This is a genomic window from Desulfuromonas acetexigens (genome assembly GCF_900111775.1).
In the GTDB taxonomy this organism is placed as follows: Bacteria; Desulfobacterota; Desulfuromonadia; order Desulfuromonadales; family Trichloromonadaceae; genus Trichloromonas; species Trichloromonas acetexigens.
The window spans coordinates 1-56230 of sequence record NZ_FOJJ01000001.1 but is presented as its reverse complement, the minus strand read 5'-3'; the positions used below and the strand labels follow the sequence as shown (position 1 = coordinate 56230).

Sequence of the window (56230 nt, the reverse complement as noted above, 5' to 3'; positions counted from 1 at the left end):
GGTGAAAGCGGTGAACGACCGGGGGCCGGTGATCACCATCCGCTTCGACTCGGCCACCGGCCTGGAGGCGGGCAAGACCAAGATCCGCTATCGGGATGTGGATATCGGCCTGGTCGAGGCGGTGCGCCTGGACGAGGATCTGACCCATGTGCTGGTCTCGGCGCGCATGGACCGCCGCGCCGCCCCCTTTCTGGTCGACGACACCCAGTTCTGGGTGGTGCGGGCGCGGGTCGCCGCCGGCGAGGTCTCGGGGCTGGGTACCCTCTTCTCCGGCGCCTATATCGCCCTCGCCCCCGGTCGGGGAGAGACTCCCGCAGACCATTTCATCGGTCAGGAGACCCCGCCGGCGCTCACCGGCGACCAGCCGGGGCGCACGTTCATCCTCAAGACCAAGCGCCTCGGCTCCCTCGATGTCGGCTCCCCCGTCTATCACCGGCAGATCCAGGTCGGCCGGGTCATCAGCTACCACTTGAGCAATACCAGCGAGGAGATCGAACTCGGCATCTTCATCGAGGCGCCGCACCACGAGCGGGTGCGGGCCGGTACCCGTTTCTGGAACGCCGACGGCTTCGATTTCGCCCTCGACGCTAACGGTCTGCGGGTCGACAGCGAATCGCTACTGACCATCATCTCCGGCGGTATCGCCTTCGCCCTCCCCGACCCGGCCAAAGCCGGGGAGATCGCCGGGGAGAACAGCCAGTTCATCCTTTACCCCAACCGCCGCGCTTCGATGGAGCCGATTCACCACCTGAAGCAGCGCTACCTGCTCTACTTCAACGAGTCGGTGCGCGGGCTCACCCCCGGCGCCCCGGTGGAGTTTCGCGGCATCCGCGTCGGCCAGGTCGTTTCCGTCGAACTTGAATTCGACACCCAGCGCATGGAGTTCCGCATCCCCGTGGTGGTCGAGCTGGAACCGGAGCGCATCCGCCTCACCGGCAACGGCAAGCTCTACCCCGAGGATCTCGCCCCGAAGCTGATCGAAAAAGGGCTGACCGCTCAGCTCAAACAGGCCAATCTGCTCACCGGCCAGCTGGCCATCGCCCTCTCTCTCGAAGCCAAAGCGCCGCGCCCGACGCCGGGCAAGGACGACCCCTATCCGCGCATCCCGACCATCCCCACCCCCTTCGAGGAACTTTCCGGGACGGTGACGCGGATTCTGAAAAAACTCGACGACCTGCCCCTCGACCGCATCGCTTCCGGGGTGGAGCGGGACCTGGCAAGCCTCGACCAGACCCTGAAGGCAGCGACGGGCACCCTTGAATCCTTCGACACCACCCTGAACGGCTTGAAAGACCTCACCGGCAATCTCGACCGCGAACTGGCGCCGGCGGCGAAGACCGCCATCGAGGAGATGCAGCGCACCTTGCAGGAGCTGCGGGCCAATTTCGGGTCCGACTCCCCCTTGAGCAGCGACGCGCGCCAGGCGATGGAGGAGTTTTCCAAGGCGGCGCGGGGCGTCCGCGACCTCACCGACTACCTGGAACGTCACCCCGAATCGTTGCTGCGCGGCAAGAAAGGGACCGCCCCATGATCCGTTATCTTCGTTATCTGCTGCTGCTCAGCCTGCTCGGCTGTTCGACCACGCCGCCCGCCGCTTTCTACACCCTGAGCCCCGGCCTTGCCCCGCCGGGGACCGCCCTCCCCTTGACCCTGGGGCTGACCCTGAGCGAGTTTCCGGAAGCCCTCGACCGCCCGCAGCTGATGCTGCGCACTGGCGAAAACCGTCTCGACATCCAGGAACTGCACCGCTGGGCCGCCCCCCTCGAAGGGCAGGTGCGGGGCGTGTTGCGGGAGAATCTCGCCTCGACCGGAGCGCGGGTAGAAACCCATCCCTGGCCAAGGGATTTTGCCCCCGAGCGACAGATCCGTCTCGCCGTCACCCGCTTCGACGGCCGCCCCGGCGCCACCGCCGATCTGCACGCGCGCTGGACCCTCAACACCGCCGACGGCACCCCGATCCTGACCCGCACCGCCGCCTACAGCGAACCAGCCGGAGAGAGCATCGAAACCCTCGTCGCCGCCCAGAACCGATTGTTGGAACGGCTGGCGGTGGAGATAGTTGGTTCAGTGAGGTGTGAGGAGTGAGGAGTGAGGGGTGACAAAAGCAATGCGGCCCCATCCGGTTCTCGGATGGGGCCGTTTTTACGGTAGGGGCGCAGCATGCTGCGCCCTGGTCTATTTTCGTACCCCGTGAGAATCGGGCGCAGCATGCTGCGCCCCTACGGCTGGTCGGTGATCTTCATTCATCATTCATCATTCATCATTTCCCCTCACTCCTCACTCCTCACTGCCCTTACAAAACCACCAACTCCTCATTGCTGAAGGTAATGTGTTTCAGCCCGTCCTTGGCAACGCGGAAGGTGTTTTCGATGCCGACGGCGCCGAGGCCGGGGTAGACCGCTTTCGGTTCGAAGGCGAAGGTCATGTTTTCTTCCAGGGTCTGCTCGTTGAAACCCCGGGCGATGAAGGGGTATTCGTCGATTTCGACGCCGAGGCCGTGGCCGATGAAGGAAACCTGCGCGCCCTTCGAACCCATGAAGTGATCGGCGTAGCCGAGTTCGCAGGCGAGGCGGTGACAGTCGTCGTAGAGGGCGCCCCAGGTGACGCCGGGACGGGCAATTTCCTTGAGCCGGTTCTGGATCTGGTACATATCGACGTAGGCCTGACGCAGCGGCTCGGGCAGGCCACCGATGCAGAAGACCCGGGTCTGATCGACGAGATAGCCGTCGAAGGCGCCGGCGAAGTCGACGATGATCGGCTCGTTGGCCTTGATCGTCTTGTAACTCGCCCCCTGGCCGATGGAGGGGTTGACCCCGATGCCGCCGAGGGGGGTGTCGAGAAAGGCCGGGGCGGCGCTGTCGGCGCCGGAGAAGATATGGCCGAAGAAGAGTTCGTTGTTGAAGGCGCGCATGCGGGTGATTCCCTGGTGGCCTTCTTTGCGGGCGACGAACTCCAACTCGGCGGCCAGTTCCAGGTCGGTGATGCCGACGCGGATGACCTCTTTCGCCCGCTGGTAGACCTTATCGACCTGCAGGGCGGCATCCTTCATGATGTCGATTTCGTAGGCGGACTTGACCGCCCGCACGGTGCGGATGAGCGGCGTGGCGTCGCTCACTTTAGCCTCGGGCAACACCGCCTGGAAGCGCTGGAAGAGCGCCACCGGTACCACGTCGAGCTCCATGCCCAGGCGCGTAGGCAGGGGATAACCGAAGTCGGCGAGGCGCCCGGGGATGTCTTTCGGGCTCTTGAAGGGATGGACCTCGCGCAGGCCGCACTCCATCCGCGCCCGGCCGTAATCCTTGCGCACCAGATAGAGGGGCTCGCCGCTGACGGGAACATAGAGCGCCCCCTGCTGCACGGAACCAGTGAAATAGAAGAGATCGGCGCTCTGGATCATCAGCACGGCATCGAGCCCGGCCGGTTCCATCAGCACCTGGAGTTTTTTATAGCGAGCTTCCAGTTCGCTCGCAGGAGTGAGGCGCATGGGGTTTTCCTTCGGAAAAGGTTAAAGGATCGAGGAAAAAGGCTAAAGGAAAGGCCCAAAAACCTTTTTCCTTTAGCCTTTATCCTTTCCCCTGGTTTTTTAAGCCGTCTCGGCTTCTTCGAGGCGGAGTTCGCGGATGGCCATTTCCCGCAGCTTGAATTTCTGGATTTTGCCGCTGGCGGTCATGGGGTATTCATCGACGAATTTGACGTAATAGGGAATCTTGTAGTTGGCGATACGCCCCCGGCAGAAGTCCTTGATTTCTTCTTCGCTGCAGCTCACGCCATCCTTGATCTTGACCGCCGCCATGACCTGCTCACCGTATTTGGCGTCGGGCACGCCGTAGACCTGCACGTCGGCCACCTTCGGATGGGTGTAGAGGAACTCCTCGATCTCCCGGGGATAGACGTTTTCGCCACCGCGAATGATCATGTTCTTGATGCGGCCGGTGATCTTGCAGTAGCCGTTCTCGTCCATCACCGCCAGGTCGCCGGTATGCAACCAGCCGTCGCCGTCGATCGCCTTGGCCGTTTCCTCGGGCATCTTGTAATAGCCCTTCATCACGTGGTAACCGCGGGTGCAGAGTTCCCCCTGCTTGCCGGGGGGGAGAGCCGCGCCGGTCTCGATATCGATGATCTTCACTTCCACATCGGGCAGGGCGCGGCCGACGCTCGCCACCCGCAGCTCGATGGGATCGTCGGTACGGGTCATGGTGATGCCGGGAGAGGACTCGGTCTGACCGTAGGTGATGGTGATTTCGGAACAGTGCATGTCGCGGATGACCCGCTTCATGACTTCGATCGGGCAGGGGGAGCCGGCCATGATCCCGCTGCGCAGGGTCGACAGGTCGTACTTGCGGAAGGCGGGATGTTCCATCTCGGCGATAAACATGGTCGGCACACCGTGCACGGCGGTACAGCGCTCGGCTTCGATCGCCTTGAGCACCGCTTCGGGATTGAAGGTCTCCACTGGGACCATGGTCGAGCCGTGGGTGACACAGGCGAGCACGCCCAGAACACAGCCAAAACAATGGAAGAAGGGAACCGGGATGCAGAGGCGGTCCTGCTCGGTGAACTTCATGCACTCGCCGATATTGAAGCCGTTATTGACGAGGTTGTGATGGGTGAGCATGACCCCCTTGGGAAAGCCCGTCGTCCCCGAGGTGTACTGCATGTTGATAACCTCGTGCTCGTCGAGGCTGGCCTTCACCGCCGCCAGTTCGGCATCGGTGATTTTTTCACCGAGTTTTTCCAGTTCGGCGTAGGCGAGCATGCCGGCGGGGGCGCCGCCGCCCAGGAAGATGACATTTTTCAGAAACGGGAGTTTCGCGCAGGCCAGCTGCCCGAAAGGAGCGCTCGTCAGCTCGGGAACGACCGTGTTGACGGTTTCCACGTAATTGGTGTCCTTGAAGCCCTGAACCAGAAAGAGCGTGGTCGAGTCGGACTGGTTGAGCACGTACTCCAACTCCGCCGACTTGTAACTGGTATTGACCGTCACCAGCACCGCGCCGATCTTCGCGGTGGCGAACTGCAGCACCACCCATTCGGGAACGTTGGTCGCCCAGATCGCCAGATGCTCCCCCTTCTTGACGCCGATGGCCATGAGCCCTTTGGCGACCCGGTCACAGAGGGCGTCGAATTCCCGGTAGCTGAGGCGCAGGCCGCGATCGGGATAGACGAGGGCATCGTTGTCGGGAAAGCGCCGGGCGGTATCCTCAAGCAGGGCACCCAAGGTGAAATGCAGCAGGTTCGACATGGCTTAAAACTCCTTCAAGGCGTGGGACCAAACCCATGTTCAGTCTCGCGAAACTTTGGTTTGAAGACGTTATCTTACTGTTTTTAAAATGGTTTTTTGAATATCACAGGGCTGGTGCAATAGTCAATGAAAAAGGGGGGAGCAGAGACGCAGCGAGGATTAGAGAGAGGACGAGGAAAATGATGCTGCATATTTTTTAGGCAAAAGGCCAATTCATCCCGAGGCACGGGAGGTTAGAAAAAAGATCCGGACTTTTCCACATGGCCGTCCACACCCTCTGTGGACGGGACAAAAATGGTCAGCGGCCCTCCCGGGCATCGAGCCACTGGACGAACTCTTTGGCTTCGAGGGGCGGGCTGTAGAAATAGCCCTGGATGATCGTGCAGCGCCGGGAGAGAAGATAATCGAACTGTTCGCGTTTCTCGACCCCCTCGGCCACCACCTTCAGGCCGAGATTGGCCCCGAGGGCGATAATCGCCGAGACGATCCCCCGGCTGTCGCCATCCTCGGGCAGATCGCGGATGAAGGACTGATCGATCTTCAAGGCATCGATGGGAAAGTGTTTCAGGTAACTGAGGGAGGAATAGCCGGTGCCGAAGTCGTCGATGGCGATACGGAAACCTAGTTCCTGAAGGTTCGCCATAGCCGAGAGAACCTGATGGGTGTGACTCATCAACGCGCCTTCGGTGACTTCCAGGATAAGATCGGCGGGGGCGATCCCCGCTTCTTCCACCTGGCGCCGCATGAATTCGTCGAGGCCGGGGCGATGAAACTGGCTGACGGAGAGATTGACCGCCACCGGCACAGGCGACCTCCCCTGCCGCCGCCATTCCCGCAACTGCCGGCAGGCGGCAGCCACCACCCAGTCGCCGAGAGCCAGGGAGAGGCCACTTTCCTCGGCGACCGGGACGAACCGATCGGGGGAGATGAGCCCAAATCGAGGATGGCGCCAGCGGATCAAGGCCTCGGCGGCAATCACCTGCCCGCTTTCGGCATCGACCTGGGGCTGGTAATAAAGAAGCAGTTCATCCCCGTCGAGCGCCCGACGCAGTTCGTTTTCCAGGCGCATCCGTTCCAGGGCGCGGTCGTTCATTTCCGGGGCGTAATAGCCGATTTGCCCCCGCCCCCGGCTTTTCGCCGCCTGTAGAGCGCTGGCGGCATTTTGCAGCAGATCGGCCCCCTCTTCACCATCGCTGGGGTAAAAAGTGATGCCGCAGCCGCAACTGATGAATATTTCCTGGCCATCGACCATAAAGGGAGCATGAAAAGACTCGATCAGCTCCCGGGCCAGATGCCCGGTTTCGCTCAGGGAAGCCGTTCGCGGCAGGAGGACCGGAAAAGCGCCGGCGCCGAAATGCCCGACCAGGCCGCGCTCGCCGACTTTCAGGCGCAACTCTTCCCCGAGCTGCCGCAGCAAGGTATCGCCACGGCCATGCCCCAGGGCCTGGTTGATCTTCTTGAAGCCGTCGATGTCGATCAGCAGCAGGGCGAAGCCCGATTCAACCCGGCGCGAACGGACGATCTCCTGCTCCAGTTCGGCGAGAAAGGCGGACTTGTTGGGGAGCAGCGTCAGGTGGTCGTGATGGTCGAGGAAACGGACCCGGGCCTCGGCGCGGTTGCGGTGCCGCGCCTGGAGATCGAGGCGGCGACCGCCGATGAGAATGATCCCCAGCCCCAGCAGCCAGAAGAAACCGATCCCGAAAAGGGCCAGCCAGAGCTGAGGGCGACGCACCTCCCGCAGGGGATCGATCGCCACCGAAACACTCAGCCCGCCGCGCAGGTTGCCAATCTCGTAGCCCTGGTGGGCGTGACAGGGGAGGCATTCGGCCTCGGTCCGCAAGGGGAGCATGTAGCGGAGAAAGTCGCCGGCCTCCCCGTCCAGGACCGCGGCAACTTCCGTGTCGCCGTCGGCCAGGCGCAGCAGGGCGGCCTGTTCCCAGGTATCGGCGGTGTTGGCGGGGTTGATCGGGCGGGTACTGGTGATGCGGCCGGAAAGGCCGAGCAGGCTGGCTTCGAGTTGAAAGACCTCGCGCAGCATGTAAGCGGGGTTGACCATAGTCAACAACCGCCCGGAGGGGGTGACCACATCCCGTTCGGGGAGATCGGCAAGATAGGGGTTGGGCGGGGTCTGGGCATCGGCTTCGACGTAAACGCCGCCGTGACGGGCGTTCCAGTGGCGGTAGACGACCATCTTCTCGGCCAGGGCGCGGGCCTGGACCTTGGCCATCTCTACTGTTGCCCGCTCTTCCTTGCGATAATTCCAGTAGAGACCGGCGACCGCCAAAAGGGTCCAGATCAGAGCCAGAAGTACGGCGCCGATCTTCAACAGGCAGGTGTCCTCCGCCCTCGCGAACAACCGAGCCATGATATCCCCCTCATCAAAGAGACGCGGGCGGAAAGGGTTGTCCTTCCCGCCCGCGCCGTCCTTCCCCGTTACCGGGGAAGCCGATCTTGCTTATTCGGCCGGTTGCGTCCGCGAAGCGGGGCTTTCAGTCTGTACCCCGGCCGGCATGGATTTGCTATTGAAACGGACCTGATTACCGAAGGGATCGGCAACGACTTGTTCAGGCATGAACTGAACCTTGGTCTCGCCGCGGTCGTTGAGATATTTTTCCAGTTCGAGATCGATCTCGACGGGCAGTTCCACATTGGCCTTGGTCAACGCCTGGCGCAGCAGGCCTTCGGCCTTGGTGGCGAAAGCGGTGGAGTCGGAGAGGACCCGGGCCGCTTCCGGCGGGTTGTGGAAGCCCATGGAGTTCTCGGCGCCGATGAAGATCAGGCGGAAGAAAGAATCGAAATAGAATTCCTTGGCCTGATCGTAAAGGGCCTGATCGATGACCGCCCCGCCTTCCTGGGCCTTATGGGTGATCTCGAAGAGTTTGGCGACGGTGGCGTTGGCGTAACCGGCGCGGATCTTCATCGACACGGTGCGATCCTGGATGTCATAGACCCGCTGGCGCAGCCACTCGGGCCCTTCGGCGTGGCACTGCTGACAAGCCTTGAGATCGGACTTCAAGGGGCTGGCGACGCGGTGATCGGAGACCTTCACCGAACCGACCTTGGTGTAAGGCATATGGCAGTCGGTGCAAGAAGCGCCGGCCATCCAGTGGACACTGCTGTTGGAGTAGAGCTCGAATTCAGGATGACGAATGAAGGGGAGCCGGAAGCCGGTGACGGATTGTTTCCATTCCCTGACGGTGGGGTCATTGCGGAACTGGGCGATGATATTCTCGATAGTGATGTTACCCATCTTGCTTCCCTGCCAGGGGAAATAAATGCCGACCGATTTCTTGTCCTCGTTTTTGGGGATGGCATAGGTCACATGGCACTGGGCGCAGACCAGGGTGCGCATTTCCTGGGTGGTCAACTTGCTCCGGTCCACCCCGATGACATCCAGGGCCTTGCCCAGGGTGAATTCGCGGGAAAGCTTGAGTGCCATCGACTGGCTGTCGTGACAGTCGACGCAGGCCACGCCGAGTTCGCGGTGTTTCTCAGGAATCTGACCAAGCACCTCATTGAAGGGTTTCATGTAATAATCGACCCCCATCTCCTTTTCGAGCTTGGCGGCATAAGGGGTTTTACAGGTCAGACAGACGCCGCCGGAACCGAGGCGGGAGGAGTCGATTTCGAGCTGGTCGCGCACCATGTAGGCGTGGCCACGCGGCTCGTAATAAGCGACACCGAAGCCCCAGCCGTTAAAAAGCAGGGCCAGGAAAGGGTACTGGGAAAGTTTGTCGTAGTTGATGCCATCGGCGTCCCAACCTTTACGATAGCGGCTCTTCCCCGCCGGCAGAGGCTCTTCGGTCATTTTCCACAGGTCATAATGGACCGGATAGGCCTTGCCCCACTCGGCCGGATCGATTTCACCGTCGGCAATCTTCACCGGACGCACCGCTTCGGTCTTCTCCGGCTGGCAACCGGCCATCAGCAGCGCCGCCAGCGCCAGCATCAACAAAATTGAAATAGGGGATTTCCTGGACATAAGTTTTCGCCTCCTTTTTTTCTGCTAAGTGAACGGGCCGGGCTTGGCGTTAGAGGGTCTGAATCGTGCCGCTGTTCTGATGCTGTACGCCCCGGTGGCATTTCCAGCAATCCCGGGTGTCGTCGATCATCGACACGGTCGTTTCGTGGCAGCGGATACAGTTGGCCTGCAAAACCTTGCGGCCATGATTGGTCAGCTCGATATCGTCGGAAACCTGCCCCGAATAGAAGAGGACCGCATCCTTGAGGCCGTCGATCGATTTCCAGATGTAGTGCACGGTGGCATTCTGGTTCGGCAGATGGCAATCGACACATTTGATGCTGCGATGGGCGCCCACATGAATCCAGGCATCGAACTGCGCCTCCATGACGTGGCAACCGGAGCAGAAATCGGGTTCGCTGCTACGGGCCAGCATTTTCGGTGGCCCGAACATGACATAAGCCGACACCGCGAGCAGAACGACGATGCCGACCAACCCCAGCCAGAAGTATTTATTGAACTTTCCCATTCTTTCACCTCCCCTCGAAAAAAATGACGTAACCAATAAGCGGCCGTGCGAATACGAGCTTCGTAATGAATGTGCCTTTAACTTTACCAGAACTGTGCCATTACGCACCCGGCCCCAAACTTTTTTGTAACCCATGAAAAAACCCGGGATTTCTTCGAAAGAAATCTCCCGGGTTCGATTTATGGAGCGCGATGACGGCCAGGATGTAACGATAGAGTAACACTCCCACCCCGGAATGTTACCTTAGGGTAACTTCTCCGAGAGTCCGAAACGCTGCAACTTCTCCCACAGGGCCTTACGGGAAATCCCCAGGGCGCGAGCGGTTTCAGTACGACGCCCCCCGTGGCGACGCAGGGCCGCGATCAGACAGCGTTCTTCACAGGCGAGCAGCGCGCTCTTGAGATCCCCCACCTCGACCTCGCCGACCGGTTCAGGCACCGTCCCGCCGAATTCGCGGGGAAGATCAGCGATCTCGATGACGTCTCCGTCCCCCAAGGCGACCGCCCGTTCCATGGCATGCTTGAGTTGACGGACATTGCCGGGAAAATCGTAAGCGAGCAAATGGGAACGCGCCTCGGCAGAAAGACGCGGGGTCGGCTTGCTCATACGACGGGCGAAATGGATGAGAAAGTGCTCGGCCAGGGGGAGGATATCCTCGGGCCGTCGGCGCAGAGGAGGAATGTGGATAGGAATGACATTGAGGCGAAAATAGAGGTCGGCACGGAACCGCCCACGGCGCACATCCTCTTCCAGGTCACGGTTGGTGGCGGCGACAATGCGCGTGTCGACGGGGGTTTCCCCTTTACCGCCGACAGCCTGCACCGAACGTTCCTGCAGCACCCGCAGCAGCTTGGCCTGGGCGGCCAAGGGCAGATCGCCGACCTCGTCGAGAAAGAGGGTGCCGCCCTGGGCCTGGAGGAAGCGGCCGGGATGGGCGCCGACGGCGCCGGTAAAAGCCCCCTTGACGTGGCCGAAAAGTTCCGATTCGACCAGATGTTCGGGGAGTGCCGCGCAGTTGACGTTGATCAGTGGGCCACTGCGGCGGGGGCTGAGGCTGTGAATGCGCTCGACGAAAAGCTCCTTGCCGGTACCGCTCTCGCCCGTGAGGAGCACGGTCGAATCGAGGGGGGCGACCGCCTCGACCATGGCCAGGGCCGCTTTGATCGCCGGGCTCTCGGCGATCAAAGCGCTGCGTTCAAAGGGCCGGGCGAGAATCTTTTTCAGCTGCAGGTTTTCCTCGGAGAGATCCTTCTTTTCGGTGATGTCCCGACTGACCAGCAGGGTTCCCCGGTAGTCCCCGGCGGCACCACGCACCGCCGTGTAGGTGTTGTCGAAATAGCGCCCCTGGGCCTGGATAACCCGGTGCCGGCTCGCCGCCCGTCCCTCCTTGAGTCTGTTCAGCAGTTCGTCGACGGCCGCATAGGTCCGGGCCGGATGCAGATCATGGATGGGTCGGCCGATGAATTTCGCGGCGGAGACCCGGCGAATCCGTTCGGCGGCGGGATTGAGGTAGGCGATGCGATCCTCGGCATCGAGGAAGATCACCCCTTCGGTCATTTCGTTGACGATGGCCTGGAATAGCTCGTTGGTGGGATTCATGAAAAGTGCCTGGGGGGATGACGATCGACTAGAGAGGACGGTTTCCGGCCTGTTGTCAACAAATAGAATTGTCCGGATTTGTAGCAAATGAATTGTCCGGTTTTGGCCTCATGCGGCCGCTTTATCTTGGCCCTCCTTGATTTTTCCGTCCGGGTGGTAATCGGCCAACTTCCTCGGGCCATGAAAGATCGCCAGGGATCTGTCCGGGTAGCGGTGGATACGGACTTTGACCTTGATGTAGTTACAGCGGTGCGAATTCTGTGGGATCTGAAGGGTGATGCGTTCGAACGTCACGCAGTTGTTTCGGCCAACGGTTCTTTCGTGCTGCTCACAGAGGATGTCATTGATCTGGGCGTTGAGCAGCGGGACAAACCCTGAACCCTGCTCGGGGGCGGGTTCCATGAACTCGGCATTGAACGCAGGAAGATAGCGTTCCCGCAGGTAGTGATTGGCCGCCGCCATCTCGGTGATGCCAAAGAAAGCCAACTCCTTCACCAACCTATCCTGGTGGGTGGAAAACGCTCGTTCACTACGCCCCCTGGCCTCGGGGGAGTAGGCGGGAATCATCTCGATGCCCAATTGATGCATGGCGCGGCCGAATTGAGTCAGGTTTTTCTTGTCGACCTTGCCACCGGCCTCGGGTGTATGCCAATAGTGACTGCCTCGATCGCTATAAAAGGAGCAGAACAGGCCGCGCGCGAGGAGGACGTCCTTGACCCCGGCAAAGCTGCTGGCAGTTCCCTCTTCGTCGGTAAAGAACATGCTGTAGTGCTCGTTGGTAGCATCGTCCATGGTGACGATCAAGTCCCACTTCTTGCCGGGAACCCATTCGTGAGTGCTGCCGTCCTGATGGATCATCATCCCCGGCAGGGGCGAACGTTCTCGCTTCTTGCGGTGTGCGCCGCGTTTTTTCCCTTTGGGAACCACCTGGGCGGCCTGAAGTTGATTTTTGACCCAAGAGTAACTGCGGGTGCCGCCATCCCGTTGATACCAGGCATGGAAATGCATGACGTTCCAGCCCTTATGCTGAGACCGATAGCGGTCAACCAGCGCCATCGCCTCATCCGCCGGGGCCTTGCGGGCCGACTCCTGTGTCAGACGCTTGTCGAGCAAGCCGTCCAAGCCGCCTTCGTTGTAGCGGTCGACATAGCGGCGAAAAGTGCGGTCACTGACGCCCAACATGCGGGCCGCCTCCTCTTGGGTCAGTCGGTGTTTAGTCCGAAGGCTCAATATTTCTTCGAAGTGCATTTTCCGGGTCTCCTGTAGCAATTGCGTCCGGTTCATGGGTATCCTCCTTGGACAACCATGAACTGGACATACCTTGTGCTACAAGTCCGGACAGTTTATTTGCTCACGACAGAGGACGGTTTCCGGCCTTGTCTTACCGTCCGATATTGACTATAGTGACCGCCTTTTCCACGGGAGATCTTAAAATGATGGCAAACCACTGGACCAGTGTGATTCTTTTTTCCCTTCTCGCCGCCCTGGCCACATTGCTCGGCATGGCGTTGATCCTCTTCAAGGAGGAGTGGAGCCGGCGCAATTCCAACGACCTGATCTCCTACTCGGCGGGGGTCCTGCTCGGCATCGGCTTTCTGCACATCCTGCCCGAGGCCCTGGAACTGAACGAGCACGCCACCCTCTATCTGCTGGTCTCCTTCGTGGTCTTCTATTTTCTCGAACACCATCTGCATTTTCATTCCGATCACGAACAGACCCGGCACCTGCATGTGGACATTCCCAACAGCCACGACGACTGCTGCGCCAATCCCCACCCCATGGGGCTGGTCGCCTTCTTCGGCATGGGGCTGCATTCGCTGATCGACGGTCTGATCATCGGCACCGGCTTCGAAATCGACGCCCAGATCGGTCTGCTCTCGGCCCTGGCGGTTATTTCCCACAAGCTACCGTCCGGAGTCTCGATGTTCTCCATCCTGCTCCATTACGGCTACCCCAAGAGCCGCGCCATCCTCTACACCCTGGGCGTGGCCCTGGCCATTCCCGTCGGCGCCGTCGCCTCCTACGCCCTGCTACGCCATGTGCCGGAGGATTTTCTCGGGGTGATGATGGCCCTGGCGGCGGGCTCCTTCATCTACATCGCCGCCTCTGACCTCATTCCCGAATCCCACCGGGTGCGCGGAATTAAGGGCAGCTTCGCCCTGGTCGGCGGCATTCTGACGGCGATGGCGGTCGGCTGGCTCGGCCACGGGCACTGATCGGCGGAGCAAAGGACAGTTATGAATGATGAGTGATGAATGATGAACCCTCCTCATTCCTCATTCCTCATTCCTCATTCCTCCCCACTCCCCACTCCCCACTCCCCACTCCCTACCTAGCACAATCAGACGGATCGCCCTTGAGCTTGGCCAGGGCGTGGGGCAAAGCCGGCAACAGCACGTCGAGATTTTCCCGTACACCCTTGGGGCTTCCGGGGAGATTGACGATGAGGCAGCGGCGACGTACCCCGACCAGCGCCCGGGAAAGCATGGCGTGGGGGGTTTTCGCCAGGCTCGCCTGGCGCATGGCCTCGGCCATGCCGGGGATGTCGTAATCGAGGACCCGGGCTGTCGCCTGGGGGGTGCGGTCGCGGGGGGAGAGACCGGTGCCGCCGGTGGTGAGAATCAGATCGAGCCCCGCGCTGTCGACCCAGTCGACCAGGGTGGAGACGATCAGTTCCTCTTCGTCGGGAATCACCTGATAGCGCTTGACCTCGCCAAGTCCGGCGACCATCTCCCGCAAAATCTTGCCGCTCTCGTCTTCCCGGGCGCCCCGCGCCCCTTTATCCGAGAGGGTGAGGACACCGATGGCGAAATCGGTCATGGCCGCGCCTCCTCAACCCGCAGGACATCCCCCGAGCGCACCGGCCCACCCTGCAGAACCCGAGCGAAAATCCCCTCCTTCGGCATGACGCAGTCGCCGGCCTGATGATAGATGGCGCAGCGGGTATGGCATTCCTTGCCGATCTGGGTCACTTCCAGCAGAGCTCCATCCCCCACCCGCAGCCGCGTGCCGATCGGTAGGGTGTTGAGTTCGATCCCCTCGGTGGTGAGATTTTCGGCGAAATCGCCGGGACCGACGGAAAGGCCAGCGGCGCGCATCTTGGCGATACTCTCCAAGGCCAGCAAACTGACCTGGCGATGCCAGTCACCGCCATGACCGTCCCCGGCCAGACCGAAGTTTTCCAGCAACTCCCCCTGCCCCACATCCTTCTTGCGCTCCCCTTTGCCGGGGCTGAGACAAACCGCGACGATTTTCCCTTCAATCATGAACGACTCCTTGGTTGATGGCGTCGCAAAAAGTCACCAACGGCTGTGTTGTTAACATCCGACAGGGCACTTTTTGCCAAAGCATCCCGTCTTCTACTCTCGATTTCGCGCTCCCTTCGACTCCGCTCAGGGTGCGGTCGAAGGGTGGTCCCTGAGCGCAGCCGAAGGGCTACTTCCCTTTTTGTTCCTTGGCCTGCAGGATGCGCCGGGCGTTGTTGACCAGCACCGACGACACATCCCGGCTCTTGGCCAGGGCCTTGATATCCTTTTCGCTGAGGATGCTCATGAAACGAAGGGCTTTGGGCAGCGGCGTGCGATTGTGCATGACCAGCGCCCGTTTGATTTCGTAGTTTTTCAGCCATTCGTTGTTGAGGGTGATCAGCCGGATCAGTTCTTCGCTCGAGCTCTTGTTCTTGGCGATGGCGAGGACTTCGCCGTCGGTGATGCGGGGATTTTTCAGGACAGCGGCGGAGACGAGCTTGTTGGCCTCCTTGATCAGTATGCTGCGCCATTCCTTGTCGCCGGTGAGCCCCATCTTGATCTTTTCGGCGACGGGCATTTCCAACGATTGCTGGTATTTGGAGAGATTGACTGAATCTTCCTCGGCCTGATCGTCCTCTGCCTCGGTCCCGGCGACTTCGACTTCGTCCCCGTCATCATCAGGCAGCGTCTCAGGTTCGGGCACCGGCGGCGAAACTGGCAAGCCGAGATGGGCCTTGGTTTCAGCGTCGACCCGAGGGTTGGCGATCAGCGCCGCGCGCAGCTCAGGGGCACTTTCCAGCAACCGCTGCTTGGAGGCGAAGAGGGCGAAGACCGGTCCCCGGCAATGGGTGGCAATATTGATCAGGGTCGGCAAGGTGATTTCGGGGGATTTGAACAGAGCGCCGACCACCCGGACATCCTCCAGGCGGACCCGGGCAATGAGTTCCAGGTGTTTGGGGTGCAATTCCCCCTCGGCGGTGATGAGATCGGCCAGTTCACCGCTGTCTGTGGCAGACAGGGCCGCAATGACCGCCTCCTTGACCATCCGGTCGGCGCTCTGGAAAAGAAAGAGGTAGACCGTCAGCAGATCTTTGAGGGAGAGGGCGGCCTCGCCGCGCAACGCCGCCAACTGCTCCTCGCGGGAAGCCTCCTTGACCAGCCGCACCACTGCCGGTGAAACCATCAGCTGGTTCGGCTTAGTTCCGGATTGGGGCATCCCTGACCTCCATCCTTGCAATCACTGGGGGAAGCTGCCAGCCCTGCCGTTTCCTCATCCCCACCTCATGGATTGCGCAGTACCCGCGCCTCCAGGCCGGCGGCCCGAGCCTGATCGGCGACTTTTTCCGCTTGCGTCTTGTCGGCAAATCCACCGAAGGAGACGCGCCACAAGGTGGTTTTCACTTCGGCCCGTTCCTCGGTCACCGACACGCCCCGCGCCGCCAAGGCCTGGATCGCGGCCTGCGCCTTGTTCGTATCATTGTACGAACCGGCATAAAGGGCGAGGGCATCCCCCCGGGGCAGAGTGAAATTCTTGGGAACCATGGGTTCCAGTTCCTGCGCCTTGGCCCGTGCGGTTGCGGGGGGATAAACGCCGATCAGAAGACGGGTCATGGGCAGGGTTTTGCTCAGAGGCGTCACCTGCGCCTCATAGCCCAGCGCTTTGATTTTGGCAATCGCCTGATCGCGGTTAGTCGTTTCGCCATAGGCACCGGCCTGGATCAGGTAAGGCCCGCCCAGGGTGGCCACCGGAGCGGGAGCTGGTTTTTTTACTGCCGTTTTTTCCGGCGCGGGTTTCGCCGGCGCTACGGGTTTTTCCGTCCCGGTTTTCACCGGCGCCGGACTCGGACTCTTCGCCGGAGCGGGGGCCACCTTGACGGTCTCTTTCCCGGTTGCAACCGTCCCCGTAACCGGCGGCTCGACCTTGCCGCTTTCCGTCGGACGCGCCTGAGCCTCGACCGGTGCGGGGGCCTCTGGCGGCGCCGTCGCATCCGGGGTCCAGGCGGAACCGATCGGTTGCGCCACCGTCGGAGGGATTTCCTGCAGAGTTCCACGGGGGGCTTCGGTCGACACCGCCACCTGACCTTCCGCGACCTGTTGCGCCGCGCCGGCGCCGGCACTCACCGAGCCCCCTTCGGGGCGTTCCGGCATCTCCAGAGTCTGCCTGCTCGGCAGGGGTTCGACCTTCAGCCGGGCATCGGGAGGCACCGGGCTGGAGGTAAAATAGTAGAAGCCTACGGCGGACAAAAGCATCACCAGTGCCCCGTAGTAGATCATGCGCGACGAGGAACGAGAAGGCTTGCTGCGGGGAAGCTCTTCCTCCCCAAGAGACCGGGAGGAGTCCCCTACCGGGGAGTTTTTTTTGCTCAACTCGCCGTCATCGGCGAGGCTGTCGTCGGAAGGCTCCTCAGCAAGAGTGAAATCCCCCCCGGATTCGGCGTCGAATTTGCCCCAGCCGTCATCGGTATCGAAATCGTCATCGAACTGCCCGAAGGTAAAATCCTTGTCGTCGTCCTTCACCTTGTCGTCATCGTCCTTCATCGTCTTATTCCTGTCTTCTTCGATTAGCCTGGAAGCGCGCCTAATTCTTCAAAAAACCGGCGGCCCCCCTGGAAGGGCCGCCGGCGTCTTATCATTCCGCCGCCGCGCTCTTGTGCTCGGCCAGAATCTTGGCCGTCAAGTGGGCGGGCACTTCTTCGTAGTGGGAAAATTCCATGGTGAAAAGACCCCGGTCCGAGGTCATCGAGCGCAGCTCGGGGGCATACTTGAGGACTTCGGCCATGGGGACCTGCACGGCGATGTTCTGGCTCCCCCCCTGGGGTTCGACGCCGAGGACCTTACCGCGCCGGGAGTTCATGTCGCCGATGACGTCACCGACGCAATCGTCGGGGACGGTGATTTCCATGTGCATCACCGGTTCGAGCAGAACCGGGCCGGCCTCCTCCATGCCTTTTTTAAAGGCCATCGATCCGGCGATTTTGAAGGCCATTTCCGACGAGTCGACACTGTGATGTGATCCGTCGTAGAGGGCTACCGAGAAATCCTGCACCGGATAACCGGCCAGAATTCCATGTTTAATCGATTCCTGAATCCCCTTATCGACCGCCGGAATGAACTGCCGGGGAATGACGCCACCGACGACCTTGTCGATGAACTGGTAGCCCGCGCCCCGCGGCAGGGGAGCGATTTCGATATGGACGTCGGCAAACTGACCGCGTCCGCCCGATTGCTTTTTATGACGATAGTGCTGTTTGACGGTCTTTTTGAAGGTTTCGCGATAGGGCACTTTCGGCTCTTTGAGCAGGACCTCGACGCCGAACTTGCGCTTGAGCTTTTCCACCGCGACCTCGACATGGACCTGTCCCATGCCGGAGAGGATCATCTCCTTGGTTTCTTCATCCCGCTGTACGTTGTAGGTGGGGTCTTCCTCCATGATCCGGTGCAGCGAGCTCATGATCTTGTCTTCGTCCCCCTTGCTCTTGGCCGCAAGGGCGAAGGAGATGACGGGCTTGAGGGCCAGCGGGCTCTCAAAGACGATGGGCTTGGCGGTATCACAGAGGGTATCGCCGGTGGCAGTTTCCTTGAGCTTGGCGACGGCGACGATATCACCGGCTTCGGCCTCGGTCAGGGCATGCTGTTTTTTTCCTTCCAGTTCGAAGATCTGGCCGATGCGCTCGGTGGTGTCCTTGTTCGGGTTATAAACCGTCGAATCGCTCTTGAGGGTCCCCGAATAGATGCGGAAAAGTGTCAGTTTGCCGGCGTAGGGATCGCTGATCGTCTTGAAGACCATGGCCGAAAAAGGCTCTTTCGGATCGGGGCGGCGCTGATCGGCGTCGCCGTTTTTAGGATTGGTACCATACTGGATGCCCTTGTCGATGGGGGACGGCAGGCAGTTGACGATGGCGTTGAGCAGGTTGCGTACGCCGATATTGGCGGTGGCGCTACCACAGAGAACCGGGGTGAAGACCCTGGTCAGGGTGCCTTCACGCAGGCCGCGAAGGAGTTCGTCGCGATCAAGGGATTCGGTTTCCAGGTATTTCTCCATCAACTCGTCGTCGGCCTCGGCCGCCGCTTCGACCATACTGAAGCGCAGGCGCTGGGCTTCCTCCAGATACTCGGCGGGGATCTCCGTTTCATCATAGGTCCCCTTCCCGTCGAACTTGAAGAATCGGGCTTTCATGTCGATCAGGTCGATGATCCCCTTGAAGTCTTCGCCGGAACCGACGGGCATGGCGATGGCAATGGCCCGGGTATCGAGACTCTTCTGCACATCGTCAACCGCCTTGAGAAAGTCGGCGCGGTCGCGATCCATCTTGTTGACGAAGACGATGCGCGGCACCTCGAATTCGTTGGCCCACTCCCAGATTTTCAGGGTCTGGGCCTTGACCCCATCGACGGCGGAAACGACCAGGACCGAGCCGCCGAGGATGCGCATGCAGTTGCGGGTATCGTGAAGAAAGTTGGTATAGCCGGGGGTGTCGACGATGTGCAGGCTGCAATCGCCCCACTCGCAATGGTTGAGGCTGGAGCTGATGGTGATTTGCCGTTTGATCTCCTCCGGCTCGAAGTCCATGGTCGAAGTGCCGTCATCGACCCGGCCGAGACGATCGGTCATGCCGGTGTTGTAGAGGATCGCTTCAGTCAGGGATGTCTTTCCGGCATCCCCTTGCCCGACAATTCCCAGGTTACGCAGTTTGGCCGTTTCATACTTTCCCATGATTCCTCCTTACAGTTCACCTCAGGGTGAAACCAGCTACAGGATTGACGTCAGGAAACAACGGATACGGGGACCAACCCCGGCAATCTCTATTCGACCCGCAAAAGTCAAACAAACAAATTCTGCTTATTTATTAAGAAGTTTTAGCTCCTTTGTTGCGACAATAGATGATCCGTAATCCCTCCAGGGTCAGCATCGGCTCGACCTCGTCGATGCCTTGGGAATCACCGGCGACCAGCGGCGCCAGACCGCCCGTCGCGACGACCAGCGCCGCCTCCCCCAGTTCCCGGTTCATGCGCACGACAATGCCGTCGACCAGCCCGACATAACCATAAAAAATACCGGCCTGCATGCTGTTGACGGTGTTCTTGGCGATGACCTGAGGCGGCCGGCGAATATCGACCCGGGGCAGTTTGCTCGCCCGCATGAAAAGCGCTTCGGCAGAAATAGCCACCCCCGGCGCGATGGCGCCACCGAGGTATTCCCCCCGGGCGGAGATACAGTCGAAGGTGGTGGCCGTGCCGAAATCGACGACGATCAGGGCGCGACGGTATTTTTCAAAGGCCGCCACGGCGTTGACGATGCGGTCGGCGCCGACCTCCTTGGGATTGTCGTAGAGAATCGGCATGCCGGTCTTGATCCCGGGACCGACGACGTAGGGCGGCTTGTTGAAACAGGACTGGCAGAGTTGCACGAAGGTGTCGAGGACCGACGGCACCACACAGGAGATGATGACATCGTCGACCTCGGCGAAGGCCAGCCCGGAAAGGCTGAAAAGGCGCTCGATGACAACGATGTACTCATCGGTGGTGCGGGTCTTGTCGGTGGTGATCCGCCAGTTACGAACCAGAGTTTCGCCGTCGTAAAGACCGAGAACCGTATTGCTGTTACCAATGTCGATGACCAGAAGCATGGAGTAGTCGCATATCCATTTAAGTGGTTGAGGTTTTCGGCATCATCCCTTGGGCGATGTCCGCTCCAGGGGTCGGACATCCCCGGCGAGAATCTTTTCGAGGGTACCTTCGGCGCGAACCAGCAGGCCGCCGTCCGTGTCGAGCCCTTCGACTCGCCCCCGGATCAGTCGGCTTTGGCAGTCGACCTCCACGTCCCGGCCGATGAGGTCGCACATCTCTTCCCAGGCGCGAATGACGGGGGGAAAACCGGAGGTCAGATATTCGCCGTAGAGGCTGTCCAGATGGCGATAGAGGGCGCGAGCGAAGGCCAGGCGGGAGACTTCGCGGCCGGTTTCAATGGCCAGGGAGGTCGCCGGATAGCGGAGATCGTCGGGGAATTGCTCGGGACGCATATTCAGGTTGACGCCGATGCCAAGGACGATATAACGCACCCCCTCGGTTTCGGCATTCATTTCGTTGAGCAGACCGGCGACCTTGCGGCCGCCCAGGAGCACATCGTTGGGCCACTTGACCAGCGGCCGGAGACCGCCGATTTCCTCCACCGCCCGGGCCACGGCCACGGCGGAGAGAAAGGTGAGTTGCGGACCATCGTAAGGGAGAATCGGAGGGCGAAGCAAAATCGAGGTGTAGAGATTGACGGCCGGCGGCGAGGCCCAATAGCGGCCGAGGCGGCCTTTTCCCGCTGTCTGTCGGTCGGCGATCACCACCGTCCCTTCGGGATGGCCGTTATCGCCGAGCTCGCGGGCGCGCAGGTTGGTCGAGTCGGTTTCGTCGAAAAAAACCAGTTCCCGACCGATGATGCGGGTATCGAGACCGGCCCGCACCTCCTCGGCGAGCAAAACGTCGGGCAAGGAGGTCAAACGGTAGCCCCGGGAAGGGAGCGCTTCGATGGCGTAGCCAAGAGACCGTAAATGACGGATCTTTTTCCAGACGGCGGTACGCGAGACCCCCAGCTTTCGGCTGATCTCCTCCCCGGACAGCAGCGTCCCGGGATGAGCGCGAAAGAGTTGCAGGATGTCTTCGTGTTCCAGTCGTTGCCCCATGGGGTCTATGGCCTGTCCTTATTGAAAGAGCATGGAAATATCGGCGGAGCGGTAAGAGTGGGTCAAGGCCCCGACGGAAATGAAATCGACGCCGGTTTCGGCGATGCCCCGCACGGTATCGAGATTGACCCCGCCCGAGGCTTCGGACAACGCCCGCCCGTCGATGAGCCGGACGGCATCCTCGAGCATGGGGATATCCATATTGTCGAGCAGGATGATATCGGCTCCGGCCTCCAGCGCCTCGGCCACTTCGGTGAGGTTCTGGGTTTCGATTTCGATGCGCAGGGTGTGGGGCGCCCGATTGCGCGCCCGCTCAATGGCGACGGCGATGCCGCCGGCGGCGACAATGTGGTTTTCCTTGATGAGGATGCCGTCGTACAGGGAGGTGCGATGGTTGCGCCCGCCGCCCATGCGCACCGCGTATTTTTCAAGGACGCGCAGTCCCGGTGTGGTTTTGCGGGTATCGACCAGGGTCGCCCGGGTGCCCTCGACGGCGCGGACGTATTGAGCGGTCAGGGTGGCGATGCCGCTCATGCGTTGGAGCAGATTCAGCGCGACCCGTTCCCCTTGCAACAGCAGCGCCGCCTCTCCCTTGATCCAGGCAAGGACCTGACCACGGTCGACGGCACGGCCGTCTTCGATAATCTTCTCGAAGGCGACCCCATCACCGACCAGCCGAAAAACCCGGGCGGCGACATCAATGCCCGCCAGGACGAAATCCTCCTTGGCGACCAGTTGCGCCCGACCGGGAGTCCCCGGGGCTACCGTGGCCAGCGTGGTGACATCCCCCAGGCCGATATCCTCTTGCAACGCCGTCTGGATGATACGATCGATTTCAAACATTTGCGCTCCTGCCTAACATATTGAAAACGCTTTTTATATAGCACATTAACAAAAGCCCTCGCAACTGAAAAGCCCGAAGGCCGGCAATCTTACCCTCCCCTTCGGGACCGTTGATTTAATCTTTACATTTTCAGTGGTTGTGCTAGAAAAAAGGGCCGTCTCAAACCAGCCCCGAACTATCGCACAAGCGCCCGCCGGGGCGCATTTTTCCCTCCCTTCCATTTTCTTCTCCCCGGAGTTGCTCGTGACCCGTAATTTCCTTCCCGTCCTGATCGCCCTGACCCTGGCCTGCGGCGCCTGCGTCAGCAACAGCGCCTACCAGCAGAAGCTCGACGAAAACGACTTCATCACCCGACAACTCGGCGAGATGGAAGCCGACTGCCAGCTGGTCAAGGATCGCCGGGACTACCTGGTGAAGCTCAACGGCGATCAGGAGCGGCGCCTGCACGAGCTCACCCGTCAGGAAACCCGGCAACGGGCGGAGCTGAAGAAAGCCAAGGAAGATATTGCCCGGCTGGAGAAGGTTCTTGCTTCGCGCTCCACCGAAACCGGCGCCGCCATGAAGGAGATGCGCCAGACCATCGACCGTCTGGAGGAGAAAAATCGGGACCTGGAACAAGAACGCCTGGCCCGGGAAGCCCGCCTGGTGAAAATCCGGGAAACCTATGACGAACTGACCGTCCTTTTGGCGGCGGAAATCGGCCGGCGGGAAGTCGTTCTCGACACCCATCCCGACAGCCTCTCCATCGATCTTTCGGAAAAAATCCTCTTCGATTCGGGGGCGACCGAAGTAAAATCGGCGGGGCTGGAAATCCTGCGCCGTCTCGGCGGGGTCCTCGTCAACCTTCAGGGGCATGACATCCGCATCGAAGGACACACGGACAATGTGCCGATCAGCTCGCGCCTGCGTGAGAAGTTCCCCAGCAACTGGGAGCTTTCGGCGGTGCGGGCGGCCAGCGTCCTGCACTTTCTGCAGGAACAGGTTGGTTTGCCCGGGGAGAGCCTCGCCGCCGTCGGTCACGGGGAATTCCGACCGGTCGCCGACAACGCCACCCCCGAAGGCCGGGCGCTCAACCGTCGCATCCGGATTCTGCTCAAACCGCAGGATCTTCCGGCAGCTCCCTGATGGCTTCCATGACGGCAATTGAATGGATCTTCTGGGACAATGACGGCGTCCTGGTCGATACGGAAGACTTCTATTTCCAGGCTTCGGCGGAGCTGCTGAGCGAGGCCGGCGTCGAGCTCAGCCGCGAGCAGTTTATCGAGATTTCCCTGCGGCGCGGGGCGAGCGTCTTCGATCTCGCCGCGGGAGACAAGCTCTATCTCGACAGCCTGCGCGAGCGCCGCAACCAGCGCTACGCCGAGCTGCTCGCGCAGGGGGTGGCACCCATCGCCGGCGTCGCCGAAACCCTGCGCGTCCTGCACGGGCGGGTCAAAATGGCGATCGTCACCAGCTCCCACCGTGACCACTTCGACCTCATCCACCAAGGCACAGAGCTGATGGGCTATTTCGATTTCATTCTTACCCGGGAGGATTACCGGCACACCAAACCCCACCCCGAGCCCTACCTGACCGCCCTCACCCGCAGCGCCGGTGACCCGGCACGCTGCCTGGTGGTGGAGGATTCGCAACGGGGGCTGGAATCTGCCGTCGCCGCCGGTCTCAGGTGTCTGGTCATCCCCGGGCAGCTCAACCGACAGAGCGATTTTTCTACCGCCCACGCCATTCTTGAAGAGATTACCGAAGTCCCCGGCTACCTCCGCTAGCCGATGTCCGCTTGCTCGGCCTGATGCTGCTGGTCGGCATCGTCCAGGGAGTGACCGGCAGCGACGTAGTATCCCAGTCCGGCAAATAAAAGCAAAATCCCATTTTCGATACAAAAAAGCCGAAGCGAACGCTTCGGCTTTTTTGGTGGGCAGCAGGGGGGATCAGGGATAGACCCGGGCGAGAAATTCCGTGACGCAGGCGGGCTTCTCCCCGCCCTCGATCTCCACGGTGATGAGATAGGTGATCTGTACCGCCTCGCCGATCTTTTCCGCCGCCGCCAAAACAGTGCGGGCGCGGATGCGGGAATTCACCCGCACCGGCGCGGGGAAACGGACCTTGTTGGTGCCGTAATTCACGCGCATGCGCATGCCGGGATAGTTCTTCTGGAAAAAATCGGGGTGGTTGCTTTCGGTGAGGTAAGGCAGGAGCGAGAGGGTCAGATAGCCATGGGCGATCGTTGAACCATAGGGAGATTCCTTGGCGGCCCGCTCAGGGTCAATATGAATCCATTGAACATCGCCGGTCACCTCGGCGAAACGGTCGATCCGTTCCTGGGTAATGGTCAGCCAGGGACCGACATGGATTTCCTGCCCCAGTTGCGGTTGCAGAAAGGTCAACAATTCATCGGCGGCCATCGTTTTTCCTTTTTTTCATCGGCTACTCCTCACTCCTCACCGCTTTTCAAAAACTCCACCACCTGCCGCAGCGCCTGGCCGCGATGGCTGATGCGGTTTTTTACTTCCAGCGGCAGTTCGGCCATGGTCTTGCCGTATTCCCGCACCAGAAAGAGTGGATCGTAACCGAAACCACCCTCCCCGCGCGGAGCGTCGAGAATCAGCCCTTCGATTTTGCCGTGAAAGATGCGCGTTTCCTCACCGGGCCGGGCCAGGGCCATGGCGCAGCAAAACGCTCCCTGGCGTTCCTTGTCCGGCACTTTGGCCAAGGCGGCCAGCAGTTTTCGGTTGTTGTCGGCATCCGTCGCTTCGGGACCGGCGTAACGGGCCGAATAGACACCGGGGGCGCCGTCCAGCGCCGCCGTTTCCAACCCGGAATCGTCGGCCAGGGTCGGCAGGCCGGTCAGGCGACAGACCGTTTCCGCCTTCTTCACGGCATTCTCGGCGAAAGTCGCGCCGTCCTCCTCAACCTCGGGGAGATCGGGGAAGACGTCAGGGCCCTTGACCGCAATTCCGAGTTCGTCGAACAGACGACGGATTTCCTTGAGTTTCCCACCATTGCGGGTGGCGACCAGCAGTTCCATCCCCTACCCCTCCAGAGCCGCTTGCTGCAAACGGGCCAGCTCGCCGCAACCGGAGAGGGCGAGATCGCGCAGGGCGTCAAGTTCGGCCAGGGAGAAGGGGGCTTCCTCGGCCGTTCCCTGGACCTCGACGAAGAGGCCGGAGCCGGTGATGACGAAGTTCATATCGACGGCAGCGCGAAAATCTTCATCGTAATTGAGATCGAGCAGCGGCCGGCCGTCGACGATGCCGACGCTCACCGCCGCCACGCTCTCGCGGATCGGCGAGGCCGACAACAACCCCTTGGCAACCAGACCGTTGACGGCATCGACCAGGGCGACGTAGGCGCCGGTGATGGAGGCGGTGCGGGTACCGCCGTCGGCCTGGAGGACGTCGCAGTCAATCTGGATGGTGCGCTCGCCGAGGGCTTCGAGATCGACCACCGCCCGCAGGGAACGGCCGATGAGGCGCTGGATTTCGTGGGTGCGTCCGCCGATCTTCCCCTTGGTCGCTTCCCGAGGGCTGCGGCTGTGAGTGGCGCGGGGCAACATGGCGTATTCGGCGGTGACCCAGCCCCGCCCTTCGCCGCGCATGAAGGGGGGCACCCGCTCTTCGACGCTGGCGTTGCACAGGACCCGGGTCTCGCCGAAGCTGACCAGCACCGAGCCTTCGGCGTAACGGGTAAAGTTGCGGGCGAATTGAATCGGACGCAGGGCGTCGGGGCGGCGCCCGTCGAGGCGGGCGTTGCTTCCATCGGACATCAAAGAATTCTCCTATCGGCTTTCGACAAAGGTTTTAAGCCCCTCGAAAAGGGCTTGAATCAGGCGGGTTTGTTCTTCGGGGCGGGTGAGTCGTTCAAAATCGTCGGCATTGGTCAGATAGCCCAGTTCGACCAAAACACTGGGCAGATCACCCCGACCCAAGGGAAGCAGGGGCGCCGGGAGAATCCCCGCGACCGCAAAGCCCGCGCCGGTCAGGGCGCCGCGCAGGGCCTCGGCCAGACGCATGCTGCCCCCCTGCGCCGCCGGTTGGGAGACGCCACGGGTTTCCTCGCGGGGACGGACGAAAAGATAGAGGCCATGCGTCTCAGGGTGGGAAGCGGCCTGAGCGTGGAGTTGCAGCAGGGCAGCGACATCGGCCTCGCCGACCGGCTGCAGGCGCTGCTCCAGGGTCAGGGCATAGTCGCTGTCGCGGGTCAGGCGCACCCGTTCGGCGCCGAGCTTCATCTTGATCTGTTTTTCCAGCTGCCGGGCGATCTCCAGAACGACATCCTTTTCTGTGGACCCGTTCAGGCCGATGGAACCGGGATCGTCGCCGCCGTGACCGGGATCGATCACCACTTTGCCAATCGTTGCCTCGGGAGCAAGCCCTTTCTTCTCGAGAAGTCGGGCGAAAAACAGGTCGAGGGAGTCGGCCTCGGGCGCGGGGGGCGGTTCCTGCGGGTCGAGGTTGCGGTAGGTGACGGACAGCCCCAGCAGGGCCGGCAGATATTCGCGCACGAAGCTCTCATCCACCCGCAGCCGGCCGTCGATGAAGCGCGGTGCCTGGGGCAACGTCATCACCTGGGAACCGAGGCGGATACTGGAATTGCCCGGGACGACGGAGATCTTGCCGTAAGGGGTGGAGATCTGGTAGAGCCGGGCGGAGGAATCCCACTGGCCGCTCAGGCCGAGGGCCGGGAGCACGTCATCGAGAGCAAGAAAGATCGACCCCTGGTGGGTATAGACCTCTTCGATGATCACCGGCGTCCGGTTGACCAGGGTCACCTCGACCTTGGCCAGGGCCCGATCCTCCCCCCAAAGCAACAACGCCGACAAAAAAAGCAAAAAACGCCACATATAAATTCACCTCGTAGCAAAAGCGCCGTTTATACCGCGCCCGCCCAGCCCTGTCAATGTCGGCTCACACCAGCTTGCCGCCCCGGTCACGGGGAAAGCCGAGGGCATCGAGGAGCCGCCGGGTCAGGGACCGCTCCAGTTTGCGCAAAGCCGCCGGGTCCCCTTCCTGGGGGCGAATCTGCCCGCCCGCGACCATGCCGTGCCCCCCGGCGGTGCCGAACTGGCCGACGACCTCTTTCATCAGTTCTCCGGACTTGAGATCCTGGCTAAGGGTGCGGAAGGAGACGATCCCCATCCCCTGGGCATAACCGAGGCCTAAGGCATATTGGATACCGTCGACACGCAGCAGGAAGTCGGTCATCTCCGCCACCATGTCGGGGTTGTCGATGGCGAAGAGATTGAAGACCAGGACCGGGCCGTAGGTGCGGGCGTTGCGGATCGCCCGGCTGTAGGCGGCGAAATACTCCCGAGGCACCTCGGGATGGGTGATATCGAAAAGAATCCGGTTGTTGGCCAACGGCACCAGCCGCAGATAGGCCTCGCGATCGGCATGGGACCATTCGCGGCCGAGATCCTGGGTCTCGGACTTGATGGCGTAGAAGAGGATCGTCGCCAGCCGGGTATTGATGGTGATCCCCTGGGCTGTCAGATATTCGAAGAGGATGGTCGCCGAGGCGCCGTATTCCTCACGGATATCGACCCAACGGCTCCGGCTGCAATCCCCCCAGGGGGGATGATGATCGATGACGAGATGCACCGGGCGCGACAAAGGGAAGGAATTGTTACCGGTCCCCGGCTGGGTATCGACCATGCAGACCACCTGAAAATGGTCGAGGTCGAGTTTTTCCATCGGTTCGACGGGGATTTCGAGCTTCTGCACCATCATCCGGTTTTCCCCCCGGCCGATGATGCCGCCGTGGGTCAGGGTCGCCTGCTGTCCGGTCTTGATCAGAATCAGGTGTTGCAGGGCCATGGCCGCGGCCAGGGAGTCGGGATCGGGATTGTCGTGGGCGACGATGAGAATATTCCCTTTGCCGCGCACCCACTCGATGAAGCCGTCGGAAAAAGCCCGAGAATGGTCGAGAGCCAGAGGCATGATAAAGCTCCTAGGGGTTGCGCCCGGAAAGCAGGGCGAAGACCTTGCGCACTGCCTCTTCCGGGGTGTCGGCCCGGGTCATGCCGGGGACATCGGACCAGCTGCGCAGGGAAACCACCGGTTTGCCGAGTTTGAGAGCGACGGCGATTTCGGAAAGGGTGCCGTATTCCCCTTCGATGGCGATGAGCGCCTGGGCGGTATGGGCAATGACGATATTACGGGCGTGGCCGAGGTTGGTGACGATCGGCAGGCCGACCCAGGGATTGGCCTGACCGGCCACGGCGCCGGGGAGGATTCCCACCGCCAGACCGCCGGCCTCGGTACAGCCCCGACAGGCCCCCTCCATGACCCCACCGAGGCCGCCGCAGACCAACGTCGCCCCGGCCTCAGCCAGCAAGCGCCCGACCTCTCGCGCGGCGGCATAAGCGACATCACTCGCCCGCCCCGCCCCAATCACCCCAATCACCACCCCAGACGTCATCTATCCCCCTTAGTGCTTTCCGCCCCTCGCCTCTCGCCTCTCGCCTTTTTCCTTTTTCCTTTTTCCTTTTTCCTTCAGTCTTCCGCCTTCAGCCTTCCCTAACCCTAAACCTCCCCAACAACAAGCTGTTCGTCACCACCGAAACGCTGGAAAGGGCCATGGCCAGTCCAGCAAATTCGGGCTTGAGAGTCAGGCCGAAGGCGGGATAGAGCAGTCCGGCGGCGACGGGAATGCCAACGACGTTGTAGAAAAAGGCCCAGAAGAGGTTCTGGCGGATCTTCCGCAGGGTCGCCCGACCGAGGCGGATACTTCCGGCGACGTCGCGGATATCCCCCCGCACCAGAACGATATCGCCCGTTTCCTGGGCGACATCGGTGCCGCCGCCAATGGCGATGCCGATGTCGGCCTGGGCCAGGGCCGGAGCGTCGTTGATGCCGTCGCCGACCATGCCGACCACCAGCCCCTGCCGCTGGTAACGGCGGACCACTTCGCGCTTGTCGCCGGGCAGAACTTCCGCCTCGACCTCGTCAATCCCCGCCTGGCGGGCGATGTTCAGAGCCGCGTCGCGGCGGTCGCCGGTGACCATCACCGTCTTCAGCCCAAGCTGGCGCAGCCCCTGCACCGCCTCGGCAACCCCCTCCTTGAGGGTGTCGGCGAGGGCCAGCACGCCGAGCAGTTGTCCGGCACGGGCGACGAAGACCAGGGACTTGCCCTCCCCCACCCAGCTATCCCACTCCGGCCGGGCAGGATCAAGGGGGATGCCTTCTTCATCCATAAGACGGCGGTTGCCGACCAGCACCGGCTGGCCGTCGATCAAGCCGCGCAAGCCGTAGCCGCCAATCTCCTGGAGGTCCGTCACTGTCAGGGACAAAGGACCTTCATCCTCGGCCCGCTTGACCACCGCCCGGGCCAGAGGGTGGGTACTGGACCGTTCCAGCGCCGCCGCCGTCGTCAGCAGTTCCCGCTCCCCGTCGGCCTCTTCCGGCAGCAGGTCGGTGAGGGCGAACTCTCCCCGGGTCAGGGTGCCGGTTTTATCGAGGAGCAGCATCTGCAAGCGGGAAACGCCTTCGAGAACCGGCGCCCGCTTGAACAGAATCCCGGCGGAGAGCCCGACGGAACTGCCGACCATGATCGCCGTCGGCGTGGCCAGCCCCAGGGCGCAGGGGCAGGCGATGACGAGCACGGCGATGGCCGACTTGAAGGCAAAGAGAAAACCGGCGCCGGTCAGGAAATACCAGACAAGGAAGGTCAGCAGGGCGATGGCGACGACCAGCGGCACGAAAACCTGGGAGACGGCGTCGGCCAGACGCTGGATCGGCGCCTTCTCCCCCTGGGCCTCCTCGACCATGCGCACGATCTGGGCCAGCGCGGTCGCTTCGCCGACCCGGGTGGCCCGCACCAGCAGCGGTCCGGTCAGGTTGATGGTGGCCCCGGTCACCTCCTGCCCCGGCTCCTTGGTCACCGGCAGCGACTCGCCGGTGAGCATCGCTTCGTCCACCGCCGAGCTTCCCTCGACCACCTCGCCGTCGACGGGGATCTTTTCCCCCGGCCGCACCCGGACCAGATCCCCCGGTTGCAGACGACTGGCCGGGACTTCCCGCTCGGTGCCGTCCACCACCAGCAAGGCCCGGTCGGCGCGCAGATGCAGCAGCTTTTTCAGCGCCTGGCCGGCCCGCCCCCGGGCCCGGGCTTCCAGGTACTTGCCGAAACGGACGAAGGTGATGAGCATGGCGCTGGTCTCGAAGAAATCCGGACCCTCCACCCCGAAGAGGTGGAGCACCGCCAGCACCGAATAACCGTAGGCGGCACTGATCCCCAGCGCCACCAGCACATCCATATTGGCGCTTTTGTTGCGCAGGGACTTGTAGGCACCGCGATAGAAGGTCAGACCGGCGGTGAACTGCACCACCGTTGCGAGCAGGCCGTTGACCAGGTGGGAAGTGGCGCCGAAGGGCATCCACCACATGATCGGCATGATCGGCGCGGTCAAAAGGGCCGAAAAGATCAGCCAGGCGAGTTGGACGCGGGCGTTGTCCTCTTCCCCCTCGGCGTCGGGAAGCCAGGCGCGGTAGCCGAGATCCTCCACCGCCCGACAGAGCGCGGCCCCGTCGAGATGCGCCCCGTCAAAGGTGACGGTGAGCTTTTCCGTGGCGAAATTCACTTGAGAGGTGAAGACCCCCGGCACTTTGGCGATCCCCTTTTCGATCGTCGCCGCGCAGTTGGAGCAGGTCATGCCGCCGAGATGCAGAGTCAGGCGCTCGGTCTTGCCCGACGGGGTGAAGGTACTGCCCTCCCCCTCCGGTTCATTGGCACCGGACTCCGCCCCGACGACGTCATCCTCCGGTACGGCAAAGCCCGCCGCGACGACGGCCGCAACCAGGTCCTCACGGGAAATCCGCGCGGAATCGAAAAGAATGCGGGCGCCCTCTTCTTCCAGCGAGACTTCCGCCTCGGCCACCCCCGGCAAGTCGGTGAGTACGCCGGTCAGTTTGGCCACGCACTTGCCACACTTCATGCCGCTGATGGGGAGACGGACGCGGTTCATACAGTTCCTCCGGAACTGCGGGTTTCGACCAGTTTCTGGAAGGTGCGGCTCTCCCGTACCCGCTCGAAATCGGGGTCGTTCAGGGCGTCGTCGATAAAATGCCCCTCGCGGGCCGCCGCCTTGCCCAGCTCCCGGGCCGCCTCCCGTACCTGGCCGCGCAGGGCGTGGATGCAGGCACGGTTATAGTGGGCCAGGGGATAGTCGTCGGTGCGGGCGAGGATCTGGTCGAAACAAACCATCGCCTCATCGAGACGGCCGAGGTCGATGAGAATATTTCCTTTGTTGTTGAGGGAGTAGATGGAAGCGGGATCGAGGCGCAGGCTCTCGTCGAGGGCGGCCAGCGCTTCCCGCAGATGCCCCTTGCGCTCCTGAATCACCCCCCGGTAGAAGGCGGGCTCGGGGCTCAAGGGGTTGACCCGTTGGGCGTCGTCGAGAACGAGCAGCGCCTCTTCGAGGTAATCCATTTCGATGAGTAGACTGGCCTTTTCTATGAGCGCTTCGTAAAAAGTCGGCTCCAGTGCCAAAGCCGCATCGAGGTCGCTCGACGCGGCCGGCAGGTTGCCGAGGCGAATCAGGGAGATGGCGCGATTATAAAAATAGTTGGCGACAGTATTGTCCCGGGCGATGGCGGCAGTGAACTTTTCCACCGCCTCCTGCTCGCGCCCGAGCCCCGACAGGGCATAGCCGAGACCGTTGAGGGCGGCAGGATCGCCAGCATCGAAGGCCAAGGCATGGGTGAAACTTTCTACCGCTTCGACGTAGCGGCCGAGACGGTTGAAAGCATAACCGCGATTGAAATAGACGTCGGGCGCATCCGGTGCACGGCGCAGGGCCTGATCGTACAGGGCCAGGGCTTCCTCGGTGCGGCCGAGTTCGTCGAGGGTATTGCCCATGTTGATGTAGGCTTCGGGGAAATCGGGCTGCAATTCGAGACAGCGCTGGAAATGACGCAGCGCCTCGTGATAATCCCCCAACCGCTCCAGCAGCACCCCGTAGTTGTGGTGCAGCGCCCCGTTCTGGGGATCGAAGCGCAGGGCTTTCTGGTACAGGGCCATGGCCTTCAGGGTATCCCCCAGATTAGAGGCGGCCACGGCACAGATATTCAACGCTTCTACATCGAGGGGGCTGGTCTCCAGATATTCCTCGGCCAACTCCAGAGCCAGCTGATCTTCCCCCTGGTCGAGAGCCTGTTGCGCCGCCTCCAGATCACCGGCGAAATCATCCTCGATAAAATCCTCAAACTCGTCTTCCATAAACTCTCCAGATAAGCAAATATCCCCTGAGGCTTCCAGGGGATATCACTATAACAGAAAGCGCCCGGCCTGGCACTCTCTTCCTGCTTCGGCAGCCTGGGTCCGCGCTATTTCGGTTGCACTCCAGCACGGATCATCCGCAGCATCTGGCGACGGAATTCATCAGGCATTTCCTCCAGCTTTTCGGTGACCCGCTCGCCTTCGGCGAAACGGACCACCGCCTTGTTCCCTTCCCGCTTTTCGTACAGGGGTTCGAGCATCCGCCCCCGTTGCCAGCGAAAGGTGTAGATTCCCGGCTTGATCCGGCTTTTGAGAAAATGTACGGCCTTGGTCGCGGCGAGCAACTCTTCCCGTCGCCGCTGCTCGATCCTTTCAAGATAAGGGATCAGCAGTTGGGTCAGCAGGGCGAAAGCGACCGCCGTCAGCAGCAGAATAACCGGCAAAGAAAGCATGGAGACTCCTTCGGCATGGATGAGGTGCGTCGACGGAAAACTTTATGCAAATGGCGCACCAGCACCGATTCTCCGGCGGGGGATCCGCCGGGAACCGTGAAACGAGAATGTTTCACAATAGTTGCGAAAGAGCCGGACTTGAAGCACAAACCTCTGATTTAAATGAACAAAAAACCACGAAAATATTCTCTTGATTTTTCCGCCAAAGGGCGTAGTGTGCGCCGCCGTGCCAATCACGGTACATATTTCGCAAAAATGGAGGCAAGAGATAATCCATGAACAAGATCGCTCTGAGTCTGTGCCTGATGCTCGCCCTGTCCCTGACCGCTTGCAAAAAACAGGAAGAAGTTGCCGCTCCCGCCGCTCCCGTCGTCGAGCAAGCCGCGCCTGCAGCTCCTGCCGTTGAACAGGCTGCTCCCGCTGCTGAGCCGGCCGCTCCCGCAACCGAGCAGGCTGCTCCCGCCGCCCCGGCCGAGCAAAAGTAATATCCCAAAGTTTTGGCGGGCCGATGTCGACATCGGCCCGCCAAAACCAAATCCTTTCATTCTTCCCCCCCTAATCCGCCCGTCGCTTCCAAATTCCTGCCAGCACCGCCGTAAGCAGCACCGCCAGCACGATACGAATGCCGAGGATCAGCCAGGCATCGCCGCCAATGACGACGAAAATCAACGTATCCTCGACTACCGCGTGACAGGTGGCGAGAAAGAGTCCCATGAGGAAGAGTTCGCGCCGGGGGAGCCGCTTCTGCTGGGCGACGCGGATGATGATCCCGGCGCCGTAGGCGATGCCGAGAAAGATGCCGGTGAAAAGCGGCACCGCCGCCTCCCGACCGAGGCCCATGCCGCGCATCAACGGCTCGACGGCGTCGCCGATGCGGCGGAAGACGGGCAGATAACGGAAGACCTCGAAGAGGGTCACCAGCGGCACGATGATCAGCAGCAGCTTGAGGGCCAGTTGCGCGGCGCCGAGCAGAGCGGGATAGAGCGTTTCCATCAGCCCACCCCCAGCGCCCGCAGCCCGAGCAGCAGCCAGCCGGCCAGGGCGGCGATGAGCAGTCGGCACAACGTCAGCACGCCCCCCCGGGTGCCGGTGCCGCGCAGCACGGCGCCTTCGACCAGCAGATTATGAGCGATGCCCATCATCAGTCCGCATTGGGTCACCTGCCAGGGGCTGAGATCGAGGGGAGCCATGACCGCGATGGCGGCATAGAGATTGAGTAGAAAGGCGGCGACAAAGGCGAAGGCGGCCTCGCCGGGGAGACCGAAGAGCCCCATCAGCGGCGCGAAAAAGGCGCCGAGCCAGGCGATGACCGGAGTCTGCTTAAGCAGATCGACCAGCACGTAGAGCGGCAGCACGTACTTGCAGAGTTTGAGAGCCGTCTGCACGCCCCCGCTCAAGCCGGTGCGGAGGCGCGTCGGGAGGTCGGGGACGGCTTCGTTCATGGCGCGTACTGGTAGCGGAAACTGGGCAAGAGCGCTTCACCGGCGAACCCGTCGAGGAGCGCCGCCGCCTGCGCCAGGGGAGCACCAGCCGCGTAGATGTTTTCGGCGTAGGCGCCGGGACGGCGGTAGATCACCACCCGCGCTTCGTCGACCCCGGCGAGGGTGCGCAGCAGGGCCAGGGCGTCTTCCAGATAACCGACCTCGTCGACGATGCGCAGGCCCTTGGCCCCGGTGGCGTCAAAGACGCCCCCGCGCCCGAGCTGCTTGAGGGTGCAGGGGCTAAGCTCGCGGTTCTCCTCGATCAGGCCGAGAAAGCGCTGATGGAAGCGGTCGGTGACCCCCTGCATCAGGGCGATTTCCTCCGGTTCGCTGGGGCGCAGCGGCGACCAGAAATCCTTGAGCGGGCCGCTTTTCACCGTCTCCTCCTCGATCCCCCATTTGTCGAGCAGTCCGGCGATATTGAACTTGAAGGTGATCACGCCGACACCGCCGACCAAGGCGGTGGGATGGGCGACAATGGCGTCGGCGGCCAACGCCGCGTAGTAACCGCCGGAGAGGGCCTTGTCCATGACGCAGGCGACGACCGGCACCCCCTTTTCCTCGCCGAAGCGTTTCAGCTCATGGTAGAGGATGTCGCTCGCCGTCACCGAGCCGCCGCCGCTGTCGATGCGCACCAGGAGCCCGACCACGGCGGGATCCTTCAGCGCCAGACGCAACTCCTCCTTCAGCCGGGGGATCAGCGGTGGCTCCTTGGAAAAACGCTCCAGCCCCACCGGCGCCAGGGAGATCAGGCCGCTGATATCGACCATCGCCAGCTTGGCCCGGCCGGAGCCTTCCACCACCTGCTCCCGAGCCGAACCGACCGGGTCAGAAAGAGGGATCTTGACGAAGGCACAGCCTCCCAGCAGCAACAGGCTCAGCAACAACGTCCATCTCTTCATCAAAACACCCTCCCCTTCCCTCGGTTGACTTTACCTGTGCGCCTCTTCTATAGTGCCCACCATGAGAGACCTGTTCATTGCCGACGCCCATCTGCTTGCTCCGCAGGACGCCAACTACCGGCGGCTGCTGGAGTTTCTCCGCGCCCAGCGGGGCCGGACACGCACTCTGGTGCTGCTCGGCGACATCTTCGAATTCTGGATCGGCTACCGCTATTGCGTCTTTTCCGCCTATGTACCGCTGCTCGAAGCCCTGCACGAACTGCGGGAGGCGGGAGCGCGCATCGTCTATGTGGAGGGCAACCACGACTTCCATCTCGGTCCCTATTTCGCCGAAACCTTAGGCTGCGACATCCTCCCCGACGGCGGCATCATCGAGCTCGACGGCCAAAAAATCCATATCAGTCACGGCGACCTGATCGATCCCGCCGACCGGGGCTATCGCCTGCTGCGGCGTTTTCTGCGCAGCCGCTTCCTGCGCCTTCTCGCCGCCAACCTGCCGCCGGATTGGGCCTGGGCCATCGCCCGCTGGGCCGGCAATCTCAGCCGCCGCTCCTATTCCCCCAGGCCGCGCCGCGAGGCTCCTCTGCAGCTTCTCGAAGAACATGCCCGCCGCCACTTCGCAAGCGGTTGCCAGGCCGTCGTCACCGGCCATTTTCATGCCCCGGTACGCCGCGATTTCGACGGCAAGGTCATGATCGCCCTCGGCGACTGGATCGACCAGTATTCCTACGCGGTCTTCGCCGACGGCGAATTTTCCCTCGCCGAATTTTCCACGGAGAGCTGAACCTTCCCCTCCCCCCGCAGATCCTGCAATCGCCCCACCAAGGTCCGCAGAGTCAGGCCAGCCAAAGCCTCACGCCCGGCTCCGTCGATGGTTTCTTCGATCTCCCGCACCAGTTCCCGCTCCGGCGTCTTGCGCAACCGGGTATAACGGGCGCCGTCCGCCTTCAACCCCTGCAACAGCCCATGCACCGTCAGAGTATCGAGGGCGCAGCCCGGCTGATAGGCCGGACCGCCGGCCTTGCCGTCGCGCACCTCACTGAGAAAACCGAGGCGGGTCAAGTGCCCGAGAATGTCCTGGGCCAGGCGCGGAGGGAGATTGATGTGGGCGGCGATGCGGGCTAGATCCCAGGGTTTTTCCCCGCGATAGAAGTTTTCGGCGATGACCAGCATGGCGGTGAGGGAAACCAGCTCGCGGCTGGCGAAATTGACCTCGGGGCCGCGAATATCGCTGGAGGCCCGGCGCAGATTCTGCCAGGCGTAGCTGACTTCGAGGCCGAGCAGTACGATCAGCCAGCTCACATAGAGCCAGACCATAAAGATCGGCAACGCCGCCATGGTGCCGTAGATGGCGTTGTAGCGCCCGACCCCGACCTGGAAATGAACATAGCCCCACTGGGCCAGCTGCCAGAGGGTGCCGCCGAGGATTCCGCCGACCAGGGCCGCCGAGGTATTGACCCGGGTATTGGGCATAAAAATATAGAGGACGGTGAAGGTGATCCACATGCCAACATAGGGGATCGATTTGAAGAGCAGCGGGACCAGCGGCCCCAGGTAGCTGTTCTCCCGCAGGTGGGCGATGAGGTCGTTGCTGGCCAGGGAGGAAGTCATGGAGATGGCCGCCAGGACGAAGATCGGGCCGATGGTGACAACGGAAAAGTAATCGGAAAAACGCCGCAGCATAGGGCGGGTTTCGTCGACCCCCCAGATATAGTTGAAACTTTTTTCGATATTGGAGAGGAGCGTCAGCACTGTCAGCACCAGAGCGGCGAGACCCACGAATCCGAGCCGGGCGACGTTGGTGTTGTCGATGTAATGGATGATCTGAGTGACGACATCCTCGGTCCCCGGGGCGAGGTTGTTGAGGATCAGCGGCTCGAGGGCGTTCTGCACGCCGAAGCCCTTGAGCACCGCGAACATCAGCGCCAAGAGGGGGACGACGGACAAGAGCGTGGCATAGGTCAGGGCCGAGGCGCGCAGCATGCAACGGTCGGCGAAAAACCCCTGAAAGGCGGCGATCACCACCCGTGCCTGACGGAGCAGCAAAGCGCGGGGACGGGAAAGACTCTCCGCCTCCATACGCCAGAGATCCTCCTCCAGAAAATTCCGGAGCCTTTTCCGCCCCTCATCGATCAACGACATGCAACCTCCGTGGCAACGAATAGAGCAGAAAAGGCTGCACCACAGAGGACACCGAGAACACAGAGGAAAAACAAAGAGCTTAAACCCGATAAACCCGAAAGAAAGATCTCCTCCTGATGGACAAGATTATCTTTTTCATCCAGGTTTTGACTTCTCTGTGTCCTCTGTGTCTCTGTGGTGAAAAACAACTTTTTTCAGGCTCATCCATTTCGTCAATAAATATGACTTAAGTACCTGAGTAATAATATGATTCAGACATCCGACCGCAACGCTCGGGCGATCGTGATCCGTTCCTCGGCGCGGCCTTCGTCCCCACCCGACTCCTTGACAAACAGCCGGTTGACCGCCGCCAGGGTGGCGTTCAGCGTTTCCAGGTCGATGACCGCCGAGGCGGGCAGACTCTCCATCCCCTGAAAATTCAACGGGCAGTAGTCGATGAAACGCTCGCCGTCGCGGCGGCCAAGCAGGGGCAGGCCGTGGGTACGGCAGATAAGCGGTCGTGCTGCGTAGAGCAGGCAGGCTCCGTCCTTGAGCAGCGGACAGGGGCCGTCCTCCGCCGCCTCCCGGGCGCGCTCGCGAATCTCCGTCGCCAGCCCCTCCGGGGCCTCGGCCAGTGCCGCCGTCAGCGCCGCCGCCTCTACCGGAAAAAGAGACAGGTGCCGACAACAGCTGTCACACCCCCGTCGACAGAAAATCCCCTCGCGAAAGTCCCCTTCGATCCGGGCACAAAGCTCATCCACCCGCGCCACCAACTGCCGATAATTACTAAGTCTCTCCATCCCTTCCGCCTTCCGCCTTCCGCCTTCAGTTTTCCGCCTTCAGTCTTCAGCCTTCAGCCTTCAGCCTACCCTTAATCCAACGCCTCGATAGTATAAGCGCCGCAGCTCGCCAGATCGGACTCACCGGCGCAGGGTAATTGCCCGGCCAGCTCGCGCAGAGCGCTGCGCAAGCCTTCTTCATAGACCGGATGATAAAAAGGCATGCGCAGCAGATCCCCGACCTTCAGGCCCCGCTCGATGGCCAGGGCCAGCAAATGCACCATGTGCTCGGCGGCGGGGACGCACATCTCGGCGCCGAGCAGCCGTCCGCTTTTTTTGTCGGCATAGATATGCAGCACGCCCTTGTTCTTCTCCGCCGTGCGGGCCCGCCCATGTCGGGCGAAAGAAACCTTGCCGGCAACGACGGCCTCGGAGTCGAGTTCCCTCCAGCGTTTTCCCACCACCGCGACTTCGGGGTCGGAGAAAACGACGGCCAGGGAGGTGCGGCGCTGGAAACAGTGGATCGATTCGGCCACGGCGTTGAGGCCGGCGATGTGCCCCTCGTCCGCCGCCTCATGCAGGAGCGCCGCCTGGCCGTTGGCGTCCCCGGCGAGGAAGATGGGGAGATCGGCCACTTGCAGGGTCGTGGGATTGACCTGCGGCTGGCCGCGCTTATCCAGGGGAATGCCGAGGGTCTCCAGCCCCAGATCGTCGACATTGGGGCGCCGCCCCATGGCGACCAGCACCCGGTCAACGACCACCTTTGCCGCGCCGGCGGTAACTTCGATGCCACCTTCGACCCGGCGCAACTCAGCACCTTCCCCGGTGTGGATGGCGAACTCTTTTTCCAGCAGCTTGACCAAGGGCGCGTTTACTTCCTCGTCGCTGAGGCCCGCCAGGCGCGGGCTCAGGTCAAAGGCGGTCACGGTGATACCGAGGCGGGCGAGGGCCTGGGCCATTTCCACACCAATGGCGCCGAGGCCGATGACCGCCATGCGCCCCGGCAGGTCGGCCTGTTCGAAGAGGTTGTCGGTGGTGAGAATTCCATCGCCGAAAGCACGCCAGGCTTCGGGGACAACGGGGCGGCTGCCGGGGGCGAGAACGATGCGCTTGGCCCGAAAACGGCGGCCGTCGACCTCGACAGTTTGCGCGTCGATCATCCGGGCACGACCGGCGAGATTGCGCTCGCCGAGATCCTCGGTCGCCTTGAGCACGCCGCCGACAAATTTGTCCCGCAGGCTCCGCACCCGGCGCAGCACCGCCGGGATATCGACGGTCAGGGACTCGCCGCCGGAAATGCCGAAAGCGGGGAAATCCTTGCGCCGGGCAAAGGCGTTGGCCGCCTCGATCAGGGCCTTCGACGGCATGCAGCCGACTCGGGCGCAAGTCGTGCCGTAAGGGCCGTCGTTGATCAGCAGAAAATTATCGGTACGTTTGCGCACCTCACGCAGAGCCGCCAGCCCGGCGGAACCGGCGCCGACGATGATCACGTCGAAATTTTGCTCCATAGTCTCCTCCAGATAAAAACAGGGAATGAAATCAACAGCGGTCTTTCGTCCTCAGGAAGCGAAGGCCCCGCGAATGCCCTCAATGACATACTGGACGGCAAGAAAGGCCAGCACCAGCCCCATCAGCCGGGTGACGATGGCCGCGCCCAGGGTGCCGATGAAGCGCAACAGGTCATCGGCACGCAGCAGCAACAGGGCGGTGACGACAAAAACCAGGGCACTCGCCGCCAAGAGGGCGAGATAATCGCTCGCTGAATGGACCTGTTCGACGAAGATCAGCCCGGTGGCGATGGCACCCGGCCCCGCCAGCAGGGGGAAGGCCAGGGGGGTAATGGAAATATCCGCCTTGGCCTCGGCCAGCCGCTCTTCCCGAGGGCTGGTGCCGGTGCCGGTGGGACGGCCATAGAGCATCTCCAGGGAGATCCCGAAGAGCAAAAGCCCGCCGCAGATCCGTACCGCCGCCGTTTCGATGGCGAAATAGTCCATCAGCCAGCGCCCGCCAAGGAGAAAAAAAACAAGGATGGCGAAGGCCGCCAGACAACCGCGAACGGCCATGGCCCGCCGCTGGGCGCGGGTATTGTCCGGGGTGATGGCGAGAAAGACCGGCACCCCGGCGATGGGGTCGACGATGATGAAGAGTTGCAGGGCAAAGGCCGCAAAGAGAGTGAAAGATGAATCCATACCCTGCTCCTCACCCCCTAAGGTTTTTTACGCTCCACTTTTCGCACCGGCAGCCCCAGGCTTTCGGGGGGAGCGGCGAACTCGGCAGGATTGCCCACCAGCACCAGTTGCTGGCGGTCGGGGTTGAGATAGGTCCGGGCGACCCGCTGGACATCCGCGACGCTGACGGCGGCGATCCTGTCACGATAGGTCTGCAGATAATCCGGCGCATAGTCGTAATAATCAAGGCGCATCTGCTGGTTCAGCACCTGATGGCTGTCGCTGAAGGCGAAGACGAAGGAATTGATCAAACTCTCCTGGGCCAGTCGCAACTCCTCAGCCGTCACTGTCTTATCCCGCAGATCGTTCATGATCCCCCGCATCAGGGCGACGACTTCGGCGGCGGCGCCGTTTTTGGTTTCGCAGCCGGCAACGAAGGGTCCGGGCAGGCGCCGGCCGACGTCGTAGTAGGAATAGACCGAATAGGCCAGCCCGCGGTTGGAACGGACCTCGCGCATCAGCCGGGAATTGAAGCCGCCGCCGCCGAGGATGAAGTTCATCACCCGCACCGCCGGCAGATCGGGGTTGTCCTTGTCGATGGCAACCTCGCCGAAGAGGATAGTGCTTTGCGGAATCTCCTTCTCGGCCAGCCACAGCGCCGGAGCTTCGGCCGGCACCAGCGGCGGCACCGGCGCCTTGCTCCCCGGACCGGCGGTCCGGTCGGCGAAGATTTCCGTCATCAGGCGCGTCACCTCCGCACTCTCGAAATCGCCGCTGATGCCGATCCAGAGCGGCGCTTCGGCCAGGTCGCGGCGATGGCGCTCGACCAGATCCTCACGCCGGATCGATTCCAGACCGGCGACGCTCGGCGAACGCCCCAGGGGATGTTCGCCGTAGAGGGCGCGCATCAGCTCCCGCGAAGCGAGGGAGCCGGGATCGTCGTCCTGGCGGCGCACCAGCTCGATCGCCTGGCGGCGCGCCAACTCCAGCCGCCCGGCATCGAATTTCGGCTGATAGAGGACGGCGTGGAGCATCTCCAGCCCGGCGCGCAGGTCGTCCCGGCGCAGCGAGAGGGCCATCTGCGTGGTGTAGGTGTCGGCGGCCACGGAAAAGTCGGCGGCCATGCGCTCCAGTTCGTGATCGAAGGCCTCCGGGCTGAAGCGTCCCGCTCCGCCGGTGCGCAGCAGCGCCGCCAGCAGATCAGTCAGGCCGGTCTGCTCCGGCGGATCGGCGATCCCTCCCGAACCGGTCATGACACTGATCTCCACCAGGGGGAGTTCATGATCCTCGTGCAGATAGAGGCGAATGCCGTTGGCCAAAGTCACCGCCTCGATGCGCGGCACCTCGAATTCCAGGGGGGCGAAGCTGAGCTGGTCCGGCCGCACCGGCGCCGTGGCGGAGCAGCCCGCAAGGAGCAGAGACAGGATCAACGGCAGCCAACGAAACGTGCGGATCATCGCTGACCCCCTTCCTTGTTCAACACGGCGACAGTGCGGTTGGCCGGGCTGAAGTAACGCTTGGCCGTTTCCATGATCTCCTCGGCACCGATGCTCGCCACCTCTTCGTCGTAATCAACCAGATAGCGCCAGTCGCCAGCGATGGTCTGGTAGTAGGTCAGCATCCGGGCCAGCCCGGAATTGGTCTTGAGATAGCGCAGCCGGTCGGTGGCCAGCCGGTTGCGGGAACGGGTCAACTCCTCCGCGCTTACCGGCTCGCTCGCCAGCCGTTCGAGTTCGGCGTAAATCGCTTCTTCCACTTCCGCCGTCGTGTGCGGGTGGCGGGGGGTGGCGGAGATCACGAAAAGGTTGGGATAACGGGAACCGGGGGCGGCCGAGGTGGAGATATCGGCGGCCAGCTGTTTTTCCACCACCAGGCTCTGATAGAGGCGGGAGGTGCGCCCCTGACCGAGAATCAGGTCGATGAGATCGAAGACATAGTCCTCCCGCTCCGGCAGGGTCGGTTTGTGGTAACCGACCAGCAGCGACGGCTCTGCGTCGAAAACCACCGACACCCGTTTCTCCCCCCGCTGCGGCGGCTCCACCGCCGTCACCGGCGGCACCGGCGTCCCCGGCGGGATGTCGCCGAAATAGCGCTCGATCATGGCCACCGTCGCGTCGAAATCGAGATCGCCGACCAGGGCCATGACGGTATTCACCGGCGCATAATAACGCTGAAGGAAATCGCGGGTTTCCTCCAGCGAGAGGTTTTCGATATCCGAATGCCAGCCGATGATCGGGTTGCGGTAGGGATGGGCGGTGAAGGCGGTGGTCAGCAGATGTTCGTAGAGCATCCCCCGGGGGTCGCTGTCGTAAGACCGCCGCCGCTCTTCCTGAATGACCTCGCGCTCGGTGAAAAACTCACGCAGCACCGCGTTCTTCATCCGGTCCGCCTCGATGGCGGCCCAGAGCTCCAGCTTGTTGGCGGGCAGAGAGACGAGATAGGTGGTGAGATCCTTGCCGGTAAAGGCGTTGTAGCCGGTGCCACCGTTTTCGGCGTAGATGCGGGAGAATTCATCCTTGACCACAAAGGCCTTGTGCCGTTCCTGCAACTCGCCCAGCCGTTGGCGCAAAGTCTCCAACTCCTCGGGATTGGCATCCTTGCGCCCCTTCAGGGCGTCGAGCCGGACCCCCACTTCCTCGATCTCGTCCAGCAGGGGTTTTTCCCGGGCATAGTCACTCGTCCCCAGGGTGGTCGTCCCCTTGAAGAGCATATGTTCGAGGAGATGGGCGACGCCGCGGGTTTCGCTCGTTTCGTGCACCGAACCGACGCCGAGGGTGATGTAGGCGGTAAAGGTCGGTGCGTCGGAGCGCTCGACCAGAAGCAGCTTGAGGCCATTGGCGAAGGTGTGTTCACGCACCTTTTCGGCCAGGGTATCGGCCCCGGCCAGGGTCGTCAGCGACAGCAGAAAAAGGGTGAAAAGGGTCGCCGGACCCCGCAGCAGACAATGTTTTGACAGCATGGGACTCCTTGTCTTGGGTAATTGAACGTATTCCGGAAAATTTCGCCGGGCACTCGACAGGATAGCCGAGCACCGCTTTTTGCGAAACCCCAAATTAATCGAAAGAGAGGTCGGGAAATAAACACGGAGAGGGAACGGGCGGGGGAAAGGGGAACAAATACAGAATTTCAGTGAGAATCGCCGCCGTCACATTGGGCTTTTTCCAGCAGCAGGGGAAACTGTTCGCTGAAGGAAGAGTTGGCGACTTTCATGAAATTCTTGAGGGCGGTCAATTCCAGGCGCATCCGTTCCACTTCCCGGCGCAGCTCGTCGAGTTCCCGGGCAAAGGAAGGGGATCCAGAGAGCGCCCCGGCTACAGGGATCCGCAGAGAATCCTGCCGCAGGTTGTCGTTCATATTCCAACCTTTCCGGCCGTCCCGAGAAGTTTGCTCGACGGCCACGCCGGCCCGAAGAGGAGCGGCGTTACTTTAAAAGAGTACCTGGCCACCCCTGTCTGTCAAGAATTACCGGAGGGGAACAAAGCTGTCGACAAAGTGCCCAGTGAGGATTATTTTAAGCCCTGATTCATTTTTCCGTCGGCCAACGGCCCATCCGAACCACCCCGACGCAACGGAGCCCCCCATGAGCAGAAGACGAATTGCAGTATTGACCAGCGGCGGCGACAGCCCCGGCATGAACGCTACCGTGCGCGCCGTGGTCCGCGCCTGTCTCGCCGCCGGCGTGGAAATCGTCGGTTTCCAGAAAGGCTATACCGGCCTCATCGATCGCCTCTATGAAACGCTCACGACCCGTTCGGTGAGCAACGTCCTCCAGCGCGGCGGCACCTTTCTGCAGAGCGCCCGCTGCAAGCAGATGATGGAAGAAGCGGGGCAGCGCCTGGCCGCCGACAACCTCAAGGGGCTGGGCGTCGAGGGACTGGTGGTGATCGGCGGCGACGGCAGCCTGCGCGGCGCCCACGCCCTGCAACGGCAGGGCATCCGGGTCATTGGCATCCCCGCCTCCATCGACAACGACATCCCCTTCACCGACATGTCCCTGGGGGCTGACACCGCCCTCAACAACATCATCCACGCCGTCGACTGCCTCAAGGATACCGCTTCTTCCCACGACCGCACCTTCGTCGTCGAAACCATGGGGCGCAACTGCGGCTACCTGGCGGTCATGTCGGCCATCGCCAGCGGCGCCGAATACGCCCTGATTCCCGAGGCCCCTTACGACATCGACGACATCTGCAAAAACCTGCGCCGCCGCTATCAGGAAGGACGTAGCAATTCCATCATCATGGTCGCCGAAGGGGCCGGCAAAGCCCAACAGATCGCCGACCAGATCAAGGACAAGATCGGCTTCGAGACCCGGGTCATGATTCTCGGCCACTACCAGCGCGGCGGCTCCCCCACCTCCTTCGACCGCACCCTCGCCGCCCGCTTTGGGGTGGCGGCGGTAGAGGCCCTGCTCGCCGGCGACGGCGGCAAGATGGTCGGTCTTTCCTATTCATCCATCCAACTGACCGACATCGAAGAGGTGCTCGCCAAGGGCCGGCGCGGCATCGATCCGGTTATCGTCAAACTCGCCGCCACCCTCGGCGTCTGACGCAACAAGGGCGCGCCGGAAGTTTGCGGCGCGCCCTTGTTTTCATCCCCATCCATCGGAAGCCCCCTCTCTTACTCCCGCGCCATCAGCCAGCCTTTGAATTTCCCGAAGCCCCGCCACCGACTGAACTGATCGAGATAGCTGTAGATGACTGGCACCACCGCCAAGGTCAGCACGGTGGAGGAGAAGAGCCCGCCGGAGATAGCGACGGCCATCGGCTGGCGGCTTTCGCTCCCTTCGCCGATGCCGAGAGCAACGGGCAACACCCCGGCGATGGTCGAAATGGCCGTCATCAAAATCGGCCGCAGGCGCGTAGCCCCAGCTTCGACCAGCGCTTCGTCGAGGCCCACGCCGGAACGACGCAGCTGATTGGCGTAATCAATGAGGAGAATGCCGTTTTTGGCCGCCAGACCGATGAGCAGCACCAGTCCGATCATCGAATAGAGGTTGAGGGTGTTGCCCAGCAGGAGCAGCAAGCCGAAGGCACCAATGAAAGAAAGGGGCAGCCCCATCATGATCGCCAGCGGCTGAGTGAAACTTTCGAACTGGGAAGCGAGGACCATATAGGTCAGGATGGTCGCAAGGAGGAAGGCGAAAAGGACGTAACGCCCTGTTTCCCCCAGGGTCTCGGCGCTGCCGGAGAACTTGACGACATAGCCTTCGGGCAGCAGGGTCTCGGCCAGGGCCTGCACCTCGGGGATCGCCTCTCCCAACAATTTGCCCCCTTCGAGAGTGGCATAGACGGTGGCCGAACGCTGCCGGTCGAGGCGATTGATGACGCTCGGCCCGACCCCTTCCTCGATACTGACGAAACCGCTCACGTCGAGCAGTTCACCGCTGCCGTCGCGCAGGTAGATGCGCTGCACATCCCCCGGCAGTTGCCGCTGTTCGGCCTGCAGGCGCAGGCGGATCTCGTAGCTCTTCCCCCCCTCCTTGTAGTCCGCCACCTCGATGCCGCCAAGCAGCGCCCCGACGGTCGCGGCGATATTCTCGACGCTGATCCCGGCCTCGGCCGCTTTCTCCCGATCGATGCGCACCCGCACCTCGGGCTTGCCGATCTCCAGATCGCGGGAGACTCCGGAATAACCCGGGGTCGTCTCGATTTCATTCATCAGCTCGCGGCTGACCCGATCGAGGACGGCAATGTCCGGCCCCTGGATGACGAGCTGCACATCCTCGGCGCGCTGCCCGCCCCCCAGAGGGGAGATAGCGGTGGCGTTGCCGCGCACGTCGGGCAGGCCGCGCAGAAAACGGCGCACCTCGGTCTGGATTTGCTGCTGGCTGCGGCTCCGCTCCCCCCGGGGGACGAGGGTGACGAAGGCGCTGGCGCGGTTGGAACCGCCGAAGCCGGTGAAGGAGAAGAAATGACTGACCTCGGGGATCTCTTTGAGATAGTCCTCCACCCGCTGGCGCACCCCCTCGGTTTTATCCATGGAATAGGATAAGGGGGTCTGCAAACGGACCATGAAACGCCCCTGATCCTCCTCGGTGATCAGTTCCTGACCGAGCAGGGTGTAAAGCCAGATGCCGCCGCCGAGGGCCAGACCGGCCACCAGCACCATCCAGATCCGTTGGCACAGGACGGCGCGCATGCTCACCCGATAGAAATTCGCCGCCCCCTCCATGACCCGGTCGAAGATGCGAAAGACCTGAAAGTTGGCCGAGCCGAGCTTGAGAAAGCGCGAGCAGAGCATCGGCACCACGGTCATCGCCACGAAGGTCGAACAGACGACGGCGAAGGCGACGGTCACGGCGAACTCGTAGAAAAAGCGGCCGATCATCCCGCCCATGAAGGCGACCGGCAGAAAGACCCCGGCCAGCACCAGGGTGGTAGCGATGATCGCGAAACCGATTTCGTGGGAACCCTCGAAGGCGGCCTGCATCGGGTTTTTGCCGAGGCTGGAGCGGTGGCGGTAGATATTTTCGACGACGACAATGGCGTCGTCGATGACCAGCCCGACGGCCAGCACCAGCCCGAGCATGGTCATATTGTTCATGGTGAAGCCGAGGGCGTAAAGACAGCCGAAGGTGGCGATGATCGAGGTGGGGATGGCGACGGCGCTGATCAGGGTAGTACGGATGTTCTGTAGAAAAAGGAGGATCACCAGGGCGGCGGCGATGCCGCCGAAGACCAGCTGAATCTCGATTTCCCGGATCGACTTTTCGATGAAACGGGTGGTGTCGGTGGCGACATGGATATTCATCCCTTCAGGGAGGATGCGGCGAATCTCCGGCAGGGTTGCCTTGACCGCGCGGGCGATGGCAACCTCGTTCGCTCCGGATCGGGGGGAAACGCGCAGGGCGGCGGTCTTCAGCGACTCGCCCCCCTGGGTGAAACGACCGGCGGGGCGCACTTCGTCCCGTCCGGCTTCGGCGGTGCCGAGCAGTCCGAGGCGGATCGGCGCGCCGTCACGATGGGTGACGATCAGCTCGTTGAAGGCCTCGGCGCTGTCGAATTCCCCCACCGTGCGGATGAGGAACTCCTTGTCCAGGGAATCGATCTTACCGCCGGGAATCTCAAGATGCTGGCGACGGATGGCGTCGATCACTTCATCCACGCCGATACGGTAGGCGGCCAGCCGTTCGCGCATGAGGCGGATGTGGATCTGCTTCTCGCGGCCGGCGCCGACACTGACCTCGCCGACCCCCTCGATCTTCTGCAGCATCGGCCGAATGCGCACATCGGCGAAATAGGTCAGATCCTCGATGGCGCGCTGGCCGGTAACCGCCAACCACATGATCGGTTGGGCGTTGATGTCGAGTTTATCCACCACCGGGATGTCGGCATCGTCGGGCAGGCGCCGCAGCCGTGCCGAAACCTTGTCCCGCACCTCCTGGGCGGCGACGTCGATATCCTTGCCCAACTCGAAGGTGATGGTGATCCGTGAGCGCCCTTCCTGGCTCTCCGAAGTGATGTGCTTGATGCCGCTGACCCCGCTTACCGCGTCTTCGAGGGTGTCGGTAATCTCGTTATCCACCTCTTCCGGCCGGGCGTTCTGCCAGACGGTGGTGACGGTCACCACCGGGTCGTCGATCTCGGGATAAAGCGAGACCCCAAGACGCGAAAGACCGATCAGGCCGAAAATGACCAGCCCCAGCACCAGCATGGTGGCGGTCACCGGCCGCCGGATGGAGAGATCGGGGAGAAACATCGGCTATTTTCTCCCCTCGGCGGCAGGGCCCAACGCCTTCGGCGCCACCTTGGCGCCGTCGCGGCTGGCGAACTTGCCTTCGAGAATCACCGGCGTCCCCGGCGCCAGATCGCTGTCGAGCAGTTGCGCCCATTGGGGGGTGACCTGGCCGAGGCGCACCGGCACCTTGCGGGCGATATCCCCCTCGACGATGTAGATATAGGTCTCCTGCTCGGTCTGAATGACGCTTTCCCAAGGAACGGTCACCGCCTCGGGAAAGATGTCGGTGACCACGACGGCCCGAGCGAAGAGGCCGGGGCTGAGCCGATGGTCGGCATTCTCCACCCGGGCTTTGACCTGGAAGGTGCGGGTCGCCTCATCGACCCCGGGGGCGATGAAGGAGACCTCGGCACTGAAGGTCTGTTGCGGATAGGGCGAAACCTGAAGATCGACCCGCTGGCCAAGGGAGAATTTCGGTTTGAAGCGTTCCGCGACACGAAAGGAAATTTCCAGGGGATCGAGATCGACGACCTGCACCACCGGATCGCCGATCTTGAGGTAATCCCCCGGCGACAGGGTGCGCACCCCGGCCGTTCCGTCGAAGGGGGCGCGGATCTCCGTATCGGCGAGGCGCACCTGTTCGCGAACGAGATTGGCGCGGGCCTGTTCGATCCGCGCCCGTACCTCGGCGATCTCGGTTTCGAGGTTGTCGAACTGCAAGCGGGAAATGAGCCCTTTCTGCAACAGCGGCCGGTTGCGCTCCAGGGTGCGGAGGAGATTCTCCAGGCGCGCGTTGAATTCGACGATCTGCGCCTCGTAGCCGGCGATACCGGCGCGGATTTTGGCCCCATCGAGGCGGACCAGCAGCTGCCCCCGACGCACCGGACGCCCTTCCTGAAAGGCGATCTCCAGCACCTGTCCTTCCGCCTCGCTGCGCAAGGTAACCTCCTGGCCGGCAGTCAGGGTTCCGACCTGCTCCAGAGTCACCTCGACCCGGCGGACCGTTGCCTCGCCCAGCAGTACCGACGTCGGCGGCGTTTCCTTCCGGGTCGCCTCCTGCGGCGGTTCGCCGCAACCACCCAGGGAGAGCATCAGGGCAAGGGCCGTCAGCGCCGGCAAAAAACGATCAATCTTGACCATGAGCAAGTTCCTTGTCTTCCGAAAGGGGGAGGATGCCGTGACGTTCCAGGTTGGCGCCCATGGCCCGGTAGAGACCGGCCAGCCCCTGGTTGAAGTCGACCAGGGCGTTGACCTTGCGCAGTCGCGCCTCGATGATGTCGTCCTGGAAGTCGAGCACCCGGAAGGTATCGCTCAGCCCCTCGCCGAGGCGTTCCATCTCCTGGCTCAAGGTCACGTCGGCCAACCCCTGAAAGCGTTCCGCCACCCGCACCCGCTCCAGACCGCGCTCGACGGCGGTGAGAGTGTTGCGCACCTCGGTCTCGACGGTCGTTTCCAGCCCTTTCAGGCGGTACAAGGCCTGGCGCTTTTCGTGTCCGGCCCGCCGGTAGCGGGCATCGGCGGCACGATTGCCGAGCGGATACTCCAGGCGCAGCCCGGCATACCACTCGTAGCCATCCCCCTGCCCCGTTTCATCGAGGGAACGCCAGTAATCCCCTTCGTAGCGCCGGGCGGCGAGGGCCCCGGAGCCGTCGGCCTCACCAGAGAGACCATTGACACCCAAGCTGGCTTCGAGATCGAGGCGGGGGAGGCGCTGGTTCCGCTGGTAGGCCAGGCGGATATCGCGACTGGCGATTTCCAGCCGTTGCCGTTCGAGATCGGGACGGCTGTCCAGGGCAAGGGCGAGCGCCGCTTCCAGATCGGGGCGAACCTGATCGGTTCCGGGGAGGGGCTCGGTCAAAAGCGGTCCGGAGGCGCGGGGATCGTTGTAGGTGATTTCGAGCAAATCCTTGAGCCGATGGGCGGCCGTCTCCATCTGCTGACGGGCGGAAACGACCTGCTCATCGCGGGCGGCGACCGCCGTCTCCGCCTCCTGCACTTCGGTGATCGGCACGATCCCCGCCTCGAACTTGGCGTTGTTGCCCAGGAGCAGTTCCCGCGCCAGCTCCCGCGATTCGATGCGCAGCCGCAGGATCTCGTGGGCGCGAGCCAATTCGAAATAGGCCAACTCGATTTCCTCGGCCAACCGCTGGGCCTGGTCGAGATAGTCGAAACGGGCCTGTTCGAGTTGCTGATCGGCCAGCCGCAGCTCGGTGGTCGTGACTTCGGCGCCGGCATCGCGCAACAGCGGTTGGCGCAGGTCGAGAACAAGGTAACTGCGATATTCGGGATCGAGCCGAGCGGCGTCGGCGTTGCTCTGAAGGCGGGAACTCTCCAGCGCCAGACGGGCGGCGAGGCCGGTTTCGAAGACCTTGCCCAGGCCAACCCCGACCAGAAGCTCGCGGCGGCGGGCATAGGGACCGACATAGGAACCGGAGGCGGTCGGCGTTCTTTCGCCTTCCATCGAGAGGACAGCATCGGCCAGCGGATCGAAACGGGCCTCTTCGACGGTCACATCCTCGCGCCCGATGGGCAGATTGACCCGCTCGGCCAGCAGGTCGAAGTTTTCCTCCAGGCCGCGAAAGAGCGCCTCCCGCAGGGACAGCGGCGGCAGTACGGCCTCCTCTTCCGCCGCAACAGGCGCAACCGTCAGCAGCAGGCAAAGACCGGCCAACAGCAATAGTCGCGGCATGGTCTCATCCCCTCCCCGGCCACGCCGGTCGCTCCCACGGAAGAGCGCTCGAACCGGCGAAGCCCCGGCGAAACGACGAAGAAAACGGCTTATCCCAGCGAGAAATCATAAAAAACCCCGATAAAAGTATAGGAATGCGGAAAGTGCCGAAGGTGGTCAACAAGTATTAAAAATACCTCCCGGGATGTCAACTCCAACCGGCGCCATTGCAGACGAAAGGCAAAAACGCGGACTAAATTTAGCGCCCGGCCTTGCACTCCATGAATAATTAACTATTGTTTAGAACAATCGCTAACCATGTTGGTCATCATCACATTATGTCGGCAAGGAGATGAGGTATGACCCGTTTGAAAGGGATCGAGGGGATCGGCGAGGAATTCGCCACACGACTCAAGACCATCGGCATCCATTCGGTGCAGACCTTACTGGACCGGGGAGGAACCCCCGAAAAACGCAAGGAACTCGCCAAAGCCAGCGGTATCGCCGAACCGGTGCTGTTGCGCTGGCTCAACAACGCCGACCTCTTCCGCATCCGCGGCATCGGCGAGGAATACGCCGACCTGCTCGAAGGGGCCGGGGTCGACACCGTTCCCGAACTGGCCAAACGCACCCCGGACAACCTCCATCGCATGCTCATCGACGCCAACGACAAACGCCCCCGGGTGCGCCAGCTCCCCTCGGTCAACCAGGTCAAGAACTGGATCGACCAGGCCAAACAGCTCCCCCGTATCATCCATTACTGAAACCCTGTCAGTACGCAAAAAGGCCCGACAACATCCGTTGCCGGGCCTTTTTTGCGTGGTCAGGTCGCGCGGTCCCTAGAAACTCTGACGGACACCAAAAAAGATGTTATGGGTGTCGTACTCGGCTTCGATACCAGCGAAATCGGGATCTTCGGTGCCGAAGTAGCGGTACTGAAGATCGAGTTTGGTGTACGGCCCCACCGAAAAGGCCACGCCGCCGCCGAGCTGGTAGGCAAAAACGCTGTCGTTGTCGCTGCCGAGATAATCGATCTCCGCATCGATGGTGGCGAAGCCGATGCCGCCGAGGATGAAGGGGCAGATCATCTCCTTCGGGAAGAAGTCGACGATCAGGTTGCCCATCACCGAAAAGGCAGATACCTCGCCGCCAACCGGATAGTTGCTCACCCAGGAAGCATTGAATTCATCCATTTCATTGTAACGATAGGCAAATTCCACCTCGCCGCGCAGACCGTTTTCGTTCGACCCGCCAATCGCGGCGGAAAAACCCGCGCCGGCATCGAAGGAAAGTTCGGCCCGGTCGCCGTAGTTATCCCGCAACTCGGCATCGTCGACCAGAACCACCCCGGCATTCCCGGAAACATAAGGCCGCGCCCAGGCCGACGCCACGCCAACGCCCAGCACCAGCAGCGCACAGACAAGCATCATCGACAGTCTTCGCATAAAGCCTCCTCTTCATCCGTTGTGGAATGGAAAACGGTAAAACCAAGGGGCAGTCTATGCCTGATGAAGAAATTTTAAAACCTTCTTTTGTCCTTGGAGTGCGGACGATAGGAATACGGCACTTCCCTGACCAGCTGGTTCTGGAAACAACCGGCGTCGAAATCAGCCGAACAATTCTTTGAGGAGCTTTTCGCGGGTTAGTTTGTGATGATTTTCGAGGTCGGTCAGAATGGCGGCGAGAGTCTAGATTTTCAAGGGATTGTGGGCGGGAATAGTGATGTGATGTTCACCCTTTTCGGACGTGGAAAGTCGGATGTGGCTGCCCGTTTGACGGGTCACGCGATAACCGAGACGGCCAAGGGGAAGGCAGGGTCAGGCTTCCAAGTTGCTAAGTTGTTTTTTCGATGACCGTTTTCAGAGCCTTCATCCTCTTGGCCAAATCCGGCTCATTCTCAAGGCGATCCGACAAGCGGCGCACGGCTGAGCTGATACTTCCCACATCCCGGTTCACCAGCCCGGCAATCTCGGTAAGGGTCACGCAGCCCGATTCACGGGCCAGCCAGCCCGCCGCCGCCCGAGCCTCCGAAGCATCTCTTTGCTGTGATTTCGCCTGCAAAATCAACGGGTCGAGCCGATAGGCGCGGCATACCTGGTCGATAATTTGTCGCGCCGTCAGGCGGAGCGGCATTCCCCCTGAGTCGGACAGACATTTGTCCATAAAATCGTCATCGCCGAGAAGGCGAGAATCGACACCGCCACCGTGAAACTCGGGACGGCGTTCTTCGTTCAAGCCATCAAACACGAAAGTCGTATACGCGGCGCGCGCCTTTTCGAGTTGTTCCCCAAACTGTGCCAGTAGCCAATCGGTGGTCAACCACGGGAGCGTTTCCCTTCCAAGATAGGCGCAATGACTGCTCCAGGGATATTCTTCGGGGTTTGCGACCAGCCCGGCCCGCACCGGGTTGAGGTGGATATAGCGAACCAATTCGAGAAGATAGCTGTCCCCATCCACCAGTACGGCTTTGTAGCGACCCTGAAAGAGATGGCCGGTTCTGTTTTCCCGACGGTTGATCCAGCGAGTGTAACGGAAGGAGAGATTCTGCATGCCGCGAGACAGGGGGATATCGCCTATTTGGACGGCAAGGTGGATATGGTTGGTCATGAGGCAGAAGGCGTGAACCCGATAGCCGAACCGATGCGTCCCCTCCTGAAGCAGAAGGTAGAAACGATAACGGTCCGCGGCGGCCAGAAATACGTCCTGCCCGCCGTTGCCCCGGAAAATAACGTGATAAAGTCCACCCGGCAGATGGATGCGTGGTTTCCGTGCCATGGGGAGAAATCTATCCTTGGCGTTTCAACTTGTCAACTTGGAAGCCTGACCCTAAGACCCTTCCTCATCTCCGTGGGCTACCGGGTCAATTCAGTGCGGGCTACCCAGTTTCGCCAATGGGCCACCCAGGTGCTGCGCGAGTTCGCCATCAAGGGCTATGTGCTGGACAAGAAGCGCATGGAAAATGGCGCGTTTCTGGGCGAGGATTATTTTGAACGGCTTCTGGCAGAAATCCGCGAGATCCGCCTCTCCGAGCGGCGCTTTTACCAGAAGATCACCGACATCTACGCCACCAGCGTCGACTACAACCGCGACGCGCCGACCACCAAGACATTTTTCGCCAAGGTGCAGAACAAGCTGCACTTCGCCATTCACGGCCACACCGCCGCCGAACTGATCGTCCAGCGGGCCGACAGCGACAGAATCAACATGGGGCTGACCACCTGGGAGATGGCCCCGGACGGCAAGATTCTGAAAACCGATGTAGTGGTGGCCAAGAACTATCTGACCAGGGAAGAGTTGGAAGCCTTGGGGCGCATCGTCAACGCCTATCTTGACCTGGCCGAGGATCGCGCCAAGCGCAAAATCCCCATGACCATGGAGGACTGGGCCAAGCGGCTCGATGCCTTCCTGGAATTCACCGAACGCGACATCCTGCAAAACAGCGGCAAGGTCAGCGCCGAAATCGCCAAGGTCCATGCCGAAAGCGAGTTCGAAAAATACCGCATTGTGCAGGACCGGCTGTTTGAGAGTGATTTTGATCGGATAGTAAAACAGATCGAGTCCGCAGAGGACGATGAGAAGGGCAAGGACTGACCGACCGGAATCGGCTCAGGGGAGTCGTTTCATCCTCGACTGGCCGGATGGTTCTGGAAACAAGCGTCGTCGAAATCAGCCGAACAATTCTTTGAGGAGCTTTTCGCGGATTAGTTTGTGATAGCTTTCGAGGTCGTCAGAAGGCAGCAAGAGACCAGATTTTCAGGGGGTTGTGGAAGCCTGCCCCTAAGCCCCTTTCACGGATTCAGGTTCAATTGATTGATTGATTTTTTTCTGTAGAAACAGCCTCTCTTTCAGTCTTCTCCCTGAGATTTGAATACACTAAACTGACTGTAGCAAAGTCTGTGTTCATATCAAAACCAATTAAGTTTATTTTAGCGTTTGGAAAGTTCCATTGGGTGTTATAAATCAATTTCTCTCCACCTGATATATTCGATATTATTTTTGTTTTGTCCTGACCTTTACCTAGCTCGTCTATCAAGCTCTCCATAACTGATTCTATATGAGAAGGGGAAAACCTGCAGAGAATTTTTACGACTTTTTCATCAACAAATTCAATTCTAAATCTGTACTCAATATCTTCAATATAAAAAATATCAACGTAACCTGAAGTAATCATTTTTTGAGTTGGATGTGGTCTATAATTTTCAAGCCTAAAAAACGGACGAATTGCGGTTGCCTCATCGAATGACATCCCCAATTTATACCCACCTAACGATAAATCGAATTTTGAAAGACCTTTAGCCTGAGCTATTTGACTGAAATACAAAAAGAAGAATCCTAGGACAATGGCAATTATTGATATTTTCTTCATTAGAGATATCCTTCTTCAAATAAATAACAGGTGCAATTCGAATGTTCAATCAGCCGTGTTAACTTACTATTAAGTACACAACACCAGCCAAAATAAACATTGAAAAAAACAGTATGCATTTTAGAAAAAAACTTATGTCGTCGAGTTTTTCGATGATTTCGTCTGGGAACTTGTTTATGTAAAAATTGTCTTTTAGGTCTGGGATTCCATTCGAAATTAGGTTAACGCCAAGTCCTAAATTACAAAAAGTGATTACTAGACCCATGGCAAATGTGAAAACCTTGAAGCTCCCCAAGTCTTTTTTTTCGTTTTCCGCAAAAATTTCTCCGAACTCTGAAATATCTAAGTTCTGATTATTTTTTATATTTTTGTTTAAGTTGATTATGTTTGCATTGATTATTTTTAGTCGCTCAAATGTTTCTATATTTTCGATATTCTGAATTTCATTTTGGACCTTTTGTATTGGCCATAAAAGCAAAATTCCAAATGCTATTAATGCCACTCCGTAAAATCTAAGTTCACGGCTCGTTAGGGGTTTGCTGTCAAGAAAGTTTGACGCAAAGGCAATGCTTGCAAATGAAATGGCTGCCAAATAGATTGCTGCAATTTGCAGGGCATTGTTTTCATGGTTCAAGAGTGACGCTGCTATTAAAACAATTCCAACGATGACTAAAAATGCAATATGTAGATATTTGAAGTTCATATTTTTGTAAGCTAACTGAATTAGATAAGCGGCGACGACGCGCCGTATGAATTTGTAGAAACCTTCTCGCGAATCACCGCCGTATCAATCGTCCGCCTTCATTATTGGGTAAGCTTCATTGTTTAAATATATAGTATGTGATTATACCGGCTGATATGTTCAATAGTAGACTGACAGAACAGCTTCCTATAAAATTTCTCATATGCTTGCTGTTCTTTTTGTCGTTTTTTTCTTTTTGGTTTTTGTCGCCATTTGTAATCAAAAATGTTGAGAAAAAACCATAATTGTCAATACTTTCATAGGCTTTCAAAGCAATTATCTTTGAAATAGTCGATATCAATACTACACTAAAGCATGAAACAAAAAGCCACATTATGAAATTCCTGAAAATTTCAACAGTAACTGTCTGATTCAAGCCTAGATGGCTCGAATATTTGTATATAAAAGAAATGAAGGCTAATGCAGAAAACACAGGAAGGCGGTGTAAATCATTTTGTGTAAATGGTTTGGTTTTCGGTTATCAGTAAGCTGGCATTCTGTCTTCGAACAGGATGGAAAACCGGTTGAGGGCCGCCTTCCAGTCCCGGATCGGCAGGGTCCATTT

At 61.0% G+C, this 56230-nt stretch carries 50 protein-coding genes and 2 pseudogenes (1 of these 52 cut by a window edge); 10 read left to right on the top strand and 42 right to left on the bottom strand.

Annotated features, from left to right (window positions below):
• Both BQ4888_RS00260 and BQ4888_RS00255 read left to right on the top strand, forming a co-directional pair.
• On the top strand, window positions 1-1531 hold the 3' portion of the coding sequence (locus BQ4888_RS00260; RefSeq protein ID WP_092052203.1) for a PqiB family protein. 116 nt of this gene lie to the left of the window's left edge; 1531 of the gene's 1647 nt are visible here — the last part of the coding sequence; its start codon lies off the left edge, out of view; it ends in the stop codon at window positions 1529-1531.
• Window positions 1528-2085, top strand: a complete 558-nt coding sequence (locus BQ4888_RS00255; RefSeq protein ID WP_092052201.1) for a PqiC family protein — start codon at window positions 1528-1530, stop codon at window positions 2083-2085. The genes BQ4888_RS00260 and BQ4888_RS00255 overlap by 4 nt, the downstream gene beginning before the upstream one ends.
• A gap of 208 nt (window positions 2086-2293) precedes the next feature.
• On the opposite strand, the gene BQ4888_RS00250 is transcribed toward BQ4888_RS00255, so the two are convergent.
• The 7 genes from BQ4888_RS00250 to BQ4888_RS00220 all read right to left on the bottom strand — a co-directional run bounded on the left by BQ4888_RS00250 (window position 2294) and on the right by BQ4888_RS00220 (window position 12612).
• A complete protein-coding gene (locus BQ4888_RS00250; protein WP_092052199.1) occupies window positions 2294-3484 on the bottom strand; it encodes a M24 family metallopeptidase in 1191 nt (396 codons plus the stop codon).
• A 99-nt stretch (window positions 3485-3583) separates the two neighbouring features.
• On the bottom strand, window positions 3584-5239 hold the full coding sequence (locus tag BQ4888_RS00245) for an AMP-binding protein (protein WP_092052197.1): 1656 nt from the start codon (window positions 5237-5239) through the stop codon (window positions 3584-3586).
• Window positions 5240-5537: 298 nt separating this feature from the next.
• A complete protein-coding gene (locus BQ4888_RS00240) occupies window positions 5538-7604 on the bottom strand; it encodes a putative bifunctional diguanylate cyclase/phosphodiesterase (protein WP_092052195.1) in 2067 nt (688 codons plus the stop codon).
• 90 nt (window positions 7605-7694) lie between these two features.
• On the bottom strand, window positions 7695-9221 hold the full coding sequence (locus BQ4888_RS00235; protein WP_092052193.1) for an ammonia-forming cytochrome c nitrite reductase subunit c552: 1527 nt from the start codon (window positions 9219-9221) through the stop codon (window positions 7695-7697).
• Between the two features lie 49 nt (window positions 9222-9270).
• Window positions 9271-9729, bottom strand: coding sequence for a cytochrome c nitrite reductase small subunit (gene nrfH / locus BQ4888_RS00230; RefSeq protein WP_092052190.1), 459 nt, complete (start codon window positions 9727-9729; stop codon window positions 9271-9273).
• Between the two features lie 243 nt (window positions 9730-9972).
• Entirely contained in the window at window positions 9973-11328 is a 1356-nt protein-coding gene (locus BQ4888_RS00225) for a sigma-54 interaction domain-containing protein (protein WP_092052188.1), read from the bottom strand.
• Between the two features lie 108 nt (window positions 11329-11436).
• Entirely contained in the window at window positions 11437-12612 is a 1176-nt protein-coding gene (locus tag BQ4888_RS00220; protein WP_092052186.1) for an ISNCY family transposase, read from the bottom strand.
• A 149-nt stretch (window positions 12613-12761) separates the two neighbouring features.
• Here BQ4888_RS00220 and BQ4888_RS00215 point away from each other — a divergent pair, with 149 nt between their 5' ends.
• Window positions 12762-13544 carry a ZIP family metal transporter gene (locus BQ4888_RS00215; RefSeq protein ID WP_092052183.1) on the top strand — a complete coding sequence of 261 codons (783 nt, stop codon included), beginning with the start codon at window positions 12762-12764 and terminating at the stop codon, window positions 13542-13544.
• 112 nt (window positions 13545-13656) lie between these two features.
• Here the strand turns inward: BQ4888_RS00215 and BQ4888_RS00210 are convergent, their stop codons facing one another.
• From BQ4888_RS00210 to nadC, 8 genes are all read right to left on the bottom strand, one after another.
• Window positions 13657-14148 carry a MogA/MoaB family molybdenum cofactor biosynthesis protein gene (locus tag BQ4888_RS00210; protein WP_092052181.1) on the bottom strand — a complete coding sequence of 164 codons (492 nt, stop codon included), beginning with the start codon at window positions 14146-14148 and terminating at the stop codon, window positions 13657-13659.
• The gene (locus BQ4888_RS00205) at window positions 14145-14594 is read right to left on the bottom strand and encodes an MOSC domain-containing protein (RefSeq protein WP_092052179.1); all 450 of its coding nucleotides are present in this window, start codon (window positions 14592-14594) and stop codon (window positions 14145-14147) included. Before BQ4888_RS00205 ends, BQ4888_RS00210 begins: the two co-directional genes overlap by 4 nt.
• A gap of 169 nt (window positions 14595-14763) precedes the next feature.
• Window positions 14764-15792: a hypothetical protein gene (locus BQ4888_RS00200; protein WP_092052178.1), complete on the bottom strand. Its 1029-nt coding sequence runs from the start codon at window positions 15790-15792 to the stop codon at window positions 14764-14766.
• A 65-nt stretch (window positions 15793-15857) separates the two neighbouring features.
• Complete coding sequence (locus tag BQ4888_RS00195; RefSeq protein WP_092052175.1) at window positions 15858-17114, bottom strand: SPOR domain-containing protein; 1257 nt, start codon at window positions 17112-17114, stop codon at window positions 15858-15860.
• A 91-nt stretch (window positions 17115-17205) separates the two neighbouring features.
• Window positions 17206-19290 (bottom strand): elongation factor G, encoded by a 2085-nt coding sequence (fusA, locus tag BQ4888_RS00190; protein WP_092052174.1) that lies wholly within the window; start codon window positions 19288-19290, stop codon window positions 17206-17208.
• Between the two features lie 133 nt (window positions 19291-19423).
• The gene (locus BQ4888_RS00185) at window positions 19424-20203 is read right to left on the bottom strand and encodes a type III pantothenate kinase (RefSeq protein WP_092052171.1); all 780 of its coding nucleotides are present in this window, start codon (window positions 20201-20203) and stop codon (window positions 19424-19426) included.
• A 42-nt stretch (window positions 20204-20245) separates the two neighbouring features.
• A complete protein-coding gene (locus tag BQ4888_RS00180; protein ID WP_092052169.1) occupies window positions 20246-21247 on the bottom strand; it encodes a biotin--[acetyl-CoA-carboxylase] ligase in 1002 nt (333 codons plus the stop codon).
• A gap of 18 nt (window positions 21248-21265) precedes the next feature.
• Complete coding sequence (gene nadC, locus BQ4888_RS00175; RefSeq protein ID WP_092052167.1) at window positions 21266-22090, bottom strand: carboxylating nicotinate-nucleotide diphosphorylase; 825 nt, start codon at window positions 22088-22090, stop codon at window positions 21266-21268.
• Between the two features lie 244 nt (window positions 22091-22334).
• Between nadC and BQ4888_RS00170 the strand changes: the two genes are divergently transcribed.
• Together BQ4888_RS00170 and BQ4888_RS00165 are read left to right on the top strand one after the other, a co-directional pair.
• A complete protein-coding gene (locus tag BQ4888_RS00170) occupies window positions 22335-23216 on the top strand; it encodes an OmpA/MotB family protein (RefSeq protein WP_092052165.1) in 882 nt (293 codons plus the stop codon).
• Window positions 23217-23224: 8 nt separating this feature from the next.
• Window positions 23225-23857 (top strand): HAD family hydrolase, encoded by a 633-nt coding sequence (locus BQ4888_RS00165; RefSeq protein WP_092053408.1) that lies wholly within the window; start codon window positions 23225-23227, stop codon window positions 23855-23857.
• A 162-nt stretch (window positions 23858-24019) separates the two neighbouring features.
• Here the strand turns inward: BQ4888_RS00165 and BQ4888_RS00160 are convergent, their stop codons facing one another.
• The 9 genes from BQ4888_RS00160 to BQ4888_RS00120 all read right to left on the bottom strand — a co-directional run bounded on the left by BQ4888_RS00160 (window position 24020) and on the right by BQ4888_RS00120 (window position 32758).
• Window positions 24020-24493, bottom strand: coding sequence for a MaoC family dehydratase (locus BQ4888_RS00160; protein WP_092052163.1), 474 nt, complete (start codon window positions 24491-24493; stop codon window positions 24020-24022).
• Window positions 24494-24522: 29 nt separating this feature from the next.
• The gene (locus tag BQ4888_RS00155) at window positions 24523-25116 is read right to left on the bottom strand and encodes an XTP/dITP diphosphatase (RefSeq protein WP_092052160.1); all 594 of its coding nucleotides are present in this window, start codon (window positions 25114-25116) and stop codon (window positions 24523-24525) included.
• Window positions 25117-25119: 3 nt separating this feature from the next.
• Window positions 25120-25854, bottom strand: a complete 735-nt coding sequence (rph, locus tag BQ4888_RS00150; protein ID WP_092052159.1) for a ribonuclease PH — start codon at window positions 25852-25854, stop codon at window positions 25120-25122.
• Window positions 25855-25866: 12 nt separating this feature from the next.
• A complete protein-coding gene (locus BQ4888_RS00145) occupies window positions 25867-26931 on the bottom strand; it encodes an N-acetylmuramoyl-L-alanine amidase (RefSeq protein ID WP_092052156.1) in 1065 nt (354 codons plus the stop codon).
• A gap of 64 nt (window positions 26932-26995) precedes the next feature.
• Entirely contained in the window at window positions 26996-28027 is a 1032-nt protein-coding gene (locus tag BQ4888_RS00140; RefSeq protein ID WP_092052153.1) for a DHH family phosphoesterase, read from the bottom strand.
• Between the two features lie 10 nt (window positions 28028-28037).
• On the bottom strand, window positions 28038-28508 hold the full coding sequence (locus BQ4888_RS00135; RefSeq protein ID WP_092052152.1) for a TIGR00725 family protein: 471 nt from the start codon (window positions 28506-28508) through the stop codon (window positions 28038-28040).
• Window positions 28509-28596: 88 nt separating this feature from the next.
• A complete protein-coding gene (locus BQ4888_RS00130) occupies window positions 28597-31053 on the bottom strand; it encodes a heavy metal translocating P-type ATPase (protein ID WP_092052149.1) in 2457 nt (818 codons plus the stop codon).
• Window positions 31050-32306 (bottom strand): tetratricopeptide repeat protein, encoded by a 1257-nt coding sequence (locus tag BQ4888_RS00125; RefSeq protein ID WP_092052147.1) that lies wholly within the window; start codon window positions 32304-32306, stop codon window positions 31050-31052. Before BQ4888_RS00125 ends, BQ4888_RS00130 begins: the two co-directional genes overlap by 4 nt.
• Window positions 32307-32413: 107 nt before the next feature.
• Window positions 32414-32758 (bottom strand): hypothetical protein, encoded by a 345-nt coding sequence (locus BQ4888_RS00120; RefSeq protein WP_092052144.1) that lies wholly within the window; start codon window positions 32756-32758, stop codon window positions 32414-32416.
• A 275-nt stretch (window positions 32759-33033) separates the two neighbouring features.
• Between BQ4888_RS00120 and BQ4888_RS00115 the strand changes: the two genes are divergently transcribed.
• A complete protein-coding gene (locus tag BQ4888_RS00115) occupies window positions 33034-33243 on the top strand; it encodes a hypothetical protein (protein WP_092052141.1) in 210 nt (69 codons plus the stop codon).
• A gap of 70 nt (window positions 33244-33313) precedes the next feature.
• Here BQ4888_RS00115 and BQ4888_RS00110 read toward each other — a convergent pair whose 3' ends face one another.
• From BQ4888_RS00110 to sppA, 3 genes are read right to left on the bottom strand one after another with little or no spacing between them, the layout of a single operon-like run.
• On the bottom strand, window positions 33314-33751 hold the full coding sequence (locus BQ4888_RS00110) for a nucleoside recognition domain-containing protein (RefSeq protein WP_092052139.1): 438 nt from the start codon (window positions 33749-33751) through the stop codon (window positions 33314-33316).
• On the bottom strand, window positions 33751-34200 hold the full coding sequence (locus BQ4888_RS00105; protein ID WP_092052137.1) for a nucleoside recognition domain-containing protein: 450 nt from the start codon (window positions 34198-34200) through the stop codon (window positions 33751-33753). Before BQ4888_RS00105 ends, BQ4888_RS00110 begins: the two co-directional genes overlap by 1 nt.
• Window positions 34197-35141 carry a signal peptide peptidase SppA gene (sppA, locus tag BQ4888_RS00100; protein ID WP_092052135.1) on the bottom strand — a complete coding sequence of 315 codons (945 nt, stop codon included), beginning with the start codon at window positions 35139-35141 and terminating at the stop codon, window positions 34197-34199. Before sppA ends, BQ4888_RS00105 begins: the two co-directional genes overlap by 4 nt.
• Window positions 35142-35202: 61 nt before the next feature.
• Here sppA and BQ4888_RS00095 point away from each other — a divergent pair, with 61 nt between their 5' ends.
• Window positions 35203-35925 carry a UDP-2,3-diacylglucosamine diphosphatase gene (locus BQ4888_RS00095; RefSeq protein WP_092052132.1) on the top strand — a complete coding sequence of 241 codons (723 nt, stop codon included), beginning with the start codon at window positions 35203-35205 and terminating at the stop codon, window positions 35923-35925.
• On the opposite strand, the gene BQ4888_RS00090 is transcribed toward BQ4888_RS00095, so the two are convergent.
• The 7 genes from BQ4888_RS00090 to BQ4888_RS00060 all read right to left on the bottom strand — a co-directional run bounded on the left by BQ4888_RS00090 (window position 35868) and on the right by BQ4888_RS00060 (window position 43563).
• Window positions 35868-37283: a YihY/virulence factor BrkB family protein gene (locus BQ4888_RS00090; RefSeq protein WP_240746281.1), complete on the bottom strand. Its 1416-nt coding sequence runs from the start codon at window positions 37281-37283 to the stop codon at window positions 35868-35870. The two genes, BQ4888_RS00095 and BQ4888_RS00090, sit on opposite strands and share 58 nt — an antisense overlap.
• Before the next feature lie 251 nt (window positions 37284-37534).
• Window positions 37535-38062: a YkgJ family cysteine cluster protein gene (locus BQ4888_RS00085; protein WP_092052130.1), complete on the bottom strand. Its 528-nt coding sequence runs from the start codon at window positions 38060-38062 to the stop codon at window positions 37535-37537.
• A 71-nt stretch (window positions 38063-38133) separates the two neighbouring features.
• Window positions 38134-39549 (bottom strand): dihydrolipoyl dehydrogenase, encoded by a 1416-nt coding sequence (locus BQ4888_RS00080; RefSeq protein ID WP_092052128.1) that lies wholly within the window; start codon window positions 39547-39549, stop codon window positions 38134-38136.
• Window positions 39550-39600: 51 nt separating this feature from the next.
• Window positions 39601-40230, bottom strand: coding sequence for a MarC family protein (locus BQ4888_RS00075; RefSeq protein ID WP_092052125.1), 630 nt, complete (start codon window positions 40228-40230; stop codon window positions 39601-39603).
• 17 nt (window positions 40231-40247) lie between these two features.
• Window positions 40248-41666, bottom strand: a complete 1419-nt coding sequence (locus tag BQ4888_RS00070) for a M16 family metallopeptidase (RefSeq protein ID WP_092052124.1) — start codon at window positions 41664-41666, stop codon at window positions 40248-40250.
• A complete protein-coding gene (locus tag BQ4888_RS00065) occupies window positions 41663-43168 on the bottom strand; it encodes a M16 family metallopeptidase (RefSeq protein WP_092052121.1) in 1506 nt (501 codons plus the stop codon). Before BQ4888_RS00065 ends, BQ4888_RS00070 begins: the two co-directional genes overlap by 4 nt.
• Window positions 43169-43335: 167 nt before the next feature.
• Complete coding sequence (locus tag BQ4888_RS00060; protein WP_092052120.1) at window positions 43336-43563, bottom strand: hypothetical protein; 228 nt, start codon at window positions 43561-43563, stop codon at window positions 43336-43338.
• A 226-nt stretch (window positions 43564-43789) separates the two neighbouring features.
• On the opposite strand from BQ4888_RS00060, the gene pfkA reads away from it, so the two are divergent.
• The gene (pfkA, locus tag BQ4888_RS00055) at window positions 43790-44758 is read left to right on the top strand and encodes a 6-phosphofructokinase (protein WP_092052117.1); all 969 of its coding nucleotides are present in this window, start codon (window positions 43790-43792) and stop codon (window positions 44756-44758) included.
• A 71-nt stretch (window positions 44759-44829) separates the two neighbouring features.
• Here pfkA and BQ4888_RS00050 read toward each other — a convergent pair whose 3' ends face one another.
• Genes BQ4888_RS00050 through BQ4888_RS00040 form a run of 3 tightly spaced genes read right to left on the bottom strand, consistent with a single transcriptional unit; the run spans window position 44830 to window position 50578 of the window.
• Window positions 44830-47910 (bottom strand): efflux RND transporter permease subunit, encoded by a 3081-nt coding sequence (locus BQ4888_RS00050; protein ID WP_092052116.1) that lies wholly within the window; start codon window positions 47908-47910, stop codon window positions 44830-44832.
• A gap of 3 nt (window positions 47911-47913) precedes the next feature.
• Window positions 47914-49029, bottom strand: a complete 1116-nt coding sequence (locus BQ4888_RS00045; RefSeq protein ID WP_092052114.1) for an efflux RND transporter periplasmic adaptor subunit — start codon at window positions 49027-49029, stop codon at window positions 47914-47916.
• Entirely contained in the window at window positions 49016-50578 is a 1563-nt protein-coding gene (locus BQ4888_RS00040) for a TolC family protein (protein WP_092052112.1), read from the bottom strand. The genes BQ4888_RS00045 and BQ4888_RS00040 overlap by 14 nt, the downstream gene beginning before the upstream one ends.
• A gap of 338 nt (window positions 50579-50916) precedes the next feature.
• Between BQ4888_RS00040 and BQ4888_RS00035 the strand changes: the two genes are divergently transcribed.
• The gene (locus tag BQ4888_RS00035; RefSeq protein ID WP_092052111.1) at window positions 50917-51321 is read left to right on the top strand and encodes a DUF4332 domain-containing protein; all 405 of its coding nucleotides are present in this window, start codon (window positions 50917-50919) and stop codon (window positions 51319-51321) included.
• Between the two features lie 75 nt (window positions 51322-51396).
• On the opposite strand, the gene BQ4888_RS00030 is transcribed toward BQ4888_RS00035, so the two are convergent.
• The 3 genes and pseudogenes from BQ4888_RS00030 to BQ4888_RS00020 all read right to left on the bottom strand — a co-directional run bounded on the left by BQ4888_RS00030 (window position 51397) and on the right by BQ4888_RS00020 (window position 53332).
• Entirely contained in the window at window positions 51397-52002 is a 606-nt protein-coding gene (locus BQ4888_RS00030) for an outer membrane protein (protein WP_092052109.1), read from the bottom strand.
• A gap of 162 nt (window positions 52003-52164) precedes the next feature.
• A pseudogene (locus BQ4888_RS17925) lies at window positions 52165-52362 on the bottom strand (type II toxin-antitoxin system HicA family toxin); the annotation flags it as partial.
• Between the two features lie 28 nt (window positions 52363-52390).
• Window positions 52391-53332 carry a transposase gene (locus tag BQ4888_RS00020; RefSeq protein ID WP_092053401.1) on the bottom strand — a complete coding sequence of 314 codons (942 nt, stop codon included), beginning with the start codon at window positions 53330-53332 and terminating at the stop codon, window positions 52391-52393.
• 63 nt (window positions 53333-53395) lie between these two features.
• Between BQ4888_RS00020 and BQ4888_RS00015 the strand changes: the two are divergent.
• Window positions 53396-54148 (top strand): annotated as a pseudogene (locus BQ4888_RS00015) (virulence RhuM family protein); the annotation flags it as partial.
• A gap of 211 nt (window positions 54149-54359) precedes the next feature.
• Here the strand turns inward: BQ4888_RS00015 and BQ4888_RS00010 are convergent.
• Together BQ4888_RS00010 and BQ4888_RS00005 are read right to left on the bottom strand one after the other, a co-directional pair.
• Entirely contained in the window at window positions 54360-54923 is a 564-nt protein-coding gene (locus BQ4888_RS00010) for a hypothetical protein (protein WP_092052107.1), read from the bottom strand.
• A gap of 58 nt (window positions 54924-54981) precedes the next feature.
• Window positions 54982-55626 (bottom strand): hypothetical protein, encoded by a 645-nt coding sequence (locus BQ4888_RS00005; RefSeq protein ID WP_140396572.1) that lies wholly within the window; start codon window positions 55624-55626, stop codon window positions 54982-54984.
• Between the last annotated feature and the right edge of the window lie 604 nt (window positions 55627-56230).

Coding starts and splice junctions, on each gene's coding strand:
- BQ4888_RS00255 (WP_092052201.1), top strand. CDS start 1,528: ATGATCCGTTATCTTCGTTATCTGCTGCTGCTCAGCCTGCTCGGCTGT.
- BQ4888_RS00250 (WP_092052199.1), bottom strand. CDS start 3,484: ATGCGCCTCACTCCTGCGAGCGAACTGGAAGCTCGCTATAAAAAACTC.
- BQ4888_RS00245 (WP_092052197.1), bottom strand. CDS start 5,239: ATGTCGAACCTGCTGCATTTCACCTTGGGTGCCCTGCTTGAGGATACC.
- BQ4888_RS00240 (WP_092052195.1), bottom strand. CDS start 7,604: ATGGCTCGGTTGTTCGCGAGGGCGGAGGACACCTGCCTGTTGAAGATC.
- BQ4888_RS00235 (WP_092052193.1), bottom strand. CDS start 9,221: ATGTCCAGGAAATCCCCTATTTCAATTTTGTTGATGCTGGCGCTGGCG.
- nrfH (WP_092052190.1), bottom strand. CDS start 9,729: ATGGGAAAGTTCAATAAATACTTCTGGCTGGGGTTGGTCGGCATCGTC.
- BQ4888_RS00225 (WP_092052188.1), bottom strand. CDS start 11,328: ATGAATCCCACCAACGAGCTATTCCAGGCCATCGTCAACGAAATGACC.
- BQ4888_RS00220 (WP_092052186.1), bottom strand. CDS start 12,612: ATGAACCGGACGCAATTGCTACAGGAGACCCGGAAAATGCACTTCGAA.
- BQ4888_RS00215 (WP_092052183.1), top strand. CDS start 12,762: ATGATGGCAAACCACTGGACCAGTGTGATTCTTTTTTCCCTTCTCGCC.
- BQ4888_RS00210 (WP_092052181.1), bottom strand. CDS start 14,148: ATGACCGATTTCGCCATCGGTGTCCTCACCCTCTCGGATAAAGGGGCG.
- BQ4888_RS00205 (WP_092052179.1), bottom strand. CDS start 14,594: ATGATTGAAGGGAAAATCGTCGCGGTTTGTCTCAGCCCCGGCAAAGGG.
- BQ4888_RS00200 (WP_092052178.1), bottom strand. CDS start 15,792: ATGCCCCAATCCGGAACTAAGCCGAACCAGCTGATGGTTTCACCGGCA.
- BQ4888_RS00195 (WP_092052175.1), bottom strand. CDS start 17,114: ATGAAGGACGATGACGACAAGGTGAAGGACGACGACAAGGATTTTACC.
- fusA (WP_092052174.1), bottom strand. CDS start 19,290: ATGGGAAAGTATGAAACGGCCAAACTGCGTAACCTGGGAATTGTCGGG.
- BQ4888_RS00185 (WP_092052171.1), bottom strand. CDS start 20,203: ATGCTTCTGGTCATCGACATTGGTAACAGCAATACGGTTCTCGGTCTT.
- BQ4888_RS00180 (WP_092052169.1), bottom strand. CDS start 21,247: ATGGGGCAACGACTGGAACACGAAGACATCCTGCAACTCTTTCGCGCT.
- nadC (WP_092052167.1), bottom strand. CDS start 22,090: ATGTTTGAAATCGATCGTATCATCCAGACGGCGTTGCAAGAGGATATC.
- BQ4888_RS00165 (WP_092053408.1), top strand. CDS start 23,225: ATGACGGCAATTGAATGGATCTTCTGGGACAATGACGGCGTCCTGGTC.
- BQ4888_RS00160 (WP_092052163.1), bottom strand. CDS start 24,493: ATGGCCGCCGATGAATTGTTGACCTTTCTGCAACCGCAACTGGGGCAG.
- BQ4888_RS00155 (WP_092052160.1), bottom strand. CDS start 25,116: ATGGAACTGCTGGTCGCCACCCGCAATGGTGGGAAACTCAAGGAAATC.
- rph (WP_092052159.1), bottom strand. CDS start 25,854: ATGTCCGATGGAAGCAACGCCCGCCTCGACGGGCGCCGCCCCGACGCC.
- BQ4888_RS00145 (WP_092052156.1), bottom strand. CDS start 26,931: ATGTGGCGTTTTTTGCTTTTTTTGTCGGCGTTGTTGCTTTGGGGGGAG.
- BQ4888_RS00140 (WP_092052153.1), bottom strand. CDS start 28,027: ATGCCTCTGGCTCTCGACCATTCTCGGGCTTTTTCCGACGGCTTCATC.
- BQ4888_RS00135 (WP_092052152.1), bottom strand. CDS start 28,508: ATGACGTCTGGGGTGGTGATTGGGGTGATTGGGGCGGGGCGGGCGAGT.
- BQ4888_RS00130 (WP_092052149.1), bottom strand. CDS start 31,053: ATGAACCGCGTCCGTCTCCCCATCAGCGGCATGAAGTGTGGCAAGTGC.
- BQ4888_RS00125 (WP_092052147.1), bottom strand. CDS start 32,306: ATGGAAGACGAGTTTGAGGATTTTATCGAGGATGATTTCGCCGGTGAT.
- BQ4888_RS00120 (WP_092052144.1), bottom strand. CDS start 32,758: ATGCTTTCTTTGCCGGTTATTCTGCTGCTGACGGCGGTCGCTTTCGCC.
- BQ4888_RS00115 (WP_092052141.1), top strand. CDS start 33,034: ATGAACAAGATCGCTCTGAGTCTGTGCCTGATGCTCGCCCTGTCCCTG.
- BQ4888_RS00110 (WP_092052139.1), bottom strand. CDS start 33,751: ATGGAAACGCTCTATCCCGCTCTGCTCGGCGCCGCGCAACTGGCCCTC.
- BQ4888_RS00105 (WP_092052137.1), bottom strand. CDS start 34,200: ATGAACGAAGCCGTCCCCGACCTCCCGACGCGCCTCCGCACCGGCTTG.
- sppA (WP_092052135.1), bottom strand. CDS start 35,141: ATGAAGAGATGGACGTTGTTGCTGAGCCTGTTGCTGCTGGGAGGCTGT.
- BQ4888_RS00095 (WP_092052132.1), top strand. CDS start 35,203: ATGAGAGACCTGTTCATTGCCGACGCCCATCTGCTTGCTCCGCAGGAC.
- BQ4888_RS00090 (WP_240746281.1), bottom strand. CDS start 37,283: ATGTCGTTGATCGATGAGGGGCGGAAAAGGCTCCGGAATTTTCTGGAG.
- BQ4888_RS00085 (WP_092052130.1), bottom strand. CDS start 38,062: ATGGAGAGACTTAGTAATTATCGGCAGTTGGTGGCGCGGGTGGATGAG.
- BQ4888_RS00080 (WP_092052128.1), bottom strand. CDS start 39,549: ATGGAGCAAAATTTCGACGTGATCATCGTCGGCGCCGGTTCCGCCGGG.
- BQ4888_RS00075 (WP_092052125.1), bottom strand. CDS start 40,230: ATGGATTCATCTTTCACTCTCTTTGCGGCCTTTGCCCTGCAACTCTTC.
- BQ4888_RS00070 (WP_092052124.1), bottom strand. CDS start 41,666: ATGATCCGCACGTTTCGTTGGCTGCCGTTGATCCTGTCTCTGCTCCTT.
- BQ4888_RS00065 (WP_092052121.1), bottom strand. CDS start 43,168: ATGCTGTCAAAACATTGTCTGCTGCGGGGTCCGGCGACCCTTTTCACC.
- BQ4888_RS00060 (WP_092052120.1), bottom strand. CDS start 43,563: ATGAACGACAACCTGCGGCAGGATTCTCTGCGGATCCCTGTAGCCGGG.
- pfkA (WP_092052117.1), top strand. CDS start 43,790: ATGAGCAGAAGACGAATTGCAGTATTGACCAGCGGCGGCGACAGCCCC.
- BQ4888_RS00050 (WP_092052116.1), bottom strand. CDS start 47,910: ATGTTTCTCCCCGATCTCTCCATCCGGCGGCCGGTGACCGCCACCATG.
- BQ4888_RS00045 (WP_092052114.1), bottom strand. CDS start 49,029: ATGGTCAAGATTGATCGTTTTTTGCCGGCGCTGACGGCCCTTGCCCTG.
- BQ4888_RS00040 (WP_092052112.1), bottom strand. CDS start 50,578: ATGCCGCGACTATTGCTGTTGGCCGGTCTTTGCCTGCTGCTGACGGTT.
- BQ4888_RS00035 (WP_092052111.1), top strand. CDS start 50,917: ATGACCCGTTTGAAAGGGATCGAGGGGATCGGCGAGGAATTCGCCACA.
- BQ4888_RS00030 (WP_092052109.1), bottom strand. CDS start 52,002: ATGCGAAGACTGTCGATGATGCTTGTCTGTGCGCTGCTGGTGCTGGGC.
- BQ4888_RS00020 (WP_092053401.1), bottom strand. CDS start 53,332: ATGGCACGGAAACCACGCATCCATCTGCCGGGTGGACTTTATCACGTT.
- BQ4888_RS00010 (WP_092052107.1), bottom strand. CDS start 54,923: ATGAAGAAAATATCAATAATTGCCATTGTCCTAGGATTCTTCTTTTTG.
- BQ4888_RS00005 (WP_140396572.1), bottom strand. CDS start 55,626: ATGAACTTCAAATATCTACATATTGCATTTTTAGTCATCGTTGGAATT.